The organism is Campylobacter sp. LMG 17559 (assembly GCF_024723605.1).
In the GTDB taxonomy this organism is placed as follows: domain Bacteria; phylum Campylobacterota; class Campylobacteria; order Campylobacterales; family Campylobacteraceae; genus Campylobacter_D.
This window is the reverse complement of the sequence record NZ_JANQCZ010000010.1, coordinates 1-57,671: the sequence shown is the minus strand read 5'-3', so window position 1 is coordinate 57,671 and position 57,671 is coordinate 1. Positions and strand designations below refer to the sequence as shown.

Here is a 57,671-nt window from a genome sequence, read left to right as displayed (position 1 = left end):
ATGGTTGGTTGTATTTTTCTTTTTTCCATATTCTATTAGGTACTGTTCCTATAAATTCATTAGGTAAATCAACCCCTGTTTTTGCACCAAAACCTATCCTTTCAAAAACAGAACTAATAATGTCAATACCAACTTCTAAGGCACCTTTATAAAAATACACATCACAGCTTTCTCTAATAGCATCATTCATATCTACATAACCATGACCTGTAGCTTTCCAACATCTAAATTTTCTACCACCAAGCTCAAAGTTAGAATCACACAAATATTTATGATTTTCATTTACTTTACCACTATCTAAAAAAGCTAAAGCTGTACCCATTTTCACAACTGAACCTGGAGGATAAAGACCGTTAATAAGTTTATTAGTAAAAGGATGGTTTAAATCATTAGAAAGTTTATCCCATTCTTCTTGGCTAATACCCGTAACAAAAGGATTAAGATTATACTCAGGAAAACTACCCGCTGCTAAAATAGCCCCACTTTTTACATCCATTATTATAGCCGCACCTGCTAAATTTTCAAAAATACTAGCTAAATATTCTTGCAAGTCAAGATCTATACTTAAAGTAATATTACTTGAAGTAGGTTTTTTGTAAGAAAGCTCTTCTATTTCTTTATTTAATGCATTTACCTTGCTAACCTTTTCACCCTTTTGACCTTGCAAAATTTCATTATACGAACGCTCTATACCACTACGCCCTACATAGCTAGTTAATCTTGCAATTTCATTTTCATTCATATCATTTAAATTTGCTTTTCCAACATAACCTATAACATGACTAGCTAAGGCATCATAGGGATAAAATCTTTGAGTAGTAGATTTAACTTGCATATTTTCACGCAAATTAAGCTTAGTAAAATGCTTAATCATCGCATTATATTCTATAAATGGAACTACTTCTATATAATCTTGGTTATAATAAGAATCTGCTTTTATATAATTTCGTTTTAATTTAGTTATATTTAAATCAGGAAAAGCATCTACTATAGCTTGTAATTCTTGCTCTAAAAGAGCTCTGTTTTTCTTTTTTATATGCAAATATGGCTTTATAGAGATTGAAAAACCTAATTTATTTACCGCTAAGGGTCTGCCTTTAATATCTAAAATTTGTCCTCTTACAGGTGCTAAAAATTGCGTTTTAATGGCATTTTGTTTAGCTATTTCTTCATAATAAACATTAGATTTTATACTTATATAATACACTCTAGCAAGCAAAAGCATAAAAAAACAAGCTATAAAGCCCATCACCAAGCGCATACGCATAATCAGATTTTTCCTTTAAAAATAACAAAAGAAATCAAAGCTTCAACAGCAAAAAACCATAAATACTCAATACCAAATTTTAAAATTTCATTATTATCTAAATATGCTAAAAACACATCAAAAAGATAGATGAAAATATAAGCACAAAGAGTAAATACAACGAGTAAATAATGCCCTAGTTTTAATTTACTTTTAAACCAATCCACAAAAAAATGATAAAAAATAAAAAAAGCTATCCATGAGCTAAAAAGATAAAATCCATGAATAACATCAATCAACAAAAGATAAAACAAAGAAAAATACCATCTAAAATCAAGCTTATTAAGGGTTCTTTCTTTTTCTTTTAAAAGCACTATCATATAACAAAAAAATACCCCAAATAAAGGAGGTATCCAATAATACACAGAGCTTAGCACTTGATAAAAAATCAAAGATAGATAAAAAAATAAATAAGAAAAATCAAATCTATTTTTTACTAAATTTCTACTCCTCATTAAAACCCAAGCTCTCTAAAATGATTTTTTGTTCTAATTTATCAATACCATTTTTTTTCAAATTTGACACTAAGATAGCATTTTTATTTGTATTTAAAATTTTTGCTTTTTGGCTTTGATTGAGCTTGTCTGCTTTTGTAAAAACTGTTATTTTTTTTTGATCAGCTCTAATAAAAGAATCTAAATACAAATCTAAATTTGTATCAATATCTAAATTATCATGTCTTGAATCTATTAGATGAATAAAAAGTTTAATAGAGCTACGCTCTTTTAAAAACTCATCTAAATTTTTATTCCAAATAGCCTTAGTTTTTTTGCTCACTTTAGCATAACCAAAACCAGGTAAATCAATAAACATTAATTTGAATTTATCTTCATCTTTTTTACAATCAACTTCAAAAAAATTAATAAGCTGTGTTTTACCTGGAGTTGAAGAGCTTTTTGCTAAATTTTTATTCTTACAAAGAGTATTAATCAAAGAACTTTTACCCACATTAGAGCGTCCTAAAAAAGCGATTTCAGTGTATATAGGTTGTGGAGCTTCGTCTATTTTGGAAGCAGAAATTAAAAATTTAGCATTAAGTATCATTCTTTTACTTCAAATACAAATTTCACAGGTTTTTTATCTTTACTCACTACTCTATAAGTCATATTTTTTCTATCTACTATGATTTTATCCCCTATGAGTTCTTTTTTTGTTTGTATTTCTGTAATTTTTGCTTTGCCATTAATCTCATATGTATCCTTAGCTACATTATAAACAAACTCATCACCACTTCCATGATAAGTTTTATCTTTCATCATGATTTTAAATTTAGCATCTTTAGTAGCTATATATTTAATAGGTTGTTTATTTTTCATATAAATAACTAATTTTTGCGAATTTAAAATATCTTTACCTTTTTTAACTTCCACATCACCGGTTAATACACTTGTTTCGTTTTTTTCATCTAAATAAAAATCTTTAGCATAAACTTCTATTTTTTGCGCACTAAATGCGAGTAAATTTAACAAACACAAAAAAATTATTGCTCTAAAAACCATGCTTTTATTCCTTGAATTTTTAATTCTTTTTGATTTACATCATATAAAAAATTATCCCCAAAAACTTCATTTAAACCTATATATGCTTTAAAATTATCATTAGAAAATAAAATTTTATTTTTCATATCATAAGTTGCTTTTTGGGTAAAAATAGAAGTTTGATTATGATCAAAATAACTTACATTACCTTCTAAAATGGATTTTTCTTCATTCCTTACTAATAAATCTGAACTTAAATTATAATCAAGCGCTTGCACTTTAAAATCATCAAAAATATCTTTATCTTGGTATTTTACCCAACGACTTGCCTGATATGTAGCCTTAATTACACTAGCATTTAACTCATAATCAAGCACATCAAAAGCTTGCATATTTGCCACATCTATCTTTTGTGGTTTTATGGCAAATAAATATGGATCTTGGGTACTTAAAATCACCATAACAAAGGCAAATAAACTCATTAATATAGCAAAAATTTTTATCGCCAAAGTTTGTCCCATTGAGCTTGCATATTATTATGTTCAATTAAAATTTCTATCATCTCACTCACTGCCCCATTACCACCTTTTCTATTTAAAACTTTATCAGTTTTCAAAGCCTTATGTGCATCTTTTGGCTTAAAGCTATAAGCAACTGCTTCAAGCAAACTCATATCATTATAATAATCCCCAATAGCAGCACATTGAGAAAACTCTAAATTTAATTTTTCTAAAATTTCTTTAGCACAAGCTAGTTTATCACTAATGCCTTGATAAACTAAATCAATTTTTAAATCCCTAGCTCTAAAATATACACACTCACTAGTTCTACCTGTAATGATAGCAACTTTTTTACCAAGCTTTTGCCAAGCTTCAATCGCCGCGCCATCTTTTACATTAAATTCTTTAATCTCACCATAGTTTTGTGTGTAGATGATTTTACCATCTGTTAAACAACCATCTACATCTAAAAAAATAAGTTCTATCATAATCTTACTCTCTTACTATAAACGCACCCGGGAAAGATCCGCTATCAACAAAATCTCTTGCTTCTTGCTCACTTCTAAAGCCTTTTAAAAATACCCTATGTAAACCATCTTTAGCACTTGTTTGTATAGTTGAAGTATAAGAATTATAATTTTTGTATCTACTTGCTATTAGCTCTGCACCACTTTTATTTCTAAATGCTCCAATTTGCACCATAAAAGATCCACCTTGGAAAATATGACCACTATCAGCAATCTCTCCACTGCTGCCTAAATTAGAATTAGTATGAACTGAACCCGAACTTGCACTTGTTCCAAAGCCAATCACTTCAAGTCTTACAGGAGCTGTTCCAGATTGAATCATATCTATATCTCTTGCAGCCATATTAGATAAATCTATAATCCTACCTGCTACAAAAGGCCCTCTATCGTTAATCCTAACAGTAGTTTGACGGTGATTTTTTAAATTAGTTACTTTTACTATGGTATTCATAGGTAAAGTTTTATGAGCTGCAGTATAAGCGTGTTGATCATAAGTTTCACCATTGGAGGTTTTTTTACCATGGAAGCCCGGTCCATACCAACTAGCTATACCACCAGCAGTCTCACCTACTTCTACTACAGTTGGATAATAAGTTTTACCATTAATAGTGTAAGGCTTCATAGTACCTTTTAAACTAGTGTTATTGTGCTTTACACTTTTAAAATCCCTCTCTGGATAATACACAGTAGGTGTGCTAATAGGCATCATACTACAAGCACTAAACAAAACTCCTACACAACTAACGACTAACGACTTTTGTATGAGAGCTTTTGAATATTTTTTGAGTTGTTTTGATTTTTGCATTATTATTCTCCTTAATTTTTAACACAAGTTTTTGATTGATATTGATTAAATTTCCTTTGATTTTATTATATTCTTTAATGCTTTCAACACTTATTTTGTGTTTTCTTGCAATAGTATAAAGACTATCACCTTCTTTTACTATATAAATTTTTGTATGTGGAATGGTTGTATCCACCTTGGCTAATTTTACATTCTCCAATGCCTTTTCTACTGCCACACTTTTGCTTAAAGGAATGTACATATAATAATCTTTTTTATCAGGTGGAGTAAAGTCATAATTAAAATGTGGATTATAACGCTTAAATTCTTTATAAGACATTTTAGCTACTTTGGCAAGCTCTCTTAAAGAAACACTTGGTGGAACTGAGATTTTTTTAACTTCACTTGATAAGGCATAATTAAGCAAAGCGCTATCTTGAGAAATTAAAAAATCATTATTATTTGCTAAAAATGCCATAGTAAGAATTTTTCTAATAAAAATTCTAGTTTCTAATGGCAAGTATTTTTTATCAGGATCAAGCAAAACCCTTAAATCATCACTTTTTGCTTTTTTTATAGCTTGACGTAATTTACCATCACCGCAATTATAAGCTAAAATAGCCAAATACCATTTTCCAAACTGCTCTTTTAGTTGTTTTAAATAAGTAATAGCTGCATAAGTTGATTTTACTAAATCTTTTCTCTCATCTACATAAGGATCTATTCTTAAACCCAAAGTTTGTGCTGTTGGTTTCATAAATTGCCAAACACCCACAGCTTTAGTTCTTGAAATAGAATGAATTTTTAAACCAGATTCTACAATTGCTAAGTATAAAAATTCTTGAGGGATATTTTCTTTTTCTAGGATTTTGCGGATAATCGGGGTGATTTTGTAAAATTCCCTCATCGTATCTACTAAAGTTTTAGAATGCATATCCATGGAAGATTCTTTAAATTCTAAAAAAATCATATCACTAAGATAGCTTGCTTCTATATCTAAATTTCTTAAAATTTGTGCTTGTTGAGTATAGTGCTCTGGAGTAAATTGCAAGGCTTTAGCATTTAAACATAATAATACTAAAATAAAAAATAAAAAGCTTTTTTTCATCATAAACCTTGGAAAAACAAACGATTAGCGTTAGAATTAGTAAGTTTTATTATTTCATTTTTAGATAAATTTAAAAGCTCAGCCATTTTTTGAGCTACAAAATGGGTCAAAATAGGATCATTTACCTTGCCACGATGTGGCTCTGGAGTTAAATAAGGTCCATCTGTTTCTAAGACTAGTTTATCTTTTGGAATTTTAGGTAAAACTTCCACTAGTTTTCTTGCATTTTTAAAAGTTAAAACCCCACCTATACCAAAATAAAAACTATCATCTGCTAGCTGAAGTAAAAGCTCACTAGCATTAAAACAATGTAAAACGCCACCTTGTAAATCTTTTGCATATGTTTTTAAAATATTAAAACTATCTTCATTAGCTTCACGCACATGAACAATCAAAGGCTTTTTATATTCGATAGCTAGCTGAATTTGAGCTATAAAAACTTCTTTTTGCTTTGCTTTTATTTCATCCTCATCAACCCTTAAACGATAATAATCAAGCCCGCACTCACCCACTGCAATGCATTTTTTATCATTTATAAATTCTTTTAAAACATCCAAATCAAAATCATCTATATCATAAGGATGTACCCCACAAGAAAAATACACATTTTCATAATCATGTGCAATTTCTCTTGCTCTTGGCAAATCTTTTATATCCGCTCCAGGTATGATGATTTTGTCTACTCCATTAACAAAGGCATGATTTAACATCTCATCCAAATATCCAAAATAAGCTTGACTATCTAGATGACAATGTGTATCTATGATTTTTTCGCTAAAATCACAATCTAAAAACATACCTCTACCCTATTTTTACCATTAGCCTTAGCTAAATCTAGTGCCTTTTGAGCATTATCAAACAAATCTTGTATTTGGCTTGTTTTACCTCCAAAAGCAACTCCTACAGAAATACTATAATCAACCTCATCTAAAGCTATTAAAACACTTTCTTTAGCAATATTTACTCTTATATTTGAAAAAGCTTTCAATGCTTCTTTATTATCTGTATTTTTTAAAAGTACGTAAAATTTACCATCTTCAATTCTAGTTGCTAAATCCATACCGCGAATTTGATCTTTAATTTTTTTAGCTGTGTGTTTAATCACTCCATCGCCACAATCATAACTTAGTTCATAGTTAATTGTTGCAAGATTGTCTATATCAATTAATGCCAAAGCTAATTCTTCATTTTCTTGCATATCTTCTAAATAATCTAAAAATCTTTTTTCAAAATTTGCATAATCATCAAGTCCTGTTAGCAAATCTTTACCCAAACTATACTCATCAAGTAAAACACATTTTTGCATATAATCTAAGCAATTATTCACTCTACAATTAAGTGATTCTTTTTGAAAAGGTCTAATCACATAATCATTCACACCTTTCCTAAAAGCTCTTGCCTCTAGCGCATCATCTTTATCTCCAACCATGATCACACCAAGTTCTATCTTAGAATATTTTGAGCGAATTTCTACAAGCAAATCTTCCCCATTAATTACAGGCATAGTTGCATCACAAATTACCAATTTTGTATCAGGATTATCACTAAGATAACTTAGCGCTTCTTCTCCATGTGCTGCTGCTAAAACATTAAAAAGTTGATTATTAAGATTTTTTTTCATTTCTGCGCGTAAAGTTACATTAGCGATTGCTAAAATTATCTTAGTTTTATTGTTTTTTTGAAGCATTCTAATGGAACTTAGCATTTCATCAATACAGCTTTCGCTTTCTTTTTGTATATAACCTATAATATCTTTTTCCATAAATTTCTTACGCGTTTGCCCATCACTACTTCCTGTAAGTACTATAGCAGGAATATTTTTTTCTAAAACCACATCCACCACTTCTCCATTGGGAGCATCTGGCAAACAAAGATCTACAAAAGCCATAAAATAATCATTTTTCACTAATTCTTTAGCACTATTCATATCAAAAGCAACATCCACTTTTAAACCCAAAGTATTTTCTACTTTTTTTGCCAAAAGCTTTGTGAGCATTTTGTTATCATCAATAATTAAAATTTTTTCTTCCATAGCCAACTCTCTTTATAATTTCAAAGTATAATTATAACATATAGAAATTTACTTTTTGTTTTTAAAGTAAAGTTCTAGTAAATTCTAAAGCCTCTTGTGTGATATTTTCTCCACTTACCATTCTAGCAAGTTCTCTTACTCTTTCTTCTTTTTCTATTCTTCTTACCCTACTTTCATTTCCTATTTTTTCTACTAAAAAATGATTACTTGCTTTTGATGAAAGCTGTGGTAAATGTGAAATTGCAAAAATTTGATAAAACTTAGCAAGCTCTTTTAATACTTCGGCTATACTCATTGCTTCTTTACCACTTAAATTTGCATCAATTTCATCTAAAAATATTATCCCACTAGCTTTATTAGTAACATTACATTCTGTTGCAATAAAAGAAAGTCTTAGACGGTTTATCTCGCCTGAACTTAAATTTTTTAAACTAGCCTCATTGATATTTAAACTCACTTCATCTTTACCTAAAATACTTAAAGCACAATCTTTAAGTTCTAATTTAACTTCTTTCATATAAAGTTTTTCAAGATAAAAATTAAGTAATTTTTCAAGCTCATTTAATCTTTTTTTACGCAAAGTACTTAATTTTTGACTTTTCTCATCTAAAAGTATTTTAGCATTTTGTACTTTTTTTTCTAATTCCTTTTTTTCAAAACTTAAATTTTCATAATGAGCTAATTCTGCTTTTTTCTTCTCTAAAGCTTCTAAAGCTTCTTCTATACTTCCATATTTTGAAATCAAAGAAGAAAGTTTTTCTATCCTATCAAGTACTTCTTCTATATCAAAATCAAAATCATCAAAACTTTGATTTTCCCACACTGCCCTTAGTTCATTTAAACACTCTGAAAAAAATGAACTATCAACATCACTAATTTGCAAAGCTTCAATCACTGCTGATTCTAACTCAAAAATTCTACTTGCCCTGTTCCAAGCAGCGTCAATTTTATCTTTTTTCGAAAGTCTTTTTTTAAAACTCATTAATTCATCAAATTCGCCTATTTTTGGGTTAATACTTTGAATTTTTTGTATTTCAAAGCTCGTAAATTCTTTTAATTCTTCTACCTTTTTTTCTTCTTCTTGAATTTTTTCTAATTTAGTTTTATTTTCCATATATTCTTTATAAATATTTTTATATTCATTTAAAAAATCTTGAAATTTCTTATCCTCTTTTGATTGCATAAAATCAAGTAAGTTTAAAAATCTTTCATTTGAAAACTCATTATTTTCCTTAGCTGAAAGATATTTTACAAATTTCTTAGAAAGCAAGGCTAAATTCTTTTTTGAAATAAGTTGATTATTGATAAAATAACGCGAGCTTTTATCTTTTAAAAGTTTAAATATATTTAATTCTTCATTTTCGATACCAAACTCATCTAATTCAAGTTCATCATTTAACAAAATTTCTACCATTTTAGCTTCACTCTCACTTAGAGCAAATGCTGCCAAAATAGCCTTAAAAAGTACAGACTTTCCAGCACCACTTAAGCCAGTAAAGACAGTAAGTCCAGCTTCTAAGTCTAATTTTGCTTGTTTAAAACCTAAATTTTCTTTAATAAAAATACTCTCTATCATCACTTGCCCCAATTTAACTTTTCTTTTAAAACTTGGAAATAATCTCTATCTTTTTTATGTATAAAACTAAGTTCTTTTTTGCTAAGTCCTATAAGAATTCTATCATATTCTTTAGGATCAATCACTTCTTGCCCATCTAAATACAGCAAACAATGCTCAACTTTTAATTCAAGTTCAAAGCCATAAGGTAAAACTATGGGCCTTTGAGTTAAAGAATGAGAGCAAACTGGAGTTAGAACAAAAATTTCACTCCAAGGATGCACTATAGGCCCACCTGCACTAATATTATAAGCAGTCGAGCCACTTGAACTAGCTATAATCAAACCATCTCCATAATAAGCATTAAAAAGTTTATTTTCAAAAAAAACTTCTACATTTGCCATTAAAGCATTATCACGAGAAAAAACCGCATCATTAAAAGCAAATTTTTTAATGATTTTATTTTTTTTATACAAGGTAATTTGAAGCATTTTGGCTTTTTCTATTTTAAAATCACTTTTAAAAAAATCTTTAAAAAAACTTTCTAACTCATTAAAAGAAAGAGCTGTTAAAAAACCTAAATTTCCTGCATTTATACCCAAAATAGGCTTTTTAGCTTGATAAACTTGTCTACATAAAGACAAAAGTGTACCATCTCCACCCAGAGAAATCAAAAAATCTAATTCTTGTAAATCTTTTAGATTAATTTTTTCTTGCTCTAGCAACACAAGCTCTATATTTTTTTGCAAAAAAATTGCTCTTAAAAAATCAATTTGCTCATTTAAATTTGTGTTTAACCTACAAAATAAGCCTATTTTTTGAATTTTTTCTATATTTATATTTTTTTTCATAAAAAAATTATAACAAAACTTAGCTAAGCAAAAGAATAAAATACTATAATAACAAAATTGAACAAAATTAAGCTAAGGAAAAATTTTGAGAACTCATTATAATACAGAGCTTAACATACAAAATGTTGGCGAGGAAGTAACATTATGTGGTTGGGTAAATTCTTACCGTGATCATGGAGGTGTAATTTTTATCGATCTTAGAGATCGTAGCGGACTTATACAGTTAGTATGTGATCCTGCAGATAATCAAGAAGCACATAATATAGCTTCATCAGTAAGAAATGAATATGTTTTAATAGCACAAGGTAAAATTCGCCCACGCGGTGAAGGACTTGTAAATCCAAAATTAAAAACCGGAGAAATAGAAGTTGTTATAAATAAACTTACTATTGAAAATGAAAGTGCTGTAATACCTTTTGCTATAGGCGATGAAAGCGTTAATGAAGAATTAAGATTAAAATATAGATTTTTAGATTTAAGAAGCAAAAAACTTTATGATAATTTTGCTCTAAGATCAACTGCTTGTATAGCAGCAAGAAATTCTTTATCAAGCATGGGATTTTTAGAAGTTGAAACCCCTATTTTAACTAAAGCCACTCCAGAAGGTGCAAGGGATTATTTAGTACCATCACGTGTACATCAAGGCGAATTTTATGCCTTACCTCAAAGTCCCCAACTTTTCAAACAACTTTTAATGTGTTCAGGATTTGATAGATATTTTCAAATTGCAAAATGCTTTAGAGATGAAGATTTAAGAGCGGATCGCCAACCTGAATTTACTCAAATAGACATAGAGATGAGTTTTTGCGAGCAAAAAGATATCATAGCTATGGCAGAAAATTTACTTAAAGATATTTTCAAAGCTTGCGGAAAAGAAATTAGCATACCTTTTAGACAAATGAGTTATAAAGAAGCTATGGAAAATTATGGCTCTGATAAACCTGATTTAAGATTTGATATGAAATTTATTGATGTGATTGATATTTTTGCAAAATCAAATAACGAAATTTTTGCAAATATCGCAAAAGATACAAAGAAAAATCGCATTAAAGCCTTAAGAGTTCCAAAAGGCGATACGATTTTTTCTAAACGCCAAATGCAAAGATTTGAAGAATTTGTACGCAAATTTGGAGCAGCAGGACTTGCGTTCATACAAATGAAAGAAGATGGTCCTAAGGGTCCACTTTGCAAATTCTTTAGTGAAGAGGATTTAAACGCTTTAATTCAAAGATGTGAATTAGAAGTTGGAGATGTAGTATTTTTTGGTGCAGGGGCTAAGAAAACCGTGCTTGATTATATGGGTAGATTTAGATTATTCCTTGCTGATGAAATGAAAATTATTGATGAAGATAAATTAGAATTTTTATGGGTTATTGATTTTCCTATGTTTGAACAAAATGATGATGGAAACTATTCTGCAATGCACCATCCATTTACTATGCCAAAAAACATTGATGAGCAAGATTTAGAAGAGATTAATTCTATTGCACATGATGTGGTATTAAATGGTGTAGAATTAGGTGGTGGTAGTATAAGAATTCATAAAAGCCCTATCCAACAAAAAGTCTTTAAGCTTTTAAATATTGATGAAGAAGAGCAAAGAAAGAAATTTGATTTCTTACTTGATGCATTAAGCTTTGGAGCACCGCCACATGGTGGTATAGCAATAGGTCTTGATAGGCTTATCATGCTTTTAACAAAATCTTCAAGCATTAGAGAAGTTATAGCTTTTCCTAAAACACAAAGAGCACAATGTCTTATGACTCAAGCTCCAAGCGAAGTAAGCAATGAACAAATGAGAGAATTAGGTATAAGATTAAGGGAGAATACTAAATGAAACAATTATTTTTAATTATAGGTGCACCAGGTAGTGGTAAAACAACCGATGCAAGCATCATAGCTAAAGATGATGCAAATATTACTCACTATTCTACAGGTGATTTACTAAGAGCAGAAGTGGCTAGTGGAAGCGAGCTTGGAAAGACTATTGATAGTTTTATTTCTAAGGGAAATTTAGTTCCACTAGATGTAGTTGTAAATACTATCATCACTGCTTTAAAAAATGCACCAACTAACACAATACTTATCGATGGTTATCCAAGAAGTGCTGAACAAATGCTTGAGTTTGATAAGGTATTAAAAAACCAAAGTGAAGTAAATTTAAAAGGTGTTATAGAAGTTAAAGTTAGCGAAGAAGTTGCTAGAGAAAGAGTTTTAGGGCGTGCTAGAGGTGCTGATGATAACGAAGAAGTTTTCAATAATAGAATGAAAGTTTACTTAGAACCTTTAGAAGAAATAACAAATTTTTATACTAAAGAAAATATCCACCATGTAATCAATGGTGAAAGAAGTATTGAAGCTATCGTAGCTGATATGAAAAATTTAATCAATGATTTATTAAAATAAAGGATAAAAAATGGATATTAGCAAAATCAAAGTTGGAGAAGTACCAAACAAACTTAATGCGGTTATTGAAATTCCTTATGGTTCAAACATTAAATACGAACTTGACAAAGAAAGCGGAGCCATCATGGTTGATCGTGTAATGTATTCAGCTATGTTTTATCCAGCAAACTATGGTTTTATACCAAATACTCTTGCAGATGATGGCGATCCTATTGATGTTTTAGTATTAAATGAATACCCTATCCAAGCAGGAGCTGTGATTCCTTGTCGTTTAATAGGAGTGTTATTAATGGAAGATGAAAGCGGTATGGATGAAAAATTACTTGCTGTTCCTGTAAGTAAAATTGACCCAAGATATGATAGTATTAAAAGTTTAGATGATTTACCAAAAGCAAGCTTAGATAAAATCAAAAATTTCTTTGAAACATATAAAATGCTTGAACCAAACAAATGGGTAAAAGTAAAAGAATTTGCAGGTATTGAAAAAGCAAGTGAAATTTTAGAAAATTCTATTAAAAATTATAAATAATTAAGTCCTTTTAAGGACTTCACAAAGGATAAAAAATGAAAAGTATTATTGCTTTTAGTATAGCTTTTGTGGTGCTAATAGGCGCTAGTATTGGTTTTTATATGTGGTATTTTGAAGATGATTCAAATACTTATGTATATGATTATAAAAAAAGTAGTTCTTATCAAAGCTACACTCCACCAAGCACTCAATACAATCAAGAAAGAAATAATATAAGTGATAATACTTACTACCAACCACAGCAAACAAACCAAGAGCCTTTAAAAGAAGAAACTCCGGTACAAAACAATCCTATCATAGATGAAAATACAAGTACTCAAGAAGTCGTGCCAACAACCCAAACAAATATAGCTGAAGTTTCCAAAAATGAAACTATCACACCTAAAGTAGTCCAAAAAGAAGAAAAAACTCCAGTTGAAAACAACAAACAAACAAGCGTAAAAAAAGAAAAAACAACAAAATATAAAAATACCATGCAAGAATACATTGCAAAAGGCAAAACTAGCAGATATGAGCCAAGATTGAGTGATGATTTTGTTAAAGTTTATGTATTAGATGGAAAAAGCTTAAGTGATTATAGAATTGATATGTTAAAAGAAATAATTAATCCTATTAAAGTTAATTCCCAAGATTATAATTTAACTATTTTTATCGATATGCTATCAAATGATAATATGAAATTAAGCATATATAACAAAGATATTGTTTTTGCTAAAAATAAGAAAAAATATAATTATGTAGATGTTAAAATTTCTGATTTGAAATTTTTATTTGAAAGAAATGGATATAGCGAATATAGCAATGAAAATTTACTTGAAAAAATCAATCAAAATCTAGCAAGAGAAGATATAATCAAAAAAATCAAAATTCAAGGTTATGCAGACGATAGAGGTAGTACTTTTGCAAACTACATGATAGGATTAAATAGAGCAATGAATGTGGCTAAACATTTCTTTAGCTTTACTGAGGTTATAGAAATAGAATCTTTAGGAAAAGACACCTATCCTACTAAAGATAAATCTGATTCTCAAAGACAAAATAATCGTAAAGTAGAAATTAGTTTTTTATAACTAATTTCTAAAATTCAAAACTTCTTTAACAATTTTAAGCTAACATAACAATTTATTTTCATTCTCAAGGTAGCAATTATGTATGATAAATCACTAGAAAAAGAATATTATAAAATTTGCGAAGAACGCGGATATTTTGAAATCAACGGCAATGAAAAAATTCAAGAAAAAGGCAAAAACTTTTGTATTATGATGCCACCACCTAATGTAACAGGCGTTTTACACATAGGTCATGCTCTAACTTGTACTTTACAAGATATCACAACGCGTTATAAAAGAATGGATGGTTATAAAACCCTTTACCAACCAGGGCTTGATCATGCAGGGATTGCAACACAAAATGTTGTAGAAAAACAACTTTTAGCTCAAGGTATTAAAAAAGAAGAACTTGGTAGAGAGGAATTTATAAAAAAAGTATGGGAGTGGAAAGAACAAAGCGGTGGTACCATAGTTAAGCAAATGCGAATTTTAGGTATCACTCCTGCTTGGAGTCGTTTGCGCTTTACTATGGATGAAGGTTTAGTAAATGCGGTAAAAAAAGCCTTTGTAGATCTTTATGATAAAAAGCTTATTATGCGTGGAAATTACATGGTAAATTGGTGCACCCATGATGGAGCATTAAGTGATATAGAAGTAGAACACAAAGAAAATAAAGGAAAATTATATTATTTAAAATATTTCTTAGAAAATTCTCAAGAATACATCGTAGTAGCTACCACAAGACCAGAAACTTATTTTGGCGATAGTGCTGTGATGGTTAATCCAAACGATGAAAGATTTAAACACTTAATAGGCAAAAATGTCATTTTACCTTTAATAGATAGAAAAATTCCTATTATTGCTGATGAGCATGTAGATATGGAATTTGGTACAGGTTTTGTAAAAGTAACCCCAGCACATGATCATAATGACTACGAAGTAGGCTTAAGACATAAACTGGAATTTATTACTATCTTTGATGAAAAAGGTATTTTAAATGAACATTGCTTGCATTTTAAAGGCTTAGAAAGATTAGAAGCAAGAGATACTATTATAAAAGAATTACAAGAAAAGGGTTTTGTTGAAAAAATAGAAGACTATACTAATCAAGTAGGATATTGCTATCGTTGTAAAAATGTAGTAGAACCTTACATTTCTAAACAATGGTTTGTAAAAAATGAAATCGCAAAAGAAAGTATAGAAAAAGTTAATCTTGGTGGAAGTAAATTCTACCCTGCACATTGGATTAATAGTTTTAATGCTTGGATGAGAGATTTAAAAGATTGGTGTATTTCAAGACAACTTTGGTGGGGTCATCAAATTCCTGTGTATTATTGTGAATGTTCTCATGAATGGGCAAGCGAAGAAACTCCAAGTCAATGTCCAAAATGCCAAAGTACTAATTTCAAACAAGACCCTGATGTTTTAGACACTTGGTTTTCTTCTGGTCTTTGGGCTATGAGTACTTTAGGTTGGGGTAATAAAGACTGGGGCAAAAACACACTTTGGCATGAAGATGATTTAAAAGATTTTTATCCAAATTCTTTATTAATCACCGGCTTTGATATTTTATTTTTCTGGGTTGCAAGAATGATGTTTCAAAGTACTAATGCCTTAGGTGAGCTTCCTTTTAAAGATATATATTTGCATGCTTTGGTTAAAGATGAGCAAGGTAGAAAAATGAGTAAGTCTTTAGACAATGTCATTGATCCTGTGCAAAGTGTGGATGAATACAGTGCTGATATCTTGCGTTTTACTCTTGCTCTTTTAGCTATCCAAGGTAGAGATATAAAATTAAGCAATGACAAACTCATACAAGTTAGAAATTTTACCAACAAGCTTTACAATGCAAGCAAATTTTTACTTTTAAATGAAGAAAAATTTGAAGATTTAAATAAAAGTAAAATTCAAACTAACTTGGCAAAATACATGCTATCTCGTTTTGAAGTATGCGTAAAAGAAACAAGAGAAAATTTAGACAACTACCGTTTTAATGATGCGGCAAATACTTTGTATAGATTTTTCTGGGATGAATTTTGTGATTGGGGGATCGAGCTTAGTAAGGCTGAAAAATCAAGTATAAAAGAACTTGGAAGCATTTTTAAAGAAGCATTAAAGCTTTTAAATCCTTTTATGCCATTTATTAGTGAGTATTTATACCATGAGTTAAGTAAAACTTCTATCCAAACTCATGAGTCTATAATGATTTCAAGATATCCTAAATTTAATTCTAGAGATGAAAAAATAGAAAAATTATTTAATATCATTATAGAAAGTATAGTGAGTTTACGCCGTGCAAAAACCTTAGTAGAACTTGCAAATGCAAAAATTCAAAAAGCTTGTATAAAATTAAACGATGAGAGTTTAATGGCTGAGTTAAAAAATTACACTAATTTTATCTCAACACTTGCAAAATGTGAAAACATCGAATTTATTAGTACAAATTTAGAAAAATCCATCAGAGATGTAAGTGAGAATTTAGAAGTATTTATACCAACTCAAGATCTTGATTTAAGCGGTGTTTTAAATAGGCTTAATAGTCAAAAGACAAAACTTGAAAAAGAATTTAACAAGCTAGATGCTATGATGAAAAATGAAAAATTTATCTCTAATGCACCGGCTGCGGTTGTTGAGCAAAATAAAACTCAACTTGAAAGCATTAAAACTCAACTTGAAAAAATCAATGATGAAATTTCTAATTTAGAAGGCTAATAAGTGATAAAAATACAAAATCTTAAAAAATATTATGGCAAAGAATTAGTTATAAATGATGTTTCTTTAGAAGTTAAAGAAGGAGAAATTTATGCTCTTGTTGGACACAGCGGGGCAGGAAAATCAACTTTGCTAAGATGTATTAATGGTTTGGAAAATTATCAAAGCGGTAGCGTAGAGGTTTTTGGTAAAGAAATAGCTACCTTAAAAGAAAAAGAGTTAAGAGTATTTAGAAAAGATATAGGGATGATTTTTCAGCATTTTGCACTTATGAGCAGAAAAAATGTATTTGAAAACGTGGCTATGCCTTTAGAAATTCATAATTTTGACAAAAGCACAATTCAAAAAAGAGTTAATGAACTTTTAGATCTTGTGGGACTTTTAGCTAAAAGCAAAGCTTATCCAAATGAGCTAAGTGGTGGGCAAAAACAAAGAGTAGCCATAGCTAGAGCCCTTGCTTTAAATCCTAAAATTTTACTAAGCGATGAGGCTACTTCTGCGCTTGATCCAAATACTACAAACAATATTTTAGAGCTTATTGCCAAAATCAATCAAGAATTTAACATCAGTGTAGTATTAGTAACCCATGAAATGGAAGCAGTAAAACAAATAGCACAAAAGGCTGTATTGCTAGAGCATGGACAAATCATAGGTCAAGGGAAAATTGAAGATTTATTTTTAAAGCCAAGTGAAAAAATGCGTGAATTCCTAGGTGAAAGTGATTTTTTACCACAAAATGGAGTCAATGTGCGCTTATATTTTTGTAAAGAAAAAGCAAATCAAAGCATAATCACTCACATGGCTAGAAGTTTAAATATTGATTTTAATATAGTTTGGGGTAAGATAGAAAAACTAAACAACAATGCTTTAGGAAATTTGGTAATCAATATAGAAGCTAAAGATCAAGAAAGAGTTTTAAATTATTTACAAGAAAATGGCGTTATTTGGGAGCTTGTATAATGAACTTAGAAACAATTTTAAGAAATTTTGAAAATATACTTTATCCAGCATTATTGGAAACTCTTTATATGAGTTTTACAGCCACTTTTTTAGCCTTTTTAATTGCACTTATCCCTGCAATTGTACTTACTGTTACTGATAAAGGCGGCTTATGGGAAAATAAAAGTATTTACAGTGTGCTTGATTTTATTATCAATATTTTAAGATCTTTTCCATTTTTAGTGCTCATTGTAGTTTTAAGTCCTTTTACAAAATATCTCATTGGTATTAGTATAGGTACAACTGCTACAATAGTGCCACTTACCATAGGAATTGCACCTTATTTAGCTAAAATGATTGAAAGTGCTTTTAAAGAAATTGATCCTGCTATCATTGAAGCAGCAAGATCTTATGGAGCTAGCAAAGCACAAATCATCTTTAAAGTTATGTTTAGCGAGGCTTTGCCAAGTATTATTAATGGTATTACTTTAATTTTAATTATTGTTATTGGATTTTCCGCTATGGCAGGAACTGTTGGTGGTGGTGGCTTGGGTGATGTGGCTATTCGCTATGGATATGAACGTTTTAGAACTGATATTATGATTCAAACTGTTGTGATTTTAATTGTCTTAGTGCAAATCATACAATTTATAGGAAATATTCTTTATAAAATCACCAAAAGATAAACAATGAAACATAAACTTGGTATTTTGCTAGCAGCAACTAAAAATTCAAGCTTTACCATAGGAACTCTACTCATTAACATCATGGATGTTATGGGTGAGAAGGTAGATGTATTTTATATTTTACATGATGGCTTTAGCTTGAATGATCAAAATATCATGCAAAAAATTGTTAAAAACAAAACAATTAAATTTATTCCTTTTACCCAAGAAGATTTTTTAGCCACTCTTAGTAAAAATCAAAACGATATTGATAATTTATTTTTCTTAAAAAGATGGACGCATATGGCTTTTGCAAGATTTGAAGCTTTTAAGTTTTTAGATGAATGCGAAAGTATTATTTATCTTGATTTTGATGTTTTACTTTTAAAAAGTATAGATGAACTTAGTAAATTAAGAGCTAGAAAATATCATTTTGGTGCAAGATTAGGTAAAACTTTGCTTCTTGAAAGCCTGCCTGCAAAAAAAGAGCATCATCAAAAACGTACGTATTTAACTGGAATTTTAGTCTTTACCGATCTTATACCTAATCCTTTGCAGTGTTATCAATTTATATATAAACATTTAAACGAAAACATTCAAAATTTAAACGATCAAGGATTGTTTACACTACTGGTGCTAGAACACAAATTTAAAATAAAAGATTTAAAAGATACTTATAATGGAAATATTGATTATAGAACCAATTTATCACAAAAAGCTTCTATAACACATGCTGAAGGTAGTAATAATCGTTTTTGGAATAATGTTTTATGCAATCAAACATGGCCTAAATGGCAAGAGTATTATGAAAAATGGTTAAAACTTGGTGGAAGTAGATATTTAGATGGAATAAAAGCTATTAACACTCAAGCAAAAGCAAGAATAAGATATCATTTATCATACAAACTAGGTTATGCTTTTATAGAATGTACTAAAAATAAGAAAAAAATTCCTTTTTTACCTTTTACTCTACTAAAGATTTACTATAAACACACAAAACTTGCCAAGCAATATCAAAAAGATTTAAAAACAAAACCTTATCTTAAACTTCCACCTTTATCAAGCTATGATGATTATAAAAGCGAAGGTATTAAAAATCAAAATACTTATTCTTATAAAATCGGACAAGCTCTCATTAAGGCTCAAAAAAATTGGCACAAAGGTGGTTATATAAAATTTATAAAAGAACTTAAACATTTTGCCAAAGAATATAAAAACAAACAAAAATAAAACTTTTCTTATCTTATTAATATTTTTATAATATAATCAAGCATTTTAAACTATAAAAAGGAGTTAAAATGAAATTGTTAAAATTGCTCGCTGCAAGCACAATTTTAGGTGCAAGTTTATTTGCTAATGAAGTTATCACTGTAGGTGCAACACCTGTTCCTCATGCTGAAATTTTAGAACAAACTAAAGATTTGCTAAAAAAAGAAGGTTACACATTGGAAATTAAAGAATTTAATGACTATGTTTTGCCAAATCTTAGTACAGATAGTAAAGAACTTGATGCAAATTTTTTCCAACATCAGCCTTATTTAGATGAGTTTAATGCTAATAAAGGTACAAAATTAATTAGCGTTGCAAAAATTCACATCGAACCAATGGCAGTTTATTCTAAAAAATATAAAAACATCCAAGATCTTCCACAAAATGCTACCATAGCTGTACCAAATGATCCGACAAATGAAAGTAGAGCTTTGGATATTATCGCTAGCACCAAGCTCGTTAGTTTTGAAAATGCTGCATTAAAAACTCCACTTGATATTAAAGATAATCCAAAAAATATCAAATTTAAAGAGTTAAAAGCAGCACAACTTCCAAGAGCTTTAGATGATGTTGATTTTGCAGTGATTAATTCAAACTATGCCTTATCAGCAAACTTAAATCCTGTGAAAGATTCTATTTTAATAGAAAGCAAAGAAAGTCCTTACGCAAATATCTTAGTAACCACTCAAGATAATAAAGACAATCCTAAAATCAAGGCTTTAGTAAAGGCTTTGCAAAGTCAAAAAGTAAAAGACTTTATCAATGAAAAATACCAAGGTGCGGTAGTCCCTGCATTTTAAAACAAACCTTGAGTTTTAAAACTCAAGGTTATTTATTTTTAATAAGCTCTGTGGTAATTTTAGCTATTTCTAATTCTTCTTCTGTTGGAACAATTAAAATTTTAATTCTAGAGTCTTTTTTACTAATCTCACCATTTCTAAGCTGTGCATTTTTATCTAAATCTATATCAAATCCTAAATGCGCTAGTCTTTGACAAACTTTTGCTCTAACAATATCATCATTTTCACCTATACCAGCTGTAAAAATCAATGCATCAACTCTAGGCAAAATCGCAAAATAAGAACCGATATATTTACTCAAACGATAACAAAACATATCAAGAGCAAGTCTTGCTTTTTCGTTATTTTGTTCAATTTGAGCTTCAATATCTCTAAAGTCATTAAACCCACAAATTCCATAAACCCCACTTTTTTTATTCATTATAGTGTCTAAATCAGATGGGTTTAAATTTAATTCTTTTGCTAAAAATGGTAATACAGCAGGATCAATATCTCCACATCTGGTTCCCATGATCAAACCTTCTAGCGGTGTAAAGCCCATAGAAGTATCTACACATTTTCCATTTTCTATAGCACAAACACTCGCACCATTTCCAAGATGAGCGCTAATTGCATTAAATTCATTAATATTTTTACCAAATATATGTGCAGCTTGCTTGCTTACATAAGAATGTGATGTACCGTGAAAGCCGTATTTTCTAACTTGGTGTTTTTCATAAAACTCATAAGGTAAAGCATACATATAAGCATAATCAGGCATACTTTGATGAAAAGCTGTGTCAAAAACTGTCACATTAGGAACTTTTGGAGCGGCTTTTATCATAGTTTTAATACCTATTAAATGCGCAGGGTTATGTAAAGGTGCTATGTGAGCAACTCTATCAATTTCTTTTAAAATTTCATCATCTACCAAACAATGCTTGGTTAAATTTGGGCCTCCATGAACTATTCTATGTCCACATCCATCAAGTTCATTTAAATCATGCAAAATTCCACTTTGAGCAAATAATTCATTTACTAATTCAATACCTTGTTCATGATCTTTAATCGCTAATTCTTTTTTGTATTTTTGACCACTTTTTAGATCTTTTAACTCTATTTTAGAGCTTTGCTCGCCTATTTTTTCCACCAAACCAGATGCTAAAGCCTCATCTTTTTCAAAAAGCTTAAATTTAATTGAAGATGAACCTGAATTTAAAACTAATATTTTCATTTTTCTCCTTATTCTTGTGCTTGAATAGCACTTAAAATCACAGTATTAACAATATCTTCTACCAAACATCCTCTACTTAAATCATTAATCGGCTTTTTAAGACCTTGTAAAATCGGACCAATCGCTAAAGAATTTGCCGTTCTTTGAACTGCTTTATAGCAAATATTTGCCGCATTTAAATCAGGAAACACATATACATTTGCTCTTCCTGCTACTTTAGAATTTGGCATTTTACTTTTTGCTGTTAGCATATCATATGCTGCATCAAATTGTATAGGACCTTCTAGCTCAAGTTGAGGATGTTTTTCTTTAGCTATTTTAGTAGCTTCTTTAATTGCATCCACGCTAGCCCCGCTTCCACTATCTCCACTAGAATACGAAAGCAAAGCCACTTTAGGTTCAAGCCCAAAAGCTTTAGCGCTATTTGCGCTCACATAAGCAATTTCAGCAAGTTGCTCAGGAGTTGGATTTGGCATAACAGCACAATCAGCAAAAACCAAAACCTTATCTTCTAAAGACATAAAAAACATACCAGAAACCAAACTTACATCAGGTTTTGTTTTGATAATTTGCAAGGCAGGACGAATAGTTTCAGCAGTAGTTGTACTCGCACCACTTACCATAGCATGCGCTTTTTGAGTATGTACAAGCAAGGTCGCAAAATATGTTTTATCTTGCACTAGCTTTTTAGCTTCTTCTTTACTCATACCTTTACTTTTTCTAGCTTCATACAAAAGCTCTTCAAATTCTTCATTATATTGAGAATTTTTAGGATTTATAATACGTACACCATCGATGTTAATATTTAAACTATTAGCTTTAGCACAAATTTCATTGCTATCGCCTAGCAAAATCAAATCAACAATCTCATTTTGCATTAAAAACTCACTAGCTTTTAATACTCTTTCATCAAAACTTTCAGGCAAAACCACTACTTTTTTATCTGCTTTTGCTTTTTCAAAAAGCTCATAAGAAAATCTTGCCTGAGTTTTATAGGTATATTCTTGTAATAAATCTTGAGTAAAATCTTCATTTTCTTTTAACAAAACAAAGTCGCTAAGCTTTTGACTTAGTAAAAAATTTAACATAGTATGATTTTCATCTTGACTTTTTGCATATAGTGGAGCATTTAGCTCTTTAGCTAAGGCTATATTTAAACTCAAATCTCCCATCAAGCCAAAATCATCTACTCCAACCACTATAACAAAATCATTTTTATTTTTTATTTTTTCAAAATCTTCAATAATTTTTTTAAAAAAATCATTTGAATTTTGAGTAAATTTGCTTTGATAATTATTTTTTTCAAAACTACTAAAAAAATCTAGCTTAAAATTGGTTTTTGAACATATTAAAGCAATTTTTTCTTTATTTTTTTCACAAAAAACAGGAAAATAAAAAGCTATTTTACCTTGAACTTTTTCTAAAGACTGTGTTAAAAATTTCTCATCAACACAATTTAATAAAAACATGGATTTCATTTTTTCCTCTTTTTTAACAAAATAATTGTTTTTTTGTAATATAATAATTTTAAAATTCATCACAATAATATAAGGTTATAAAGCTATGAAATTTAAAAATGTTAATTTTTACTTGTTACCTTTTGTAATGTTTGGTTGTAGTGCCACAGTCGATCCACATATTAACATGAAACCTCCAACTTATGTAGAAGAACTAGCTCCTAAACAAAATCATAACACCCAAAGCAATCCTGGATCGCTATTTGGCAAAGGAGATAATCCTTTATTTTCTGATAAAAAAGCAATGAATGTAAATGATTTAGTTACTGTAGTCATTAGAGAAAATGCTACACAAAACTCGCAAGGCTCTAAAGCTACAAGTAAAAACAATAATGTTAATTTAGGCGGAGGACAAGTAACCACTGGTGCTGGACTTAGCAAAGCTAGAGATTTTATCAATGATTATACAAATATAGGTTATACTACAGCAAGCACTTCACAATATCAAGGCACAGGAAGCCAAACTAGAAGTGAAAATTTCCAAACCACCATTTCTGCTAGAGTGATTAAAGTTTTATCTAATGGAAATTATTTTATAGAAGGAAGTCGTGAGCTTTTAATTAATGGTGAAAAACAAATCATTCAGCTAAGCGGGGTTATAAGGCCTTACGATATTTCTCAAGATAACATGATAGATAGTAAATACATAGCTGATGCAAAAATTCTTTATAAAACTGAAGGCGATATAGATAAATCAACGCGTAAGCCTTGGGGGACAAAATTCATGGAAACCATTTGGCCTTTTTAAGCTAAATGGTTTTACATAAAACTTGGCGCATCATTAGAAAACAAAATCAAATCTCCATTTTGGGTTAATTTTGATAAAGCTTGCACAAGTTGAGATTTTTCTTTTAATACATAAAAATCTAATGTAATATGTTTTTGCAAAATCGCGCTATTAGCTTCTGAAGTAATAATTACAAAATCGAAACATTCATTGATTATCTTACATAATTTTATATTTTCTTCTTCATTAACTTCAACTATACCAGGAGTTACCAAAATTTTTCTTCCTTGATAGCTTTTGCAAAGCTCATAGCTTTGACTCATACCTTTAAAATTTCCATTAAAACCATCATCTATGATAAATTTAGGCTCTTTAGAAATCACTTGCAAACGATGCTCTACTGCTTTTAAATTTGATACACTTTTTATAATATTTTCTATTTTAATTCCTAAATAATGAGCAAGTAAAATACACGCACTAATATTATAAGCATTAAAAGCACCTAATAAATTCGCATGAAAATCATAAATATTATCATCTAATCTTATTTTAAAATCTAAACCTTCTAAACTTGCCCTAACACCACTTAAACAATCATCATAAAATTCATTTTCATATAAAGTGCTTGAGTGTAAAAAGTATTTTTCCAAACGCTTTGATTTTAAAGCTTGTAACTTAGCACTGCGGATATTATCTTGAGTTTTAAAATACTCCAAATGTGCCAAGCCGATCTCACCTACTATGCAAATTTGAGGATTTAAAAACTCTGTAATTTCTAAAATATCATTTTGCTCTCTTGCGCCAGCTTCTACGATATAAATTTCAGTATTATTTTCTAAATTTTCATTGATATCTTTTACTATGCCCATGAAAGTATTAACACTTCTTGGAGTTTTATAACACTTAAACTCATCTTTTAAAAGTTCGTATAAAAAATTTTTTATACTTGTTTTTCCAAAACTTGCAGTAATTAATATAATTTTTAAATTTGGATTATCACAAATTTTTTTATTTGCCTTTTTTATAAATGCATTTTGGTTTATTTTTTCTACTAAAAAGCTTAATAAAAATGCAGCTACTAAAGCTTCCAAACCTATCCAAAAAAATGGCATAAATACTAAAGTAAAAAGCGACAAGAATAAAAAATAACGCTTAATTCTAGCAGTAAAAACTAGCTTTTTATCTAAATTTTTATATAAGTATCCACCATATAACAAAGACAAAGCAAAAACTATAAAATATAAATAAAAATTTCCACTATACAAAGAAAACACAAAAGCAAAATAAGGAATTATTAAAAAATATAAATGCCACAAAGGCTTAGCAAAATGTAAAATTATGCGTGAGAATTTATAAGAATACCATTGCAAAGCTAAAATCAGATAAAATCCAAATAAAAAATTCAAACTTAAAAAAGCTATCATACTAATCATTTTTTAAAAATTCCTCATGTATTTTTTCATTTATAAAATCAGCATGTTTTAAAAAGAAAAAATGATCCCCATCTAATGCAAAAAAATTTCCTTTTTGTACTAAAGAATGAATAATCGCTCCACTTTTTAAAGGCGTAGCCTTATCTTCATTACCCCAAAAAATCAAAATAGGGTTTTTAAGCTTTTGAAATTCATTTTCTAAATTTTCATTAACAACCTTCTTAAAGGTTTCATACATCACTTCACTCATGCCTTGAGCGTCTTTGCTAATAAAAAATTTCCTCCAAAAATCCCCATAAGGAAGATTTTTTAAAATTTTAAACAAGGCTATTTTAAACCTCACTTTAAAGCTTTTTGGCAAAACCACACCTGCACTAGAGAGTAAAATCAAACCTTGAAAATTAGCATTTTGACACATAATAGTCGCAACTTTTCCTCCAAAAGAATGCCCCATTAAATAATCTGCCTTTTGCTCAATTGTAGTTAAAAAGTCTTCTACAACCTTGGCATAAGCATAAGAATCCATAGGTGCATCTATGCTTGAATTTCCAAAACCAGGTAAATCTAAATAAATTTGTTTAAAATCATTCAAAGACTTTTCAAAAGCTTGTTTCATAAGCTCTTTATTAGCACCCCAACCGTGTAAAATAAGAATTGTTTTTTCGCATTTTGGATTGATGATTTCATAGCTTAAATTATAAAAATATCCATTAGAATATACTCTAGTTTTTGCCATTTCTAGCCTTTTTTATCTTTATAAATTTTTTCTAAAAGCATTACAGCTTCATTTAAACGCTCATATTCTTCAAAGCTCAAAAGCACGGCTTCAAATTTATTATTTTTTACTATCACCACTCTACCGTTTTCGCTTTTTTTTGTTTTTTCAAGCATAGTGCTGAAATTTCTTACTACTTCAGTTGCAGTATAAATTTCATCTTTGCTAAAAGTAGCCATGATTATAATTTACCTTTTTGCCCATTAATGCTGTGAATAAAAGCATAATCAATCTTAATTTGCTTTTCTAGCTCTATATTTTTTGCTAAATTATCAACTGTATTAGTAAAATCTTCAAATAAATAATTTGCCAATGATCCTGGATTTGGATTAATCTCATTTAAATAAACCTCATCATCTATCACAAAAAAATCACAGCGAATCAAAGCTCCTTTAAACAAAGGATTATAAATTCTAGTAAAATTATCCTTTAGTTTTTGTTTTAATTCTTCACTAATATTTGCTTCACTCACTTTAGAACTTTCTGAAAAACCTAAATATTTTTGTTCAAAATCTAAAATTTCATTTTTTCTAGGCTCTTCAATGATAGAAAATTCCATTTTTTCACCTATCATACAACCTGCTAAGTTGTATTCTTTAATATTGCTTACAAATTTTTCAACCACAACATCCTCATCAAATTCAAAAGCAACATCTTTAGCATATTTAAGCTCGCTTTCATCTTTAACTATACTTATACCTATGCTACTACCTAATCTTGCAGGCTTTAAAATACAAGGAAAGTCCAAAGATACATTTTGCTCTTTATGCAAATTTAAAACCTTATAATCAAGTGTTTTTACCCCTACACTTTGTGCATAAAGTTTAGTTAAAACCTTATTAAAAGATAAAACACTAGCTTCTATGCGCGGTCCTATGTATTTTATACCATAAAAATCAAGCAAAGCAGCTATTTTGCCATCCTCACCATCTTTTCCATGTACGATATTTACCGCTACATCAATGTCAAGTTTTTTCTCACCTAACATGGTTTTTATAAAAAACCCACCCTGCTTTAACATCAAGGCTTTTTCTTTTTTATAAGCACCACTACTAAAAGTTTTTGCATTCATTTTTTCTTCATCTATAAGAAAAAATTCCTTATTTTTATCACAAAATATAAATTTTTTTTGCGCTTTGAGTACTTTTTTTAATACCACAGCACTCACAATGCTAATTTCATGCTCATAAGAATTTGCACCAAAAATTACACCATATATCATTATATTTTTCCTTTTATTATGCTAATTTTTTCAAAGCCTCTTTAATAAGCTCACTAGTATTTTTACTCTCACAAGTTCTTAAAACCTTTAAAATATTTTCTTGTTTAAAACCAAGTGAAAGTAAAGCTGCCAAAGCTTGCGCTTGGTCTTGATTGGAATTTTCTATATTGATTTTTGCATCACTTAACTCAGCTATAATTCTTTTTGCACTCTTTGGACCAATACCAGGAACCTTTTTAAATACACTCTCATCACCACTTTGCAAAGCTGCATAAAAAGTATTAGTATCTAAGCTTGAGCAAAGCGCCATAGCAGTAGTTGCTCCTATACCACTAATTTTGATTAATAATTCAAACATTCTTTGCTCATTAATATCTAAAAATCCATATAATTTATGAGAGTCTTCTTTGATAATTTGTGTGATTAAAAACTCAACCTTTTGATCTTTTTCAAAATTACTTGAGCAAAAAAGCGACACATAAACACCATAACTTACCCCACTTGAAGTTTTTAAAACAACAAAAGTAGGTTCTTTTTTACTCACTATTCCTTCAATTGCCACTATCATTTAGCTTATTCCTTGTAATTACTAATAGAGCGAATTTCATAAACACTCATCCCATTTTCAGTATCTATTTTTTCAAGCTCAAAACATTGAATTTTTTCTTCACTATGAGGATGATAGCTTAATTCTTTCCTAGGATTTAATAAAACAAATTTAACCTCGTTTAAATCCATCCATTTTCCACTTTTATTAATAATTTTTGATTTTAAAAGTTCATCTTGAATTTTTTTAAGCTTTTCTATATTTGCTTTTTCTTCTTCTTTTAAGGTTTCTATTTTATTAGCTAAAATATTTAAATTTTCAATCTTTTGATTAAAATCTTTAATAGTAATCTTATAAGCTTGTGGTATAGCTCTTTTTGCACTCATTAATTCTTTTGCCTTTTGCTGTAAAATTCTCACAGAATCTTTACTCACATGGATAGTATGCTTGATTTCTTCAATTTCTTTGACTAAATTTTCTTGTTCTTTTTTTAACTCTTCAATATGCAAAAGTATCTCTTCTCCACTTTTTTCTTTATCAAAAGCTTTGAGATCTTGAATTACAAGTTTATTGCCACTTCCTTGAACTTTTTCAACATGAATCAAGCTTTTAGCAATACACAAACAATTACCACCAAGCTCTTGTATGTAAATTTCATCCGCAATAATCTCTCCGCCCACAGCCTTTTTAATATTTACTTTTTTAGCCTTGATAGAACCATTTTCTAAAGTTTCAGCAAAAACCTCCTCGGCCTCACAATATCCTCTTAAGATATTAACCTCAACCTTTTGCCCTATAATAGTGCTTTTATGATGCATATTACCTTTAAGAATTACCTTTTTACCTCTTAAAACAGAATCTTGAGCCATATTACCAGTAACTTCTAACTCCTGAGCCTCAACAGTAATCCTAGGGCCTATTGCATCTTCTAAACTATTTGTATTTTTAATCACAATGATAACTTGTTTATCAAAACCCGCCCAAATAGAACCCGTACTTTTAAAATCAACCTTGTTAAACTCTAAATAATTTTCTATCTCATAAATAGATTTTTTTTGGATAATAAAGCCATCTTTTTTGGCAATATATTTTATACTTTCATCATCTTCTTTAACTTCAAAATTATCCGAACAAATAACTTTTTCTTTGTTTGTTTTTGGTGGGAGAGCTTTTAAAATTTTAAATCTTAAATCTTTACCGTCACTGCCCTCTTTTGGTTTAATCCTCTCAATAGCCACCTCATCTTTTCCTATAGGTGCTACATAATTTCTATTCATCACATCATTGTGTTTTTTTAAATTTTCTAGATAATGATATTGAATTTCTTCATTTGTAGGCTCTTGTGGATTAACTCCCTTACATACTTCAAATTCAACTTCAAAATCAAATTTTTGCTTTTCTTTAACTTTAGTATTAAAATCAATAATTTGCTTTTTAAAATCAAAAATTCTAAATCCAAGCAAATATTTTTCTTTTATCATCGCTTTATAAATAGCCTCTAAAAGCTCTAGTGCTAATTTATCATGAAAAGTAATAGCTTCACTAGCTCTAACACTAGCTTTTAATAAAGTGCAAAGTTCATTAACATGTAAACTAATCTCAAAAGCTGGAGAGCGTGCAAATTTTTTAAAATAAATTTCTATTTTATACTCTTGCTCTATATTTAAATCATGAATTAAAAATTTTTCATCTTCTTCAAAAATTTTTAATTCTTTTTCATTAACTTTTATCCATTCTTGATTATCATAAGTATAAGAAGTACTAAAACTTAACAATCTAAAATCAAGTTCATCAACTTCGCATTTATTTTCAGAAGCAAATATCAAAAGCTCTTTATAAGGGTCTTTAGTATATAAAATTTTCTTCTCTTCCATAGCTTAAGCTTCCTTATTGTGTATAAAATTTTGATTTTAGCAAAAATAAAATCAAAATTTAGTTAAAATTATTGCTATTAAAAAATTTTATAATACTCAAACTAATGTTTAAAGAATGAAAATTAATGAGAAAAAATATTATTTTTAAAAATTTCATCATCAATGCCTTAGGAATTTTATTTTCTAGGATTATGGGCGTTTTAAGAGATATTGTTTTAGCTTTATATTTAGGGGCTGGAATTTATAGTGATATTTTCTTTGTAGCTTTAAAAATGCCTGCTTTTTTTAGAAGAATTTTCGCTGAAGGAGCCTTTGGACAAGCCTTTTTACCAAGTTTTTTAAAAGCGAGTAAAAAAGGTGCTTTTTGTATAAATGTCTTATTGCAATTTAGTATTATTGTTTTTTTAACCTGTGTTTTAGTGAGTTTTTTTGCTGAATTTTTTACAAAAATTTTTGCCTTTGGTTTTAATAAAGAAACGATTATTCTAGCCGCACCTTTAGTTTCTATTAATTTTTGGTATTTATTTTTTATCTTTTTAGTAACTTTTTTAGGCTCTTTGTTAAATTATAAACAAAATTTTTTCATCACTTCTTTTTCTACTTCATTTTTTAATCTTTTTGTTGTGATTGCAGGATTTTTTGTCACTCAAGATAAACCTTTAGAAGCTTTGTATTATTTTTCGTATGCGACTGTTTTAAGTGGTCTAGCTCAACTTATATGGCATATTTTTGCTTTAAAAAACACTAGAATTTTAAAAAGTATGTATTTAAGTATAAAACTTAAAAAAACAAAGACTAATTTAGATAAGTTCCACTCTACATTTACTCATGGACTTTTAGGCTCTTCGGCAAATCAAATTAGTTCTTTATTAGATACCACTATAGCTAGTTTTTTAATGGCTGGAAGTATTTCGTATTTGTATTATTCTAACAGAGTTTTTCAGCTTCCTTTAGCTCTTTTTGCAATCGCTCTAAGTCAAGTAAGTTTTCCCAAAATACTAAGACATTTAAAAGCAAATGAAGAACAAAAAGCCTTGGCTTTTATGCAAAAAGCTTTTGAGTATTTAAGCGTGCTTTTGATTTTAGCTAGTATAGTTGGGATTATTTTAGCTAAAGAAATTGTGGAGTTTTTGTTTCAAAGAGGAAATTTTAATCAAGAAGATACAAAAATCACTGCATTTTTATTACAAGCTTATCTTTTGGGGCTTTTGCCTTTTGGCTTGCAAAAACTTTTTTCTTTATGGCTTTATGCTAAATTTAAACAAAAAATAGCCGCTATAATAGCCTTTAAAACACTTTTTATATCAGCATTTTTTAGCATAGTGATTATTTTACTTATTAAAGAAGAAGCTTATAAGAGCTTAGGTATTGCACTAGCTTCATCTATTAGTGCTTTTTATTTATTATATGCTAATATAAAAGAATTTGGCTTTAAAAATCTTTGGGGTATTTTTAGGGTTAAATTTTGGCTTATCAGCATAGTATTTTTAAGCTTATTTGCTTTAGGCTTATTTGAAATTAAAGATATTTTAATACAATTTTTAATTGGAATTTATCATTTTTTTAAAGGTTTGTTTTAATGATTTTTTTTGATAGTGTTTTAAAGAAAAAATGCGAATTTATCCCACATGAGGCAAAAAAAGCAAATATTTATTTATGCGGGCCTACTGTATATGATGATGCGCATTTAGGACATGCAAGAAGTAGTGTGTGTTTTGATTTTTTAAGAAGAGTTTTGATAGCAAATGATTATGAAGTAGTTTTTGCTAGAAATTACACTGATATTGATGATAAAATCTTAAAAAAAATGCAAGAAAGTGGTAAAAGCTTAGAAGAAATTACAAATTTTTATATTAAAAGATATGAAGAAGATATGCAAGCGCTTAATATCTTAGAACCTGATTTTAAACCAAAGGCTACAACTTATATTGAGCAAATGATTACTTATATAGAAAAGCTTTTAGAATTAAACTTAGCTTATAAACTTGAAGATGGGATTTATTTTGATACCAGCAAAGATGATAAATACTTTTATATCTCTAAAAGAAATTTAGAAGACAATCAATCACGCCTTGAAGAAAGCGTGGCTAAAAAAAACGATAGCGATTTTGTTTTATGGAAATTTGATGAAAAATTTTATCCTGCAAGTTTTGGCAAAGGAAGACCAGGTTGGCACACAGAATGCGTTGTAATGATAGAAAGTATTTTTAAAGATAAACTTGATATTCATGCAGGGGGTATAGATTTGCTTTTTCCTCATCATGAAAACGAAGCTTGTCAGTGTCGTTGTAAAAACAATCATGAATTAGCTAATTTTTGGTTGCATAATGGCTTTGTACAAATTAATAGTGAAAAAATGAGTAAAAGCTTGGGAAATAGCTTTTTTCTAAAAGATTCTTTAAAACTTTTTAGTGGAGAGGTTTTGAGATTTTATCTTTTAAGTGTGCATTATAGAGCGCATTTTAACTATGCTTTAGAAGACTTACAAGCTGCTAAAAAAAGGCTTGATAAATTTTATCGCTTAAAAAAACGCTTAAACATAAATGCTTTTATAGATGAAAAAACTACCATAGAAAGTGAAGTAGCTAAAAATATCTTAGAAGTTTTAAATGATGATCTAAATGCCTCTAAAGCCTTAGCTTTACTTGATGAGTTTATCAATGAAAGTAATATTTACTTAGATCAAAACCCAAAAGATAAAACTTATAAAATACAATTAGAAAAAACCTTAAAAGAACTTTCTTTTATTTTTGGTATAGGTTTTATAGATACTATAAAATATTTTCAATTTGGCATTAGTGAAGAAAAATGTCAAGAAATAGAAGAAAAAATCACTCTGCGCAACAAGGCAAAGCAAGAAAAAAACTATGCCTTAGCAGATCAAATTCGCGATGATTTAGCCAAAGAGAATATTCTTTTAATGGATACACCAAATGGTGTGGTATGGGAGAAAAATGGATAAAAATTACAAAGAAATGAAGCTTAAAGAAGTTTTTACTCGCTTTAAGCCTTATTATAAAGATTATTGGTTTTATTTTGTTTTAGCTATTATAGGTATGCTTTTAACCAGTGGTGGCACAGCAGCTAGTGCATACATCATAGAGCCTATTTTAAATAAAATTTTTATAGAAAAAAATGCTCAATTGCTTTATTATATGCCTTTGCTTGTTATTTTAATTTATGCTTTAAAAAATCTTGGTGCTTATATGCAAGTTTATTATATATCTTATGTTGGAACAGATATTTTAAGAAGATTAAGAGAATTAGTCCTTGGCAATCTTTTGCGCTTAGATATGAGTTTTTTTCATAAATACAGAAGTGGGGAATTAATCAGTAGGTGTACTTCTGATATTGGAGCTTTGCAAAATATAGTTTCTACTATAATACCTGAAATTTTAAGAGAAAGTTTAACTGCCATTGGGCTTTTAAGTGTGGTGATTTATCAAAGTCCAAAACTTGCTTTTTTTGCTTTAGTAATTTTACCTTTAGCAATTTACCCTCTTGCTATTTTTGCTAAAAAAATCAAAAAAATAGGACGCAATACCCAAGAAAAAAATTCTGATCTTACTTCAAGATTAAGCGAAATCTTTTCTAATATAGAACTTATTAAAGCTTCTAATGCAAGTAAAAATGAAATGCAAAAATTCAGCCAAACCAATAGTGAAGTTTGCAAGCTTTCCTTAAAAGGCATTAGAATCGAAGCTTTGAGTAGCCCTTTAATGGAATCTATGGGTTCAATTGGCTTTGCAATAGTAATTATAATAGGTGGTAAAGAAGTAATTGATGGAAGTTTAAGCATAGGATCTTTTTTTAGCTTTACTACAGCTTTATTTATGGCTTATACTCCTATTAAAAGACTTTCTTCACTTTATACAAGATTACAAAATGCAGTAGCAGCAAGTGAGAGAACTTTCTATCTAACTGATTTAGAACCGCAAATTAAAGGTGGCGATGAAAAACTTACAGAAAATATCCAAAATATCCATTTTAAAAATGTCTCTTTAAGCTATCAAAAAGATAAAATGGTATTAAAAGATGTAAATTTTTCTTTTAACAAAGGAGAAATTCTAGCCTTAGTTGGATCAAGTGGCGGAGGAAAGTCTTCTATTATCAATCTTTTAATGTATTTTTTTGAAAAAGATAGTGGTGAAATTTTAATCAATCAAAAAGATATTAGTTCTTTTGATATTGTTAGCTTAAGAGAGAATATCTCTTTAGTAACTCAAAATATTTATATATTTAATGACACTATAGCTCAAAATATTGCTTATGCTAAAGAATACGATGAAGCACGTGTGATAGAAGTTTTAAAACAAGCTAATGCTTATGATTTTGTTCAAGAGCTTGGCGGTATACATACTGAATTAAAAGAACATGGGAAAAATCTCTCCGGCGGACAAAAACAACGTATTGCTATAGCAAGGGCTTTATATAAAAATCCTCAAATTTTAATTTTTGATGAAGCAACTTCAGCACTTGATAATGAAAGTGAAAAAGCCATAGTAAAAACTATAGAAAGCTTAAAAAAAGATCGCTTAATACTCATCATCGCTCATAGACTTAGCACTATAGAAAATGCTGATAAAATTGCTGTACTTGATAAAGGAAAAATAGCTTCTATAGGAAATGATGCTTATTTAATGCAACATTGTGAAATTTATCAAAAATTAAAACAAAAAGTACAAAAAACTGACAAAGATAAAGAAAATGAAAACTAAGAATTATCATTTTTTTAGTACAATATGCTATTTTGTAAAAAAGGAAAAATATGACCTATGAAAGCTTAAAACCTTTAATATATAAATTAGATCCAGAAAATGCTCATGCTTTGGCTGAATTTAGCATGCGAACACTAGATTGTATATTTCCTGGAGGGTTTAGTTTTTTTGCAAAAGATTGTGTGATAAATGATGAAATTTTAAATCAAGAAATTTTTAATTTAAATTTTTATAACCCTGTGGGCTTAGCAGGTGGCTTTGATAAAAATGCCACGATGATAAGACCGCTAAGTGCTTTAGGTTTTGGCTTTTTAGAATATGGAACTTTCACCCCAAAACCTCAAAATGGTAATGAAAAACCTAGACTTTTTAGACTTGTTGAGCAAGAAAGTATTCAAAATGCTATGGGTTTTAATAATAAAGGTAAAGACGCCATTGCAAAAGAAGTAAAAAAAGTCTATCCTTTTAGCATACCTTTAGTAGCAAATATAGGTAAAAACAAAATCACCCCGAATGAAGAAGCTATTAATGATTATATTATTTTATTAAAAGAATTTAAAGATTTATGTGATTTATTTGTGGTTAATATATCCTCTCCAAATACCAAAAATTTAAGAGATTTACAAAGTGAGGAATTTGTAAGTACTTTATTTAACCAAGCAAAAGAAATCACAAATAAACCTGTGATTTTAAAAATTGCTCCAGATATGAATATAGACAGCGCAATTTCACTTTGTAAAAGCGCTATTAGTGCAAAAGCTGATGGTATTATCATGGCAAATACTAGTATAGATTATTCTTTGATTGACAATGCAAGAACTTTTGGTGGAATTAGTGGTAGATTAATCACCCAAAAAAGTGCGACATTTTTTAAAGAAGTAGCTAAAGAAATTTATCAAGATACTATTTTAATAGCAAGTGGCGGTATAGATAGTGCTGAACTTGCTTATGAGCGCATTAAAAATGGGGCTAGTTTGGTTCAAATTTATACAGCTATGATTTTTAAAGGACCAAGCATTGTTAAAAATATCAATCAAGGTTTAATTGAACTTTTAAAACAAGATGGTTTTAATCATATTAGTCAAGCTATAGGAGTTAATTTTAAATGATTAATTATAAAAAAATCACCCTTGAAAATGAACTTGAAATTTATACTTTACCTGTAAATAAAAAAAGCGGGGTTATAAGTGTAGATATTTTTTATAAAGTTGGCTCAAGAAATGAAAAAATGGGGAAAAGTGGCATAGCCCATATGCTTGAACATTTAAATTTTAAAAGTACAAAAAATTTAAAAGCAGGTGAATTTGATGAAATAGTCAAAGGTTTTGGCGGAGTGGATAATGCAAGCACGGGTTTTGACTATACGCATTATTTTATAAAATGCTCTAGTGAAAATTTAGATAAGTCTTTATGGCTTTTTGCTGAATTAATGCGTAATTTAAATTTAAAAGATGATGAGTTTCAGCCTGAAAGAAATGTAGTTTTAGAAGAAAGGCGTTGGAGGACTGATAATAATCCTTTGGGATATTTGTATTTTAGATTATACAATCATGCCTTTTTACACCATCCATATCACTGGACCCCGATAGGCTTTTTTAAAGATATACAAAATTGGAAAATAGAAGATATACAAGATTTTCATCAAACTTTTTATCAACCTAAAAATGCTATTTTGCTTGTGAGTGGTGATATTAATGAAGATGAAGTATTTACTTTAGCTAAAAAGTATTTTCAAGATATAAAAAATACCAAAGAAATCCCTATAGTTCATGAAAAAGAACCTGAGCAAGATGGTGCTAAACGTGTGATCTTGCATAAAGAAAGCGATACACAATTACTAGCACTTGCGTATAAAATTCCTGCATTTAATCATGAGGATATGCCAAAACTTTGTGCATTAAGCGAACTTTTGGGAAATGGAAAAAGTTCTTTAATAAGCGAAATTTTAATTGATAAATTAGAACTTATCAATGAATTTTATGCTTATGCAAGCGAAAATATAGATGAGAATTTATTTATATTTATTTGTGTTTGCAATGAAGGTATAAAAGCAGAAGATGTTGAAAAAGAGCTTTTAAAAATTCTTGAAGATGTAAAAAATGCTAAATTTGATGATACTATCATGGAAAAAATTAAAAATACTGTAAAAAGTGATTTTATTTTTTCACTAAGCAATGCAAGTAGCGTTGCAAATATTTATGGCTCTTATCTTGCTAAAGGCGATTTAAAACCTTTACTTGATTATGAAAAAAATATAGAAAATCTAAGCAAAGATGACTTAATTCATTGTGCTAGAAAATATTTCAATGAAAACAAATCTACTACAATAATCTTAAAAAGGGGTGAAAATGGACAATAAAATCATCATAGGAGCAATGACAGCTTTAATAACTCCATTTAAAAATGGAAAATTAGATGAACAAACTTACCACAAACTCATCAAAAGACAAATAGCAAATGGGATTGATGCAGTAGTGCCTGTTGGAACAACTGGAGAAAGTGCCACCTTAACCCATGAAGAACATAGAATTTGTATAGAAATAGCATTAGATGCTTGCAAGGGAAGTTCTTGTAAGGTTTTAGCAGGAGCAGGAAGCAATGCTACCCATGAGGCTGTAAGTTTGGCTAAATTTGCACAAGAGCATGGAGCTGATGGAATTTTAAGCGTTACTCCATATTATAACAAACCCACACAAGAAGGTTTGTATTTACACTACAAAGAAATAGCAAAAAGCATAGATATACCCGTACTTTTATATAACGTGCCAGGAAGAACAGGTTGTGAGCTTCAAACAGAAACCATTATAAGATTGTTTAGAGATTGTGAAAATATTTATGGAGTAAAAGAAGCTAGTGGAAGTATTGATAAATGCGTTGATTTACTAGCACATGAGCCTAGAATGATGCTTTTAAGTGGTGAAGATGCAATTAATTATCCTATACTTTCAAATGGCGGTAAAGGTGTGATTTCAGTTACTTCAAATTTACTTCCTGATATGATTTCAAAATTAACTCATCTAGCTTTAGAAGAAAAATATATTGAAGCTAAAAAAATTAATGATGAGTTGTATAATATCAATAAAATTTTATTTTGCGAAAGCAATCCTATACCTATTAAAGCAGCAATGTATATAGCAGGTTTAACTCCTACTTTAGAATATCGTTTGCCACTTTGTAAACCTAGTGATTGCAATTTAGCAAAAATAGAAGCGATTATGAAAAACTATAATATCAAAGGATTTTAATGGATACTTTTTTTCAAAATAAAACTTTAGTAATTAGCGGTGGAACAAGAGGGATCGGTAAAGCTATTGTATATGAGTTTGCAAAAGCAGGAGCTAATGTAGCTTTTACTTATAATTCTAATGCAGATTTAGCTCAAGAAATTGTAAAAGATTTAGAAAATAATTATAAAATCAAAGCAAAAGCTTATGAGTTTAACATACTTGAACCAGAAACTTACAAAGACTTATTTGAAAAAATCGATCAAGATTTTAACAGAATAGATTTTTTCATCTCTAATGCTATTATCTCAGGTCGTGCCGTTGTAGGTGGATATACTAAATTTATGAAATTAAAACCTCGTGGAATAAATAATATTTTCACAGCAACTGTAAATGCTTTTGTTGTTGGAGCACAAGAAGCAGCAAAAAGAATGGAAAAAATTGGTGGAGGTAGCATATTATCTATTTCTTCAACAGGAAATTTAGTACATATTGAAAACTATGCAGGACACGGTACAGCAAAAGCAGCAGTTGAGGCTATGGCAAGATATGCTGCAACCGAACTTGGTTCTAAAAACATCCGTGTAAACGTAGTAAGTGGCGGGCCAATTGACACTGATGCGCTTAAAGCATTTACAAATTATGAAGAAGTTAAAAATGCAACTATTAATCTTAGTCCGCTAAACCGTATTGGACAACCTCAAGATTTAGCAGGAGCATGTTTATTTTTATGTTCTGATAAAGCAAATTGGATCACAGGACATACCTTAATCGTAGATGGTGGTACCACTTTTAAATGATTCATTACCCCATTTTGGGGTATTTTCTTCAAACATAAGGATTAATAAATAATGAATTTACCCAATATCTTAGCATTTATAAGGATATTATTAGCTCCACTTTTGTTTTTTTTGCTTATTAATGATTTTGAAAATATTCATCCTAGTTGGGTAAATTATTTTACTTGTGTTGTTTTTGGTATAGCCGCCTTGACTGATTTTTTTGATGGTTATATTGCAAGAACTTGGAATCAAACTACAAAACTTGGAGCTATTATAGATCCACTAGCAGATAAAATGCTTGTTTTGGCTGCTTTTTTAGGATTATTACTCACCCAAAAAGCCGATCCTTGGATGATTTATATTATTCTAGTAAGAGAATTTTTTATAACCGGTTTTAGAGTGGTGATGGTGAGTGAAAAATTTGATGTAAGTGCTTCTTTTGCAGGAAAAATAAAAACAACCTTTCAAATGATAGCTATTATATTTTTAATCATGCAATGGCCTTTTGCTAATACATTGTTGTTTATTGCCTTAGTACTTACACTTTATTCAGCTTTTGAATACATACTAGCTTATACAAAACATTTAAAAAAGGTATAATTTGAAATCATATTTATTTTTATTTATTATCTTAGCCATTGGCTTTAAATTTTATTCTTTTAGCTTTTTAATAACGCTTTTGGTTATATCTTTTTTAATTTTTTTTCACGAGTTAGGACATTTTTTAGCCGCAAAACATATGAAAGTAGATGTAGAAATTTTTAGTATAGGCTTTGGAAGAGCTGTTTTTAAAAAAACTTACAAAAACATAGAATATCGCTTATCTGCTCTACCTTTTGGTGGTTATGTTAAACTCAAAGGACAAGATGATTTAAATCCTAGCGAAAAAAATTACGAACCAAATAGCTATAATACTCTAAGTCCTCTAGCTAGAATTTACATACTTTTCGCAGGACCATTTTTTAATTTCTTTTTAGCATTTTTACTTTATATAGCCATAGGTTTTTTAGGAGTTCAAAAACTTGCACCTGTTATTGGCAATATAGCGCCAAACTCAGCTGCGCAAAAAGCAAATTTACAAATTGGAGATAAAATCCTAGCTATAGATGGAGTTAAAATTCAAAGCTTTGAAGAAATCGGTAAACTTGTGCATATAAAACCAACCTTACTTAGTATAGAACGCGATGGTAAACTCATCAACATCACCCTAACCCCGCAAATTGATCAAGGTTATAATGAGTTTTATCAAAAAGTTCAAAAACCACTAATTGGCATAGCACCTAAGGGTGAGTTTGTTACTATTTATCATCCAGGAATTAATAGTTTAAAATATGCTTATGAAGAAAGCATAGAAGCTTCTTTGCTTATTTTTAAAGGCCTTGCTAAAATCATCAGCGGGGAGTTAGACGCTAAAAACATGGGTGGAATCATCACTATGGTAGATATAACCTCCAAAGCAGCAAATACTAGCATAGTGGTTTTATTTTTAATCACTGCTTTAATTTCTATCAACCTTGGAGTATTAAATTTACTTCCTATCCCAGCGCTAGATGGAGGACATATACTTTTTAACCTTTATGAGCTAATATTTAAAAAAGAAGTACCAAAAGTATGTTTTGAATATCTTAGTTATTTTGGCATGGCTTTGCTTTTAAGTTTAATGGTATTTGTAACTTATAATGATATTACTCGTTTTATGAGTAATTAATAAGTCCTAGTAGCAAAATCATAGCGATTAAATTCACCTATATTGTTTTTACGGTAAAAACTATTATAAAATTGCTTACTTAAACTTTGCTCATAATTTAGTCTAAATCTTACCCACATTGCTGTTTGATCTTTGGCGCTAGTTTTTTCATCTTGATAATTAAGTGATAAATCTAAAATAGAAATTGGAGAATAAGTAATGTTATATTGATTTTGTAATTCTTTTATATTAGAATTTACATTTAAAACATTCAAATAAGGCAAATCAAACATCAAACCAAGCTCTGTGCTATCTTCACTATCATTTTCCTTTATATTATAGTGATTAGCATATGCTTTAAAATAATGACTAAATTGAAATTCAGCACCAAAACTATTTTTTTCATAAGCTTCTTTATACTGATCATTAAAATAATTAAAACCTAAATTAAACTCATCAAATTCATAACGATTAATAAGTCCTAAAGAATAAGCTTGTTCTAATTGCCCTATTCTTGCTTGTTTTTCTAAAAGCAAAGTAGCATTTTCATAATCTAGTATTGAATTAATATTTTTTATATTTACATTTAAAGCATCATAGTCTAAATTAGCCTCTGTCTTATCTTTAGAGCTTAAATTTAAAACTTGACCTAAAGAATTACTAGCAAAAGAACTAAGATCTGTACTTTGAGTTTGGTACTCTTGTGGTTTTTGAAAAAATACTTGCTTAGAAACAGTGTTTGACTTTTGATATTTGCTAATATTAGCCTCACCCTCACCTAAGCTTTCTTCTAAATTTAAAGCAAATGCATTTATGCATATACAGCTTAAAAAAATGTATTTTTTCACTCAACCTCTAATGTATTATTTTATAAAGATACAAAATTTCACATTTATTATGAAATATTGCTAACTCTATATTTATAATAGCATTATATTTTTACAATATAGCTAATAGCATTTCAGACAAAAAACTACTTATTATAAAATTTTTCCCTTTTTTAACATTCTGATTAAAAATCTTGCAGGATGAGTAGCATGTAAAAAATCTTTTTCTATTTTTGGTTCATCAAAAATTAATGCACTAAGCATTCTAGCTCCAATAATAGCACTAGCAAAAGCCCTAGATCCATGAGCAATAGAAAAATATAAAGGAATGAAATCATTTGGTACTACTTGACTTTTATTTTTATGCCATAAAAGCGCCTTATAACTTTGCATATAAAAATTTTCATCATAGGCTTGACCTATTATGGCAAATCTATCACTAGAATATGATCTAAATCCTACTTTTCCACCCATAATTTCTAAATTTTCAACATGCAAAAAATCTTTTATATTCTCAATATTTTGCAAATCATCTTTTTTAGAAAGCGTTGTATCTTGATTAAATCTATCATAACTTGCACCAATAAGTTGCAAATTTAATTCTTCATTGATAGGACAAATATAGCCTTTTGAAGATAAAGCATGAGAATTTTTTAAAAATGGTTTTAAATGAGTACATTGACCTCTAACACTGCTTAATTTCATATGTTTATACTCTAAAAAATTCTTAACATCAGCACCTTGAGCATAAATTAACACATCATAATCTTTTAATGTTTTTTGATTATTAAATTGCAAAGAAAACTTTTCATTTTCATAAGAATAATCTTTAAATTCATGCTCAAAAAATACCCTAGCCTTACTTTTTTGCAAAAGCATTTTAACAAGCTCTTGGGGCTTTATACATGCTCCATCTTTTAAAAAGGCTTGATTGTTAATAATTTCAAATAAAACATTATCTTTTTGACTATCAAAACGCTCTTGCATAAGTTCATTATGAGCAAATTCATAAACCCCTTGTGGAATTAAATCTAAAATTTGTCTATAAAATCTACTTGCTTCTAAAAAAGCATATTGTGAAAACTCACCCAATAAAACATCAGGTTTTAAAATCAAAGAGCTTAAAATTCCATTGATATTTCCAGAAGCACCTTTTCCTAATGAATTTTCTTTTTCAAAAACATCTACTTGAACATTTCTTAAAGAAAGCTCATAAGCTATACTAGCTCCAGTTATACCTGCTCCGATGATGGCTATTTTTTGTATCTCTTTTTTTAAACTTGGAGTGTTAAAATAAGCAAATTTATCTTCAAACTCAAGGCCATTAAAAATAGCCTGTATCATTTCCCTTTTTCTAAAACCTTTGATTTTTTGTACTTGAAAATTATTATTAATTAAAGCTTTTTTTAAAATGCTTGCAGAGGAAAAGGTTAAAACCTTGGCATTTATTTTTGAATTTTTGGCAACTTTGTTTATAATATCCTCATCAAACATCTCTTGATTTTTAGCAGGAGCAAAACCATCTAAATACCAAACATCAGCTTTAAAGTCTAAATTTTGCAACTTTTCTTTAGCATCGCCAAATACCAAATCTAAAAAACAATCTTGAAAATAAAATCTATAAACTCCATCTTTACATGGGGGATAAAATTTTAAAAACTGCTCTAAAAGCTCTTTAAATTCCCCATAAAAACCAAGATTTTTATAAATTTCTCTTAATGTTTCTTTTTCTATATAAAAATTTTCAAAACTAAGATAAAATAGTCTTTGATTTTCTTTTTTTTCTTTTATAAAACGCTTTAAAGTGAGGAAAAAATTTAAACCTATACCAAAACCAAGCTCTGCAATGATAGTTTGTTTTGTTTGAAATTCAAAAACATTAGTGTAGATAAATTCACTCTCGCTTAAACCATCGCTAGAATTAAAATAATAATCATCAAAATCTAAAGAAAAAGGTGCATTGTTTTTAATGATAATATTTGCTTTTTTCATTGATTTTTATAAAAATAACTCTCTATGCCATTAGCAATACCAATAGCTAATAATTCTTGGAAATTTTTATTTGTTAATCTATTTCTTTCACTAGGATGACTAATATAACCTGTCTCAATCAATATAGCAGGCATTTGCGCACCCACTAAAACCCAAAAAGGAGCTTCTCTAACCCCACCATCCACAACTTTATATTTTTTTCTTACATTACTTAAAATCTTTTTTTGCACATCAATAGCTAATTTATTTGAAGCAACTATTTTTTCACGGTTTAAAAAATTTAAAAAGGTTTGTTTTGAAAAGAAATTCATCTCTTCAAAATCGGATTGATTTTCCAACTCAGCAGCTTTTTTACTTCTTTCGCTTCTTGCAGGCGATAAAAAGAAGGTTTCAATACCTTGTAAAGTTTTAGCTCTTTGTTTATTTGGAGCTGCATTTGCATGGATAGAAATAAATAAATCCGCCATTTTTTCATTAGCCATAGAGGTTCTATCTCTTAAGTTTATAAATTTATCTGTACTTCTAGTATAATAAATTCTATATCCACGTTTTTTAAGCTCATTACCAAGTTTTAAAGCCACGCTTAAAACTACATCTTTTTCTCTAACACCCTTATCACCCAAAGTACCTGGATCTTTACCTCCATGACCTGGGTCAATTACTATGATTTTACCTGATTTTTTAATGGTAGCTTTTGCGGTTTTTGAAGTAGTTTTTGTCGGTGCTTTCTTAACCTTTTTTTCAAAGCCTATAAATAATTCCTCATCATCTAAATCAAGATTAGTTTTAAAATCACTAGTAGAATTTAAAACAACTCTTACTGTAGTTTTATTAAACTGCACTATTGTAATGGATTGATTTTTATTGATATCGATTTTTTTTCTATCGCCTTCTAAAATAGCTTCAAAGCTTACAATAGAACGATATGTTTTACCATCTTTAAAAGAATTGATTTTAATATCTTCAATATCAATATCATTGTTTAATTTTAAATTAACACCATTTTTATCTTTACTTGATTTTAAAATATATAAAGGCTCATTTTTAACAACTTCTTTTTTTACTTCTGTTTTTTTAGCTTCTTCTTGTTTTTTAACTATAGGTTTGGGTTCTTCTTTTTTTTCTACTTTTTCAAGTCCCATAAAAAGACTTTGATCTTTAAGCTCTATTTTGATCTTTAATTCTTTTTTTGAACTTAAGACCAAACGCATACTTGTTGGGTTAAATTGCGATACGATAATATCAAAATCTTTAAATTCAAAAGTTCTCTTAGGCCCTTTTAAAATCCCATCAAAATCTGCAACATAACGAAAATTTTTATCACCTTTGAGAGTAAAGTTTTTAATGTCTTTTTGGCTGATTTTTTCACTTAAATCAAGTAAGATGCCATTATCTGATTTCTTTACATCAAGCACAAAAAGCTCTTTTTGCACCGGAGCTTTTTTATCTTCTTTTTTATCTTCTTTTTTATCTTCTTTTTTATCTTCTTTTTTATTAATAGGTGATGTGGTATTGGTTTCAATTTTTGTTTGTTCTTTTTTTATTTTTTGATCTTGTATAACTTTTAAAGCATTTTTTAAACGCGAAATTTCTTCTTCACTCACTCCACTTTCTTTAAGCTCTTGTACATAAGCTTTATCATCAAAGCCTAAAGAATTTGAACTTATGATTAATCTTTTTAAAATCTCATTTTTTTCTTCATTATTATCATTAATCACACTTTGTATATACAAAGATTTTAACTGCTGGTGTAATTGTAGTTTTTCTTCTGAATTAGAAGTTAAAAAATTTTGATCAAATTTCTTAACTTCTGCATTAGCAAAAACACTAAAACAAAATAATAAAAAAATAAAAAATATTCTAAGCATCTTCGCCATTAACTAATTTTTTCATTAGCTCTTCTACACTAATAAGCTTATCTAGTCTATATCCATTAGCCCCTGTAAAAAATAAGCCTGTTTCTTTTTTACCACTCCAAGCATCATATAATCTATCTGCTATACAATAACCCACCTTAGTAGCTTCCTTGCCTCTACCGCATGGTGCAACACAATTACTCACACAAGAAATTTTTGGCCCCATTCTTTTATCTACTAAATTTAAAAGGTTAGTTCTTACCCCTCTTGCAGGATAGCCAACTGGAGATTTTAAAAGCTCAATATCTTCTTTTTTACAATCTAGCAATACTTGTTTAAAATCATCACTCGCATCGCATTCAAAAGTTCCTATAAAGCGAGTTCCCATTTGAACGCCACTTGCCCCTAAAGACATCATTTTCTCTATATCTTGCTTATCCCAAATTCCACCTGCAGCGATTAATGGTATATCTCCCCAGTTTTTAATTTCTTGTGCAACTTGTGGTACTACATTTTCTAATTGATATTCATCCATTAAACATTGCTCATAAGTAAAACCTTGATGTCCACCACTTTTTGGTCCTTCAACTATAACTGCATCAGGCAAGCGATTATATCTACTTTGCCATCTTTTGCAGATAATTTTTAAAGCTTTAGCTGATGATACAATAGGCACCAAAGCAACATCAGGATAATCCTGTGTAAATTCAGGTAAATTTGTAGGAAGCCCTGCGCCTGAAACTATTACATTAAAACCAACTTCACAAGCATTGCGTGCAATTTGCGCATAATTATTACTTGCATATAAAATATTACAGCCTAAAGGTGCGTCTTTACAAACCTTTCTAGCATTATCTATCAAGGCTTTTAAACCTGCTTTTGAGTAAAAATTATCACTACCATAAGGCTTTGCATTAAACTCTTTATCTATGTGTATTCTATTTTCATAATATCCAGTTCCTACTGAAGAAATAATCCCTAATCCACCATTTAAAGAAACCGCAGAAGCAAGTTTGTCCCAACTTATACCAAGTCCCATACCACCTTGAAAAATAGGATATTTTATCTCATGCTTTCCAATTTTTAAAGCTTTAAAACTCATCATATTACCTTTAATTTTGCAAATTTTCTTTTTCCAACTTGTAAAATATATTCACCGTTTTCTAGTTGGTATTGTTCATCTTGAACTTTTTCTCCATTAACACTTACTGCATTAGAATTAATCAATCTTCTAGCTGCTGAAGTAGAGCTTTCCATTTTACACTCTACTATAGCTTTTGCTAGCCAAATACTACCTTCTAAGGCAAAACTTGGCATATCACTAGGAAGCTCTTTTGCACTATGAACTTTATCAAATTCTTCCTTAGCTTTTAAAGCACATTCGCTTGAGTGAAAACGTGCAGTAATTTCCAAAGCTAAATTTTCCTTAGCTTTTTTAGGATGTAATGAACCATTTTTAATATCATCTTTTATTTGTGAAATTTCATTTAAGCTTTTTTCACTTAAAAGCTCATAATATCTAAACATCAACTCATCACTTATACTTAAAACCTTAGCATACATATCTTTGGCATTTTCAGTCACACCAATATAATTTCCCAAGCTTTTACTCATTTTATTTACACCATCAAGGCCTTCAAGTAATGGCATCATCATCACCGCTTGCTCTTTTTGGCAATTATATACTCTTTGAAGCTGTCTACCCATTAAAAGATTAAACTTTTGATCCGTTCCACCCATTTCTATATCACTTTTTAATGCAACACTATCATAACCTTGCAAAAGTGGATATAAAAACTCACAAATTGATATAGGACTTTGCTCTTTAAAACGCTTGGTAAAATCATCTCTTTCAAGCATTCTAGCAACACTAAAAGTCGAAGTAAGTTCTACTATACCAGCAGCACCAAGTTCATTTAGCCATTTAGAATTAAAATGAATTTGAGTTTTACTTGGATCTAAAATCTTAAAAACTTGCTCTTCATAGGTTTTGGCATTTTTAAGTACTTCTTCTTTATCAAGCTTTTTTCTTGTAGCACTTTTTCCTGTTGGATCACCGATTTGAGCAGTAAAATCACCTATTAAAAACTGCACTATAGCTCCATGCTTTTGAAGCAAAGCCATCTTACTTAAAACTACAGTATGCCCCAAATGCAAATCAGCAGCTGTAGGATCAAAACCAGCCTTTACAAAAAAATTTTCACCTTTTTCATAGTAATTTTTTACCAAAGAAACTAATCTTTCCTCATCAATAATTTCTGCTATTCCTCGTTTAATTTCTTTAATAATTTCATTAATATCCATAAAAAACCTTTTTTTAGTGATTATTATACGCATCATTTAAAGATGTAAAATCTAAGATTTTATATCTAGCTTTTAATCTTTCTTTTGCATTTTCAACATCTACATTATTAGGTAACTCAACTTGTACTTCAAAATAATTTGCCACCACAGGCTCTGAATCAGCTGAATTGATACTTAAAACATTAATCTGCATTTTAGCTAAAGTAGTTAGAAAATCTGCTAAAGAACCTTTTTTATTTTCTATAGAAACGATGATTTTGTAACTTTTTATCGAGCTATCATTCCAAGAAACAAAAACCATTTCTTTATTATCTTCTATCATTTTCATTGCTTGCTCACAAAGCTTATGGTGTATCGTTGCTCCAGTTGAGTGTCTAAAAGCAATGATTTCATCCCCTCTTTTAGGCCTACAACAATAATCAAAATTAATCGTGGTTATTTTATAATTAGAACCAATTACTATACTTTCAAATTTTTGCTCATTTTGCTCAAATTTAGCTGCTTGATTTTGCCCTACATATTTTCTAAGAGCTATAATTACCTCTTTAAAATAATTAAAATCCAAGGCAATTTGTCTGAGCTTTTTATTAAAATTTTCTTTTTCAAGCCATTCTTCTATAAGCTTAGAATCTTTATTAAATACTGTAGATAAAAGATTTATAGCAATTTTATTATTTAATTCTTTTTTCTTTTGCTTACAAAAATCTCTTATACTAGCTCTAGCCTTTCCTGTTTTAACACTATCTATCCAAGAACATCTAAAAAATTCTTCCTCTGAAGTTTCAATGCTAACTATATCTCCATTTTTTAACACAGTTAAAAGTGGCACTCTCATACGATTAACAAAAGCAGTTTTTGCATGAAGCCCTACTTTAGTATGAACCTCATATGCAAAATCCAAAGCCGTGGCTCCACGCGGCAAAGTGAAAATCTCACCTTTTGGAGAATACACCGCTATATCTTCAATATATAAACTATCTTTTGCATATTCATAAAGCTCAATAGCATCACAATCTTGTATGTTATTTCCTTCTTCTTTACCGTGCATGGAAATATCTGCAAGCCAATCTAGATTTGGCGTTGTTATATTTCCTTCTTTGTATTTCCAATGTGCTGCCACGCCAAATTCAGCAGTCTTATGCATATCAAAGGTGCGAATTTGAGCTTCTATAATATTTTTTGCATCAAAAAGTGTTGTGTGTAAGGTTTGATAACCATTTTGTTTTGGCAAGGCTATATAGTCTTTAAATCTTGAGATTAAAGGATTAAAATGCGTATGTAAAATTCCTAAAGCCAAGTAACAATCATAAACTTTTTCTACCAAAATTCTTACACCTAAAAGATCTAAAACCTCATCAAGTCCTACACCTTTTCTTTGCATTTTCAAATAAATAGAATAATTATGTTTAATTCTTTTATGTATAACAAAACTGCCTTGCCTAAAACCATTCTCTAAAAATAACATTTCTATCTTTGAAATAAATTCATTAAATCCAAGTTGAATTTGTTGATCTTTTGCATTTATATAATTATCTATTTGTGCATACTCATCAGGTAGTAAAAATTTAAAACTTAAATCTTCAAGTAAATTTTTTATACTTGAAATTCCAAGTCTGTGAGCTATAGGTGCATATACTACCAAGGTTTCTTCGCTGATTCTTTTTTGTTTATCTTCTCTTAAAAAATTTAAAGTAAGCATATTGTGTAATCTATCGCAAAGTTTTATTACAAGCACACTCACATCTTCAACACCAGCTAAAAGCATATTTCTAAAAGTCAAAGCAGATTTTGCAAGTTTTTCATTAGAATTAGAGCGTGTAAGATGATCTTCTCTAATACTGACTATTTTAGTTAAACCTTGAACTAATTTGGTTACCTCTTCACCAAAATTTGCATTTAATTCCTCTTCGCTGCAATTTGTATCCTCTAAAACATCATGCAATAATGCAGCGATGATCATAGACTGTACAGGGCTTAAAAAAGCCACAAAAGAAGCCACTAATATAGGGTGAACCGCATATGGTTCCCCACTTTTTCTAAATTGTCCTTCGTGTTTTTGGATACAAAAATCTACTGCTTTTTCTAAAACAGCAGATTGTGGGAAGACCATAAAAAGGATTTCTTTTGCTCTTTGTAAATCCTTACAATTTTTAACATCATCAACAAGTTTATCTAACAACAACTCATCATTTACTAGCTTCAATAAATCCCTCTAAAACGATTTTATCTTCTGCTATTTCATGTAAAGCAATGTCGGTATATTTGTATTTATTTTTATCTAAATTTACTAAAGGTTCTGCACCATTTGCAAGCTCTTCAGCTCTTTTAGCTACTACAAGAGCTAGTTTATATCTATCATCTTTTAGTTTTTTTAATGCTTTTGCAGCTATTTGTTCTACTCTCATTTTTATCCTTAATCTTGATTTTTAACAATAGAGCATAAACTCATATCGCCTTGGATGATTTTTAATAAATTTCCTTCTTTAAACATATTACACACCACAATAGGTAAAGCATTATCTTTAGCTAAGGCTATTGCAGTATCATCCATAACTTTAATATTATCATGCAAAGCTCTTTCATAACTTAGCTCATTAAGCATAATTGCATCATCATATTTTTTAGGATCTTTATCATAAATCCCATCTACCTTAGTTGCTTTAATAATCATATCTGCTTGAATTTCTACCGCTCTTAAAGTCGCAGCAGTATCTGTAGTAAAATAAGGATTACCCGTACCACAAGCAAAAATAACTATACGTCCTTTTTCTAAGTGTCTATGTGCTCTTCTCATGATATAAGTTTCACAGAATGCTTCCATTTGAATAGCGCTTTGAACCCTTACATCAAGCCCAGCACTTTCTAATGCTTCTTGCATAGCTATAGAATTAATCACAGTAGCAAGCATACCCATATGATCACCACTTGTTCTTTTTATAAGTCCATCTCTTGCAGCAGATACCCCTCTAATGATATTTCCACCGCCTATTACTATACCTACTTCAACATTTTCATTAATCAAGCTTTTTATTTCAGAAGCTATGTATTTTAAAATAGAATTTTCTATACCAAACCCATTTTCTCCAGCCAAAGCTTCTCCAGAAAATTTAACCAATACTCTTTTTCTTTTATTGTTCATTAAATTTCTCCTTTGATTTGAAACTATATCAAAATTCGCATTAAAAAAAACTAATTTATTTAATCATCTCTAAAGGATTGATATGAAAATTCTTTTGCGTTACTTCAAAAGTTAAATCACTTTCAACCCTACCTATAATATAACCTTTTTTGATATTTCTACCCACTTTAACACCAGGTGCAATTTTATCTAAATGCGCATAAATAGTATGTATACCATCTTTATTTTCAACAATCACAACTTGTTTTAAAGTTGGAGTTGCTTTTGCAAAAACTACTTTACCATCTAAGACATTTCTTACTGCAGCATTAGCACTGTCGCTTTTTAAAACCACATTTTCATTATAAATTTTAATATTATAAATAGGATCAATATAATTTCCAAATTTTTGCTTTACCGTGTAAGATTCTAAAGGAGCGATTGTCTTAGGACCGCTATAGCGCTTAACACTGCTTGTTTGATAACTTGAGCCTACTTGTTTAACATTTGAGCTTGGTTTTTTGTCTTCTTTTTTTTGTGCTAATTTTTCTTCTTCTTTTTCTTTGATAATTTTTAATTTATTAAGTGTTTTTCTTAATTCTTGTTGTTGGGCTTGTAAATTAGAAAGTTTTCTAGTATAAATTTCTTTATCTGTTTTTTGCTTAGCTATTTCTTGTTCTTGCTTTTTTCTAAGATTTTTAAGCTCATCGATTTGATCTTTATAGGCTTTTAAATTATTATTAATTGTAGTAATTTGAGTTTGCTTTTCTTCTATTTTTTTACTTATATTTTCATAATCTTTTGAAATTTGATAAAATTCTTCTTTGAAAATTTTATCCAAAACCCCAACTAATTCTAAAGCTATGATACTATCTTCACTTTCAATATAATTTTTAGGAATTGCCAAATCATAAGCAAAATCTTTAGCAATTAAATCAATTATTTTTCCTTCGATTTTGTTTTTATTTTGCAAAAGATCTTTATTTTGCGCATTGAGTTGCTCTAGCGCTTTTATTTGAGTTTTTACTGAACTTTCAAGTTTAGAAGTTTTCGAAGTTAAAGTGCTAATTTCTGAAGCGATTTTTTTTAGATTTTTTTCATTATCTAAAATTTCACTTGCTAAATCCTCTAACTTTTTAGAAAGTTGCTTTACTATACGTTCATTTTCTTTAATATCTTTTTGTTTTTGTGCAATTTCATTTGCAAATAAAACAGAAAAAGAAAACAAAAAAAGCAAAAAGCATTTTTTCATTTTCTAACCTTAAACATTACAAAATTCACACAAGCAAAACAAACACAAAGCATTGCTAAAAAAATCAAAAACAAATGTGTGAAAATACTTATTTTAGGTAAGCTAATGTCCACACTTTGTAAGGCTAGTTTAATGGATTCAAGATCATAAACTTGGGTAAAAAATAATACAAGCAACAAAAATGCTATAAAACAATCAATAAAAACAATCTTATAAAGCATAAAAGATCTAAACCAAAACGGCGCCCCAAGCAAACACATGATTTCAACTCTTTGAGTATGCTCAAAAAGCCAAATTTTCATTTGCTTAAGCAATAATACAAAACTAAGCAATATTATAATAAACAAGAAAAACCATAATAAAAATTTCACCAAAACCAAAAGTTTGTAAATTTTTGTATGCGTTTTTGCAAAAGTCTCCACTCTAGTAATATTAGGATTTTTTAAAAGCTTATCTTTTAAAGTATTTAGCTCATCTTCTGATAAAAGTTTATTGAGTTTTAAAGTATAAAATTTTGGCAATGTAGCCTTTAAAACTTCTATATTTTTAGCTGATATATCATTTTTAAGTCTATCTATCATTTCATTTGGATTTAAAATTTCTAAAGACTGAAAATGATTTACTTGATCCTCTATGCTTTTTTTATCCAAATGAGTTTTACCTACTAAAATAATATTATAATCTTTATTTAAAAGTTTTTCATAATGCTCTATAGTTTTGTTTGTAATGATTAAAAACTCAAAAGCAAACATCATTACCATTAAAGCAAATATCAAAGAAAGATGATTTTTAAATGATTTCATTCATTCTCCCATTTTCTATATTAAAACGACGATAATCAAGTCTTAAATTAGTAGGAATTCTATGCGTAACAACAACTACACAAGTTCCAAGTATTTCTCTAGCTGATTTTAATAAAGTCCATATAATATCTGAAGAATACTCATCCAAATTTCCCGTTGGTTCATCACATAAGAGTAATTTTGGATTATGTGCTAAAGCTCTTGCCATAGCCACGCGTTGTTGCTCTCCACCTGAAAGCTGAGCTGGCTTCTTATCAGCTTTGAAAGTTAAATTTACATGCTTTAAAAGCTTTGCGGCTTGTTCTTTGCATACATTCTTACTATAACCTTTAATCATCAAAGGTAGCATTACATTTTTCTCTACGCTAAATTCTTGAACTAAACGATAGTCTTGAAAAATAATTCCTATTTTTTGCCTAAGCTGTAAAAGCTCAGCATTAGAAATATCCACTAAATCATTATTACAAACTTTTAAATTCCCACTTATTGGCTCTAAATCTCCATAAAAAGATTTTAACAAAGTTGACTTTCCACTACCACTTTTTCCTGTAATAAAAACAAAATCATTATCTTTTAGCGAAAAACTGGCATTTTCTATAACAAGTTCATCATAACCAAGACAAAGCTTTTTAGCTTCTATCATCACTGCTTTTCCTTATTTATTTTATAAATGATTATTTGATATAAGAATACAATATTTCTCTTAATTTTTCTATAGCTTTTAAATTTTCTTTAGTTCTAAAAGGCTGTTCAAAAATAAATTCTATCTTTTGTGTGTTTAAAGCTATATAAACATGCTCGGGCTTATAAAAAGCACCAAAAGCTATTTTAATGATAAGCTCATCATCTTTAATGTACATTTTTTCAAAATGCAAGAAAAAATCCTCACCTTTAAAAACTTCATTTTTAAAATTCTTTTTTATACAAGCTAATTCTTCTGCGTTTAATCTTAAATCTTCAATGACAAATTTTTGATCCTTGCTTAAACTTTCACTCTTGCTAAAACCACTAATGATTAAATCATATATATCTTTATTTTGTCTTTTCCAGCGATCTTCGTATTTGCTTGAAATTTCTAAATTTTCATTTTTTTTGATTAAAGCTTTTAAATGCGAAAAAGTTAAAAAAGTTTCTAAAGTAAAATCAAAATACGAAAAACTATCTGTTCTAAGTTCAAATTGCCCATTTTCTTTTAAAACCCTAGCGCATTCATTTGCAAAATTTAACCCGACTACCCTACGATGAGGCTTTTTATCCCAAGGAACAGGAAAATGCAAAAAGATTTTATCTATCAAGTTAGACTCAAGTACGCTTAATAATAATCTTGCATCAGTTTCTATTAATAAAACATTATTTAAGTTTTCGCTTAAGGCAAGTTTAGCTACTTGCTCCAACGCAGGGGTGTAAATTTCTATACCTATAATCAAAACATCAGGATTTGATCTTGCTTGATAAAGCAAATGCCTACCACTTCCAAAACCTATTTCAATAAAAATTTGCTTTTTGTTTTTTATTTGCTCTAGTAATTCTTTTAAATCATTAGCGATTAAAGGGGTTTTTTGGATTAACCTTGTATGTTTTAATGCTACAGCTTCACAAACTACATCTTGAGTGAAATTTTCTTTAAACACAAGTAAGGTTTTTTGCAAATATCCAATTTGCGAAGGCTTAGTGTGTTTTTCACCTTTAATAAGCCATTCTTGTTTTTTTTTATCTTTTTTAATCTGCAAAAAAAAGTTTTCTTGCTTTATGCGCGTAAAAAGCAAGTCTACATTTTCACCTTTAGCAAGCCATAAAAATTCAACCCCATCTTTTTCAAAAGGAAGTTGAATTTCTTTTAGAATTTTACACTTAAAATTTGGCATTATTTCACCGCTGTAAATTTATCAGAAGCTTTTGATTCTATACCATTTGCATCAATTGCTATAACCTCATAACTATATACTTTTCCAGGAACAGCCGTGATGTCTTTTAATTGTTTAGATTTAATCTCTTTAAACACAGCATTACTTCCACCACCGCTTCTTTTAACTATATACTCTTTAGCTCTATCATCATTATCAACCCATTCAACTCTAATACCATCATCTTCAACAGCACATAAAATAATACTTGGTGCTAATGGTGCCCCTAAGGTAATACCTTCTACAGGCTCACTTGCTATAGGACTTTCCAAGCCATCTTTATCGACCATACTCACTTTATAATATCTTTTTTCAGCCACGCCTTTAACCACATCTTCATAAGTATTTTCAGAAGTTTTAGCTACCACGCTAAAAGGTAAAAAGGTAGTTGAACTAGAATAAATTTTATAATAAGCAAAATCAGCATAATCAATTTTATCCCAAGTTAAAATGATTTTTCTTGGCGCGTCTTTACTTGCTTGTAAATTACTTACCATAGGAGGAAGTGCTTTGGTGGTTGATTCTACTATTTTACTTGGAGTACTTTTAATACCATCATAAGTTAAAGCTATGATTCTATATTGAAAACTCTCATCAGGCTTTAGTGAATCATCTATATATTCAGCACTTAAGCGATTTTTAACCCTAGTTAATTCTTTAAATTTCATATCTTTCATATTTGCACGCTCAATGATATATGAATTTACTCTTACATCAGGGTGTGGTCTCCAAACTATTTTTACACGATTTGGCAAACCCACAATAGCTTGCACAAAAGGCACTGGATCAATCACTCTATTGGTAAAAGCTTCTATGCTTACACCATCTTGAGAAACTTGTCCAAGCTCATTAAAAGTTTTCATAGAATAATAATATCTTGTATTTGGCTCTAAATTTGTATCAGTATAATGAGTTTGAAATTTATTTTTAATTTTTGCTATAAGCTCCATAGGTGCACCAGCTGCATTTGCTCTATAAATGTAATAGCCTGCTATATTTTGATCATACAAAGGTTCCCATTCAAAAGCTATGCTTGTAATATCACTTATACTTTTAATATTTGAAATTTTTGGTAAAGTATCATTTACTTGAGCAATTTGAGGCGAACTCATAGTTGTACTACAAGCACTAAAAGCCAAAGCAGAACTTAAGATAATCCAGTGAAGTTTTTTCATCTATCTCTCCTTGTGTAAAATTTTCTTTTAAAATTTGATAAAAATCATCAAACATAGGAGCTTTTATAAACATTAACTCTTTAGTCCTAGGATGAATAAAATAAATCAAATACGCATGAAGCATTACTCTATTATACTTTATTTTTCCTTTATATCCGTATAATTCATCTCCTAAAATATAGCGATTAAAATCTGCCAAATGCACCCTGATTTGATGGGTTCTTCCTGTATATAATTTAGCAGCTATTAAAGAGCAGTTTTTAGCACTTAATAAATTTATAAAATCTGTTTTTGCATTTTTTGCTAAATAATTTTTAGTATTTGTAGTAATTTTTTTAAGCCTATTATTAGGACAACGCATAATGGCTTTTTCATTACTCATTTTATCATTTTTCAAAGGCAAGTCACTCAAAGCAAGATAAAATCTTCCCATACTTTTATCTAAAAGCTGATTTGCTAAAAATTGATGTGCTTGATTGTTTTTAGCTATGATGATAGCTCCGCTTGTGCCTTTATCAAGTCTATGCACAAGTCCCGCTCTATGCTCTCCATTTAAATTTGATAAAGCATAACCCTTATGTAAAAGCCAATCCACCAAAGTCGCTTCTTTAACACTACTTGCACCATGCACGACAACATTAGGAGCTTTGTTTAAAACTAAAACATCATCATCTTCATATAAAATTTCTATGTCAAACTCAGGCGTGTAACTTTCTTTGGCTTCTTTTACTAAAGGTAAAAAAATGCTTATTTCATCTTTTTGTTTTATTTTTTTAGAACTTTTATTTTCTAATTTTTCATTAATATATATGCAGTTTTCTTTGATAAGTTTAGTAACTTGCGAACGACTTTGTTTAAGTATATCTGATAAAAAAATATCCAATCTTTCTTCACAAAGCGATGAAATTTTTAGCATATTATATTTCCTTGTGATAAAATTTGCAATTTTAGCATATAATTACACAATATTTTGTAAAAAAGGTTAGCTTTGATAAAACTTGATAGAAGAATTCTAACGCATTTTGATTTTGTTCAACCTCTTTTAGTGTTGCCTATCATAGCTATATCTTTTCTTTTAATTTATGAAGCAAACACACGCTTAGCCGAAAAACAATTTATCTATACTTTAGTGGGTTTTGCAGGATTTGCATTTTTTTTCTTTTTACCTTTAAGAAGATTAATGTGGCTTATACCTGTGTTATATTGGATCAATATAGCTTTACTTTTGAGCGTAGATATTTTTGGTGTTGAAAAACTTGGAGCTAGAAGATGGCTTGAGATACCTTTTACGCATTTTACCATACAACCTTCTGAAATTTTCAAACCCTCTTTTATTTTAATGCTAGCTTATTTGATTTATCAAAACCCGCCACCTCATAATGGCTATGGTTTAAAACAATTTTTAAAGCTAAGTTTTTATATTTTACTTCCATTTTTACTTATAGCAGGAGAACCTGATTTAGGAACAGCTTTAGTACTTTTAATAGTGGGCTTTGGAACGCTTTTTATCATAGGAGTAAATTATAAAATTTGGCTTAGTATTTTTTTAGCTATAGCTATAGCTTCGCCTATTATTTATAGTGATTTTTTAAAACCTTATCAAAAACAAAGAATTCATGATTTCTTAGCTGAAGAGCCAAGTTACCATGTAAAACAATCCATCATTGCAATAGGAAGTGGTGGTTTGAGCGGAAAAAAGGCTGATGAAGCCACACAAACACATTTTAAATTTTTACCTATTTCTACGAGTGATTTTATCTTTGCATATTTGTCTGAAAGATTTGGTTTTATCGGTGCGGTTGTAATCATATTACTTTATACCTTACTCATTTTTCATTTATTGAGTTTAAATTATAAGCTCAAAGATGATTATTTTACAAGAGTAGTAACAAATTGCATTGCTTTATTTATTTTCATATATGTAGCAGTAAATATATCGATGACCATAGGTTTTGCTCCTGTTGTTGGTATACCTATGCCATTTTTTAGTCATGGGGGAAGTTCTTTTGCTACCTTTATGATTTTCTTTGGAATTTTACAAAATTTAATAACTTTTAGATATTTAGCAATAGAAAAAGCGGTAAAAATAAAATTCTAAATTTAAATTAAGGAAATAAAGATATAATAACATTTCTATTTTAACTTCTGGCGGATTTATAGCTCAGTTGGTTAGAGCAACCGGCTCATAACCGGTTGGTCGCAGGTTCGAGT

Annotated in this window: 53 protein-coding genes and 1 pseudogene (1 of these 54 running past the window's edge); 20 read left to right on the top strand and 34 right to left on the bottom strand. The window is 29.2% G+C overall.

From position 1 onward, the window contains the following. From mrdA to CAMP5082_RS06240, 12 genes are all read right to left on the bottom strand, one after another. Positions 1-1,267: the 5' portion of a penicillin-binding protein 2 gene (gene mrdA, locus CAMP5082_RS06295; protein ID WP_337206235.1), read on the bottom strand. It extends 560 nt beyond the left edge of the window; 1,267 of the gene's 1,827 nt are visible here — the first part of the coding sequence; it begins with the start codon at positions 1,265-1,267; its stop codon lies beyond the left edge, outside the window. 2 nt (positions 1,268-1,269) lie between these two features. Further along, positions 1,270-1,761 carry a hypothetical protein gene (locus CAMP5082_RS06290; RefSeq protein ID WP_337206234.1) on the bottom strand — a complete coding sequence of 164 codons (492 nt, stop codon included), beginning with the start codon at positions 1,759-1,761 and terminating at the stop codon, positions 1,270-1,272. Beyond that, the gene (yihA, locus tag CAMP5082_RS06285) at positions 1,751-2,350 is read right to left on the bottom strand and encodes a ribosome biogenesis GTP-binding protein YihA/YsxC (protein ID WP_337206233.1); all 600 of its coding nucleotides are present in this window, start codon (positions 2,348-2,350) and stop codon (positions 1,751-1,753) included. The genes CAMP5082_RS06290 and yihA overlap by 11 nt, the downstream gene beginning before the upstream one ends. Beyond that, on the bottom strand, positions 2,347-2,805 hold the full coding sequence (gene lptA, locus CAMP5082_RS06280) for a lipopolysaccharide transport periplasmic protein LptA (RefSeq protein ID WP_337206232.1): 459 nt from the start codon (positions 2,803-2,805) through the stop codon (positions 2,347-2,349). The genes yihA and lptA overlap by 4 nt, the downstream gene beginning before the upstream one ends. Beyond that, entirely contained in the window at positions 2,787-3,305 is a 519-nt protein-coding gene (locus tag CAMP5082_RS06275; protein WP_337206231.1) for a hypothetical protein, read from the bottom strand. Before CAMP5082_RS06275 ends, lptA begins: the two co-directional genes overlap by 19 nt. Beyond that, positions 3,284-3,772 carry an HAD hydrolase family protein gene (locus tag CAMP5082_RS06270; protein ID WP_337206230.1) on the bottom strand — a complete coding sequence of 163 codons (489 nt, stop codon included), beginning with the start codon at positions 3,770-3,772 and terminating at the stop codon, positions 3,284-3,286. Before CAMP5082_RS06270 ends, CAMP5082_RS06275 begins: the two co-directional genes overlap by 22 nt. 4 nt (positions 3,773-3,776) lie before the next feature. Continuing rightward, positions 3,777-4,616, bottom strand: a complete 840-nt coding sequence (locus tag CAMP5082_RS06265) for a septal ring lytic transglycosylase RlpA family protein (RefSeq protein WP_337206229.1) — start codon at positions 4,614-4,616, stop codon at positions 3,777-3,779. Next, positions 4,552-5,703, bottom strand: a complete 1,152-nt coding sequence (locus CAMP5082_RS06260; RefSeq protein ID WP_337206228.1) for a lytic transglycosylase domain-containing protein — start codon at positions 5,701-5,703, stop codon at positions 4,552-4,554. Before CAMP5082_RS06260 ends, CAMP5082_RS06265 begins: the two co-directional genes overlap by 65 nt. Continuing rightward, positions 5,703-6,500: a TatD family hydrolase gene (locus CAMP5082_RS06255; protein WP_337206227.1), complete on the bottom strand. Its 798-nt coding sequence runs from the start codon at positions 6,498-6,500 to the stop codon at positions 5,703-5,705. Before CAMP5082_RS06255 ends, CAMP5082_RS06260 begins: the two co-directional genes overlap by 1 nt. Next, the gene (cbrR, locus tag CAMP5082_RS06250; protein WP_337206226.1) at positions 6,491-7,735 is read right to left on the bottom strand and encodes a bile resistance response regulator CbrR; all 1,245 of its coding nucleotides are present in this window, start codon (positions 7,733-7,735) and stop codon (positions 6,491-6,493) included. Before cbrR ends, CAMP5082_RS06255 begins: the two co-directional genes overlap by 10 nt. Before the next feature lie 61 nt (positions 7,736-7,796). Beyond that, positions 7,797-9,311, bottom strand: a complete 1,515-nt coding sequence (locus CAMP5082_RS06245; protein WP_337206225.1) for an AAA family ATPase — start codon at positions 9,309-9,311, stop codon at positions 7,797-7,799. Then, positions 9,311-10,141 carry an NAD(+)/NADH kinase gene (locus tag CAMP5082_RS06240; RefSeq protein WP_337206224.1) on the bottom strand — a complete coding sequence of 277 codons (831 nt, stop codon included), beginning with the start codon at positions 10,139-10,141 and terminating at the stop codon, positions 9,311-9,313. The genes CAMP5082_RS06245 and CAMP5082_RS06240 overlap by 1 nt, the downstream gene beginning before the upstream one ends. An 85-nt stretch (positions 10,142-10,226) precedes the next feature. Between CAMP5082_RS06240 and aspS the strand changes: the two genes are divergently transcribed. From aspS to CAMP5082_RS06195, 9 genes and pseudogenes are all read left to right on the top strand, one after another. After that, positions 10,227-11,978 carry an aspartate--tRNA ligase gene (aspS, locus tag CAMP5082_RS06235; protein ID WP_337206223.1) on the top strand — a complete coding sequence of 584 codons (1,752 nt, stop codon included), beginning with the start codon at positions 10,227-10,229 and terminating at the stop codon, positions 11,976-11,978. After that, positions 11,975-12,547, top strand: coding sequence for an adenylate kinase (locus CAMP5082_RS06230; protein ID WP_337206222.1), 573 nt, complete (start codon positions 11,975-11,977; stop codon positions 12,545-12,547). The genes aspS and CAMP5082_RS06230 overlap by 4 nt, the downstream gene beginning before the upstream one ends. 10 nt (positions 12,548-12,557) lie before the next feature. Beyond that, the gene (gene ppa, locus CAMP5082_RS06225; RefSeq protein WP_039618061.1) at positions 12,558-13,076 is read left to right on the top strand and encodes an inorganic diphosphatase; all 519 of its coding nucleotides are present in this window, start codon (positions 12,558-12,560) and stop codon (positions 13,074-13,076) included. Positions 13,077-13,111: 35 nt separating this feature from the next. Beyond that, on the top strand, positions 13,112-14,146 hold the full coding sequence (locus tag CAMP5082_RS06220) for a hypothetical protein (protein WP_337206221.1): 1,035 nt from the start codon (positions 13,112-13,114) through the stop codon (positions 14,144-14,146). 78 nt (positions 14,147-14,224) lie between these two features. Further along, complete coding sequence (locus tag CAMP5082_RS06215) at positions 14,225-16,837, top strand: valine--tRNA ligase (protein WP_337206220.1); 2,613 nt, start codon at positions 14,225-14,227, stop codon at positions 16,835-16,837. A 3-nt stretch (positions 16,838-16,840) separates the two neighbouring features. Beyond that, on the top strand, positions 16,841-17,797 hold the full coding sequence (locus CAMP5082_RS06210; protein ID WP_263702915.1) for a methionine ABC transporter ATP-binding protein: 957 nt from the start codon (positions 16,841-16,843) through the stop codon (positions 17,795-17,797). Then, positions 17,794-18,456: pseudogene (locus CAMP5082_RS06205) on the top strand (methionine ABC transporter permease); the annotation flags it as partial. The gene CAMP5082_RS06210 and the pseudogene CAMP5082_RS06205, both read left to right, overlap by 4 nt. A gap of 9 nt (positions 18,457-18,465) precedes the next feature. Then, a complete protein-coding gene (locus tag CAMP5082_RS06200) occupies positions 18,466-19,671 on the top strand; it encodes a glycosyltransferase (protein WP_263679004.1) in 1,206 nt (401 codons plus the stop codon). A 68-nt stretch (positions 19,672-19,739) separates the two neighbouring features. After that, positions 19,740-20,510, top strand: a complete 771-nt coding sequence (locus CAMP5082_RS06195; RefSeq protein WP_220516277.1) for a MetQ/NlpA family ABC transporter substrate-binding protein — start codon at positions 19,740-19,742, stop codon at positions 20,508-20,510. A gap of 28 nt (positions 20,511-20,538) precedes the next feature. On the opposite strand, the gene CAMP5082_RS06190 is transcribed toward CAMP5082_RS06195, so the two are convergent. Both CAMP5082_RS06190 and pta read right to left on the bottom strand, forming a co-directional pair. Further along, positions 20,539-21,723, bottom strand: a complete 1,185-nt coding sequence (locus CAMP5082_RS06190; RefSeq protein ID WP_337206219.1) for an acetate kinase — start codon at positions 21,721-21,723, stop codon at positions 20,539-20,541. A gap of 8 nt (positions 21,724-21,731) precedes the next feature. Then, entirely contained in the window at positions 21,732-23,201 is a 1,470-nt protein-coding gene (pta, locus tag CAMP5082_RS06185; protein WP_337206218.1) for a phosphate acetyltransferase, read from the bottom strand. A gap of 85 nt (positions 23,202-23,286) precedes the next feature. On the opposite strand from pta, the gene flgH reads away from it, so the two are divergent. Beyond that, positions 23,287-23,988 (top strand): flagellar basal body L-ring protein FlgH, encoded by a 702-nt coding sequence (gene flgH / locus CAMP5082_RS06180; RefSeq protein ID WP_263664106.1) that lies wholly within the window; start codon positions 23,287-23,289, stop codon positions 23,986-23,988. Positions 23,989-23,999: 11 nt separating this feature from the next. Here the strand turns inward: flgH and CAMP5082_RS06175 are convergent, their stop codons facing one another. Genes CAMP5082_RS06175 through CAMP5082_RS06150 form a run of 6 tightly spaced genes read right to left on the bottom strand, consistent with a single transcriptional unit; the run spans position 24,000 to position 29,818 of the window. Beyond that, a complete protein-coding gene (locus tag CAMP5082_RS06175) occupies positions 24,000-25,400 on the bottom strand; it encodes a UDP-N-acetylmuramoyl-tripeptide--D-alanyl-D-alanine ligase (RefSeq protein WP_337206217.1) in 1,401 nt (466 codons plus the stop codon). Further along, positions 25,393-26,136, bottom strand: a complete 744-nt coding sequence (locus CAMP5082_RS06170) for an alpha/beta fold hydrolase (protein ID WP_337206216.1) — start codon at positions 26,134-26,136, stop codon at positions 25,393-25,395. Before CAMP5082_RS06170 ends, CAMP5082_RS06175 begins: the two co-directional genes overlap by 8 nt. Before the next feature lie 2 nt (positions 26,137-26,138). Next, positions 26,139-26,354 (bottom strand): type II toxin-antitoxin system Phd/YefM family antitoxin, encoded by a 216-nt coding sequence (locus CAMP5082_RS06165; RefSeq protein ID WP_012661347.1) that lies wholly within the window; start codon positions 26,352-26,354, stop codon positions 26,139-26,141. Positions 26,355-26,356: 2 nt separating this feature from the next. After that, positions 26,357-27,397 (bottom strand): D-alanine--D-alanine ligase, encoded by a 1,041-nt coding sequence (locus CAMP5082_RS06160; RefSeq protein ID WP_337206215.1) that lies wholly within the window; start codon positions 27,395-27,397, stop codon positions 26,357-26,359. Between the two features lie 16 nt (positions 27,398-27,413). After that, complete coding sequence (gene ruvA, locus CAMP5082_RS06155; protein ID WP_263678993.1) at positions 27,414-27,965, bottom strand: Holliday junction branch migration protein RuvA; 552 nt, start codon at positions 27,963-27,965, stop codon at positions 27,414-27,416. 5 nt (positions 27,966-27,970) lie between these two features. Then, positions 27,971-29,818 carry a flagellar assembly protein A gene (locus tag CAMP5082_RS06150; protein WP_337206214.1) on the bottom strand — a complete coding sequence of 616 codons (1,848 nt, stop codon included), beginning with the start codon at positions 29,816-29,818 and terminating at the stop codon, positions 27,971-27,973. 125 nt (positions 29,819-29,943) lie between these two features. Between CAMP5082_RS06150 and murJ the strand changes: the two genes are divergently transcribed. The 9 genes from murJ to rseP are packed head-to-tail and all read left to right on the top strand — an operon-like array spanning position 29,944 to position 40,250. After that, positions 29,944-31,398 carry a murein biosynthesis integral membrane protein MurJ gene (gene murJ / locus CAMP5082_RS06145; RefSeq protein WP_337206213.1) on the top strand — a complete coding sequence of 485 codons (1,455 nt, stop codon included), beginning with the start codon at positions 29,944-29,946 and terminating at the stop codon, positions 31,396-31,398. Next, a complete protein-coding gene (gene cysS / locus CAMP5082_RS06140; protein WP_337206212.1) occupies positions 31,398-32,780 on the top strand; it encodes a cysteine--tRNA ligase in 1,383 nt (460 codons plus the stop codon). Before murJ ends, cysS begins: the two co-directional genes overlap by 1 nt. Next, positions 32,773-34,536, top strand: a complete 1,764-nt coding sequence (locus CAMP5082_RS06135; RefSeq protein WP_337206211.1) for an ABC transporter ATP-binding protein — start codon at positions 32,773-32,775, stop codon at positions 34,534-34,536. Before cysS ends, CAMP5082_RS06135 begins: the two co-directional genes overlap by 8 nt. Before the next feature lie 50 nt (positions 34,537-34,586). Beyond that, entirely contained in the window at positions 34,587-35,645 is a 1,059-nt protein-coding gene (locus CAMP5082_RS06130) for a quinone-dependent dihydroorotate dehydrogenase (RefSeq protein ID WP_337206210.1), read from the top strand. Further along, entirely contained in the window at positions 35,642-36,895 is a 1,254-nt protein-coding gene (locus CAMP5082_RS06125) for a M16 family metallopeptidase (protein WP_337206209.1), read from the top strand. The genes CAMP5082_RS06130 and CAMP5082_RS06125 overlap by 4 nt, the downstream gene beginning before the upstream one ends. Further along, complete coding sequence (dapA, locus tag CAMP5082_RS06120; protein WP_039666865.1) at positions 36,885-37,781, top strand: 4-hydroxy-tetrahydrodipicolinate synthase; 897 nt, start codon at positions 36,885-36,887, stop codon at positions 37,779-37,781. The genes CAMP5082_RS06125 and dapA overlap by 11 nt, the downstream gene beginning before the upstream one ends. Further along, positions 37,781-38,560: an enoyl-ACP reductase gene (locus tag CAMP5082_RS06115; protein WP_337206208.1), complete on the top strand. Its 780-nt coding sequence runs from the start codon at positions 37,781-37,783 to the stop codon at positions 38,558-38,560. The genes dapA and CAMP5082_RS06115 overlap by 1 nt, the downstream gene beginning before the upstream one ends. A gap of 51 nt (positions 38,561-38,611) precedes the next feature. Further along, positions 38,612-39,142, top strand: coding sequence for a CDP-diacylglycerol--glycerol-3-phosphate 3-phosphatidyltransferase (gene pgsA / locus CAMP5082_RS06110; protein ID WP_337206207.1), 531 nt, complete (start codon positions 38,612-38,614; stop codon positions 39,140-39,142). 1 nt (position 39,143) lies between these two features. Next, on the top strand, positions 39,144-40,250 hold the full coding sequence (rseP, locus tag CAMP5082_RS06105) for an RIP metalloprotease RseP (RefSeq protein ID WP_337206206.1): 1,107 nt from the start codon (positions 39,144-39,146) through the stop codon (positions 40,248-40,250). Here the strand turns inward: rseP and CAMP5082_RS06100 are convergent. The 14 genes from CAMP5082_RS06100 to CAMP5082_RS06035 all read right to left on the bottom strand — a co-directional run bounded on the left by CAMP5082_RS06100 (position 40,247) and on the right by CAMP5082_RS06035 (position 56,376). Continuing rightward, positions 40,247-41,077, bottom strand: coding sequence for a hypothetical protein (locus CAMP5082_RS06100; protein ID WP_263725284.1), 831 nt, complete (start codon positions 41,075-41,077; stop codon positions 40,247-40,249). The two genes, rseP and CAMP5082_RS06100, sit on opposite strands and share 4 nt — an antisense overlap. A 132-nt stretch (positions 41,078-41,209) precedes the next feature. Then, entirely contained in the window at positions 41,210-43,048 is a 1,839-nt protein-coding gene (gene mnmC, locus CAMP5082_RS06095; protein ID WP_337206205.1) for a bifunctional tRNA (5-methylaminomethyl-2-thiouridine)(34)-methyltransferase MnmD/FAD-dependent 5-carboxymethylaminomethyl-2-thiouridine(34) oxidoreductase MnmC, read from the bottom strand. Continuing rightward, positions 43,045-44,925: an N-acetylmuramoyl-L-alanine amidase gene (locus CAMP5082_RS06090; RefSeq protein ID WP_337206204.1), complete on the bottom strand. Its 1,881-nt coding sequence runs from the start codon at positions 44,923-44,925 to the stop codon at positions 43,045-43,047. The genes mnmC and CAMP5082_RS06090 overlap by 4 nt, the downstream gene beginning before the upstream one ends. Next, positions 44,909-46,006: a nitronate monooxygenase gene (locus CAMP5082_RS06085; protein ID WP_214126380.1), complete on the bottom strand. Its 1,098-nt coding sequence runs from the start codon at positions 46,004-46,006 to the stop codon at positions 44,909-44,911. Before CAMP5082_RS06085 ends, CAMP5082_RS06090 begins: the two co-directional genes overlap by 17 nt. Then, positions 46,006-47,208 carry a tyrosine--tRNA ligase gene (gene tyrS, locus CAMP5082_RS06080; RefSeq protein WP_337206203.1) on the bottom strand — a complete coding sequence of 401 codons (1,203 nt, stop codon included), beginning with the start codon at positions 47,206-47,208 and terminating at the stop codon, positions 46,006-46,008. Before tyrS ends, CAMP5082_RS06085 begins: the two co-directional genes overlap by 1 nt. Before the next feature lie 13 nt (positions 47,209-47,221). After that, the gene (locus CAMP5082_RS06075; protein ID WP_337206202.1) at positions 47,222-49,411 is read right to left on the bottom strand and encodes a RelA/SpoT family protein; all 2,190 of its coding nucleotides are present in this window, start codon (positions 49,409-49,411) and stop codon (positions 47,222-47,224) included. Then, a complete protein-coding gene (locus tag CAMP5082_RS06070; protein WP_039618002.1) occupies positions 49,395-49,613 on the bottom strand; it encodes a DNA-directed RNA polymerase subunit omega in 219 nt (72 codons plus the stop codon). Before CAMP5082_RS06070 ends, CAMP5082_RS06075 begins: the two co-directional genes overlap by 17 nt. 8 nt (positions 49,614-49,621) lie before the next feature. After that, the gene (gene pyrH, locus CAMP5082_RS06065) at positions 49,622-50,347 is read right to left on the bottom strand and encodes a UMP kinase (protein ID WP_039628219.1); all 726 of its coding nucleotides are present in this window, start codon (positions 50,345-50,347) and stop codon (positions 49,622-49,624) included. A gap of 55 nt (positions 50,348-50,402) precedes the next feature. Beyond that, complete coding sequence (locus CAMP5082_RS06060; protein WP_263682970.1) at positions 50,403-51,578, bottom strand: murein hydrolase activator EnvC family protein; 1,176 nt, start codon at positions 51,576-51,578, stop codon at positions 50,403-50,405. Beyond that, positions 51,575-52,381 carry an ABC transporter permease gene (locus CAMP5082_RS06055; RefSeq protein WP_257397063.1) on the bottom strand — a complete coding sequence of 269 codons (807 nt, stop codon included), beginning with the start codon at positions 52,379-52,381 and terminating at the stop codon, positions 51,575-51,577. Before CAMP5082_RS06055 ends, CAMP5082_RS06060 begins: the two co-directional genes overlap by 4 nt. Further along, positions 52,368-53,024 (bottom strand): cell division ATP-binding protein FtsE, encoded by a 657-nt coding sequence (locus CAMP5082_RS06050; RefSeq protein ID WP_263725288.1) that lies wholly within the window; start codon positions 53,022-53,024, stop codon positions 52,368-52,370. The genes CAMP5082_RS06055 and CAMP5082_RS06050 overlap by 14 nt, the downstream gene beginning before the upstream one ends. Before the next feature lie 31 nt (positions 53,025-53,055). Then, a complete protein-coding gene (gene trmB / locus CAMP5082_RS06045; RefSeq protein WP_337206201.1) occupies positions 53,056-54,246 on the bottom strand; it encodes a tRNA (guanosine(46)-N7)-methyltransferase TrmB in 1,191 nt (396 codons plus the stop codon). Next, positions 54,246-55,460, bottom strand: a complete 1,215-nt coding sequence (locus tag CAMP5082_RS06040) for a fibronectin type III domain-containing protein (RefSeq protein ID WP_214126385.1) — start codon at positions 55,458-55,460, stop codon at positions 54,246-54,248. Before CAMP5082_RS06040 ends, trmB begins: the two co-directional genes overlap by 1 nt. After that, the gene (locus tag CAMP5082_RS06035; protein ID WP_263707358.1) at positions 55,414-56,376 is read right to left on the bottom strand and encodes an RluA family pseudouridine synthase; all 963 of its coding nucleotides are present in this window, start codon (positions 56,374-56,376) and stop codon (positions 55,414-55,416) included. Before CAMP5082_RS06035 ends, CAMP5082_RS06040 begins: the two co-directional genes overlap by 47 nt. A gap of 72 nt (positions 56,377-56,448) precedes the next feature. Here CAMP5082_RS06035 and CAMP5082_RS06030 point away from each other — a divergent pair, with 72 nt between their 5' ends. Then, entirely contained in the window at positions 56,449-57,558 is a 1,110-nt protein-coding gene (locus CAMP5082_RS06030) for an FtsW/RodA/SpoVE family cell cycle protein (RefSeq protein ID WP_214118031.1), read from the top strand. The last annotated feature ends 113 nt before the right edge of the window (positions 57,559-57,671 follow it).

Coding starts and splice junctions, on each gene's coding strand:
- CAMP5082_RS06290 (WP_337206234.1), bottom strand. CDS start 1,761: ATGAGGAGTAGAAATTTAGTAAAAAATAGATTTGATTTTTCTTATTTA.
- yihA (WP_337206233.1), bottom strand. CDS start 2,350: ATGATACTTAATGCTAAATTTTTAATTTCTGCTTCCAAAATAGACGAA.
- lptA (WP_337206232.1), bottom strand. CDS start 2,805: ATGGTTTTTAGAGCAATAATTTTTTTGTGTTTGTTAAATTTACTCGCA.
- CAMP5082_RS06275 (WP_337206231.1), bottom strand. CDS start 3,305: ATGGGACAAACTTTGGCGATAAAAATTTTTGCTATATTAATGAGTTTA.
- CAMP5082_RS06270 (WP_337206230.1), bottom strand. CDS start 3,772: ATGATAGAACTTATTTTTTTAGATGTAGATGGTTGTTTAACAGATGGT.
- CAMP5082_RS06265 (WP_337206229.1), bottom strand. CDS start 4,616: ATGCAAAAATCAAAACAACTCAAAAAATATTCAAAAGCTCTCATACAA.
- CAMP5082_RS06260 (WP_337206228.1), bottom strand. CDS start 5,703: ATGAAAAAAAGCTTTTTATTTTTTATTTTAGTATTATTATGTTTAAAT.
- CAMP5082_RS06255 (WP_337206227.1), bottom strand. CDS start 6,500: ATGTTTTTAGATTGTGATTTTAGCGAAAAAATCATAGATACACATTGT.
- cbrR (WP_337206226.1), bottom strand. CDS start 7,735: ATGGAAGAAAAAATTTTAATTATTGATGATAACAAAATGCTCACAAAG.
- CAMP5082_RS06245 (WP_337206225.1), bottom strand. CDS start 9,311: ATGATAGAGAGTATTTTTATTAAAGAAAATTTAGGTTTTAAACAAGCA.
- CAMP5082_RS06240 (WP_337206224.1), bottom strand. CDS start 10,141: ATGAAAAAAAATATAAATATAGAAAAAATTCAAAAAATAGGCTTATTT.
- CAMP5082_RS06230 (WP_337206222.1), top strand. CDS start 11,975: ATGAAACAATTATTTTTAATTATAGGTGCACCAGGTAGTGGTAAAACA.
- ppa (WP_039618061.1), top strand. CDS start 12,558: ATGGATATTAGCAAAATCAAAGTTGGAGAAGTACCAAACAAACTTAAT.
- CAMP5082_RS06220 (WP_337206221.1), top strand. CDS start 13,112: ATGAAAAGTATTATTGCTTTTAGTATAGCTTTTGTGGTGCTAATAGGC.
- CAMP5082_RS06215 (WP_337206220.1), top strand. CDS start 14,225: ATGTATGATAAATCACTAGAAAAAGAATATTATAAAATTTGCGAAGAA.
- CAMP5082_RS06200 (WP_263679004.1), top strand. CDS start 18,466: ATGAAACATAAACTTGGTATTTTGCTAGCAGCAACTAAAAATTCAAGC.
- CAMP5082_RS06195 (WP_220516277.1), top strand. CDS start 19,740: ATGAAATTGTTAAAATTGCTCGCTGCAAGCACAATTTTAGGTGCAAGT.
- CAMP5082_RS06190 (WP_337206219.1), bottom strand. CDS start 21,723: ATGAAAATATTAGTTTTAAATTCAGGTTCATCTTCAATTAAATTTAAG.
- pta (WP_337206218.1), bottom strand. CDS start 23,201: ATGAAATCCATGTTTTTATTAAATTGTGTTGATGAGAAATTTTTAACA.
- flgH (WP_263664106.1), top strand. CDS start 23,287: ATGAAATTTAAAAATGTTAATTTTTACTTGTTACCTTTTGTAATGTTT.
- CAMP5082_RS06175 (WP_337206217.1), bottom strand. CDS start 25,400: ATGATTAGTATGATAGCTTTTTTAAGTTTGAATTTTTTATTTGGATTT.
- CAMP5082_RS06170 (WP_337206216.1), bottom strand. CDS start 26,136: ATGGCAAAAACTAGAGTATATTCTAATGGATATTTTTATAATTTAAGC.
- CAMP5082_RS06165 (WP_012661347.1), bottom strand. CDS start 26,354: ATGGCTACTTTTAGCAAAGATGAAATTTATACTGCAACTGAAGTAGTA.
- CAMP5082_RS06160 (WP_337206215.1), bottom strand. CDS start 27,397: ATGATATATGGTGTAATTTTTGGTGCAAATTCTTATGAGCATGAAATT.
- ruvA (WP_263678993.1), bottom strand. CDS start 27,965: ATGATAGTGGCAATTGAAGGAATAGTGAGTAAAAAAGAACCTACTTTT.
- CAMP5082_RS06150 (WP_337206214.1), bottom strand. CDS start 29,818: ATGGAAGAGAAGAAAATTTTATATACTAAAGACCCTTATAAAGAGCTT.
- murJ (WP_337206213.1), top strand. CDS start 29,944: ATGAGAAAAAATATTATTTTTAAAAATTTCATCATCAATGCCTTAGGA.
- cysS (WP_337206212.1), top strand. CDS start 31,398: ATGATTTTTTTTGATAGTGTTTTAAAGAAAAAATGCGAATTTATCCCA.
- CAMP5082_RS06135 (WP_337206211.1), top strand. CDS start 32,773: ATGGATAAAAATTACAAAGAAATGAAGCTTAAAGAAGTTTTTACTCGC.
- CAMP5082_RS06130 (WP_337206210.1), top strand. CDS start 34,587: ATGACCTATGAAAGCTTAAAACCTTTAATATATAAATTAGATCCAGAA.
- CAMP5082_RS06125 (WP_337206209.1), top strand. CDS start 35,642: ATGATTAATTATAAAAAAATCACCCTTGAAAATGAACTTGAAATTTAT.
- dapA (WP_039666865.1), top strand. CDS start 36,885: ATGGACAATAAAATCATCATAGGAGCAATGACAGCTTTAATAACTCCA.
- CAMP5082_RS06115 (WP_337206208.1), top strand. CDS start 37,781: ATGGATACTTTTTTTCAAAATAAAACTTTAGTAATTAGCGGTGGAACA.
- pgsA (WP_337206207.1), top strand. CDS start 38,612: ATGAATTTACCCAATATCTTAGCATTTATAAGGATATTATTAGCTCCA.
- mnmC (WP_337206205.1), bottom strand. CDS start 43,048: ATGAAAAAAGCAAATATTATCATTAAAAACAATGCACCTTTTTCTTTA.
- CAMP5082_RS06090 (WP_337206204.1), bottom strand. CDS start 44,925: ATGGCGAAGATGCTTAGAATATTTTTTATTTTTTTATTATTTTGTTTT.
- CAMP5082_RS06085 (WP_214126380.1), bottom strand. CDS start 46,006: ATGAGTTTTAAAGCTTTAAAAATTGGAAAGCATGAGATAAAATATCCT.
- tyrS (WP_337206203.1), bottom strand. CDS start 47,208: ATGGATATTAATGAAATTATTAAAGAAATTAAACGAGGAATAGCAGAA.
- CAMP5082_RS06070 (WP_039618002.1), bottom strand. CDS start 49,613: ATGAGAGTAGAACAAATAGCTGCAAAAGCATTAAAAAAACTAAAAGAT.
- pyrH (WP_039628219.1), bottom strand. CDS start 50,347: ATGAACAATAAAAGAAAAAGAGTATTGGTTAAATTTTCTGGAGAAGCT.
- CAMP5082_RS06060 (WP_263682970.1), bottom strand. CDS start 51,578: ATGAAAAAATGCTTTTTGCTTTTTTTGTTTTCTTTTTCTGTTTTATTT.
- CAMP5082_RS06055 (WP_257397063.1), bottom strand. CDS start 52,381: ATGAAATCATTTAAAAATCATCTTTCTTTGATATTTGCTTTAATGGTA.
- CAMP5082_RS06050 (WP_263725288.1), bottom strand. CDS start 53,024: ATGATAGAAGCTAAAAAGCTTTGTCTTGGTTATGATGAACTTGTTATA.
- trmB (WP_337206201.1), bottom strand. CDS start 54,246: ATGCCAAATTTTAAGTGTAAAATTCTAAAAGAAATTCAACTTCCTTTT.
- CAMP5082_RS06040 (WP_214126385.1), bottom strand. CDS start 55,460: ATGAAAAAACTTCACTGGATTATCTTAAGTTCTGCTTTGGCTTTTAGT.
- CAMP5082_RS06035 (WP_263707358.1), bottom strand. CDS start 56,376: ATGCTAAAAATTTCATCGCTTTGTGAAGAAAGATTGGATATTTTTTTA.